Below are 57,671 nucleotides of genomic sequence, written 5' to 3'. Positions count from 1 at the left end.
GATATATTTCTGAAACCTTTCGGGACAACAATACTCAGTTTGCCTTTAAAAGGATTTTGAGAATCATTTTTAATTTCAGCAATGGTGCTTATAATACGATCTTGTCCAAACTTGGAATCGGTCCGGATTTCCATAGTAATCCCTTTGCCGGTCTGTGCGGAAACCAGTGTAGAAATGAAGGAAATTAGAAATACAAATAAAATTCTCCGGAATTGGCTTAAAAACATTTGGTTTTATTGAGGCGTTATCTCGTACTGAAGGGTTGCGGTATAATCGTCTGACTTTGCATTGATAAAAATTTCATCATTATGAATGGTAGAATATTTTACATCATAATAAATCATATTTCCCTGCGTTGCATTTCCTTTGGCAACAAGCTGTGACGTTGCACTTAATGAGATAGGATACACATTTGTATTGACTGTAGCCGAAGAAAGAGCCAGTTTTACAGCGTCTATAGGAATGGTATTACCGTAAGACGATGTAAACTGAGACTGGAGTGATTTCAGCTTAATCTGATAATTGGTATTGCTTTTTACCATCAATGCATTATTGTAGGTTACGCTTACTCCGTTGGTATAATCTTCCATGCTTTTGAATTCCAGTAATGCATTTTGTGCATTTGGCGCAAAAGTAAGTGACATTTGCGGAGGATCAACAGGAGGAGTTCCGGATAATGTTCCAATCTGAATTTCAAAGTTATGGGTCATTTTGCCAATAACATTATTGTACTTATCATACATGGTAAATTCTACAGGCGCGTAGAATTTCATCCATGCAGGATAACTTCCCAGATAAGCGCCTCCCATTACGGTGAGGCTGAATTTTATCTGCAGGTTATAATATCCGTTCGGCTGTGAGGGCTGATTGTACAACGGCGCATTGGAATTCGGGACCAGAAATACTTCCTGGCCCTCCTGAAGAATGACATTAAGAGGCATACCAATCTGCGGAATGGTAGGTACCGGTCCGGGCTCTCCCTGTCCTGAAGAAGCTACAGGATGAAGTGATATTTTGTTTCCGGGAATGGTGTAATTACCATCAGTAGATTTTATGGGCTGTTTCAGTTTTGCAGACAGACGCCATGAAGGAATATTAAAATTACCGTTTCCGCTCATCATAGCGGTATAGGCATCGGGATTTGTATTTCCGTCGTACGAATTGATCTGAATGTAACTGTTTACCCAAGAATAATATGAAATTTGTGAATAGCAATATTGACTTAATAACAGTACTAAGACTGTGATTATTTTAATCATACGTGAAGTTTAACTCTCCGAGTTCAAGGTTATTATCTCCGTAATCAATCATTACGGAAGCTGTATATTTTCCTTTCGGAAGATCTGCAGGAAGTGAGATATCCATCTCTCTTTTATTGCCGGGTAAGGTATAAAATATGATAGAGGGATCTATGGAAGTCTTCTTGCCGTCTTCAATATTTACAAAATCTGCGTACACTTTACCATCGGTCCAGATATTTCCCTGATTTTCAAAAAACAGATTAAGCTGTTTTTTAGATTTATCAAAAGTGAGGTTCTGGATTTCGATTTTTTTAGTCTTGGCTGAAGGGATTTTATGAAAGACCTTAATACCGGAGCGGATACTTACTTTAATTTTTGCCCCTTTATTATCTACATCATCTACAGGATTCATCTGGCTTACAAAAAGGACAGCGGTGTGTGCTGCCAATGTATCCACAGGCTTTGTGGGAACGGTAATGGTAACATCTATATCTTTTCTTTCTCCCGGTGCCAGCGAAAAATAATTATCTTCTTTTTTTACACTGATCCACCCTGCGCAGGAATTTTTCAAAGTATTGGCTGCGTACATAAGATTTTCACCTTTTTCGCTATATTCCCAGTCTCCGAGGCTTACCGCAAGATCCAGCGTATTTTTTGTGCTTACGTTGGTAATAGTAATGGTTTGTGTATTACTGTTTCCCGCAGTAGATTCGAAATACAATCTTGGAGGAGATACGGAAACTCCTGTTTGTGCGTAATTCAGGGAGAAAAGCAAAACGAATATAAAAAAGTAAATACGATGTATTGTATAGGTCTTGTTCATCATGAAATTTAAGACTAAAACAGCATGAAAAATGCCACAATTTCTTGTAGCATTTTTATTTTATAAATAGATCTACAATATATTATTGTGCAATAATAGTGTAGGTAAGCTCAGTAGTGTATACTGTAGGATCCTGTCCTGCGATATAATTGTCAAGGTAAGCATTTGCTCCTGCACCTTTGTACTCAACACTGATTTTTTTGTTTACACCTCCCGCTGTAGATGTTACCAATGTGGTTTCGTTAGCAGAAAGGGTAGTACCTTGTGCATATTGTGCTCCGTTTACAGCATCTGTACCTGCAGTTGCTTTAATCTGGATAGTATTAGCCTGGATGTTTTTACCACCGTTTTGTAAAGCTGCATTGGCGCTTTTTACTTTTACCTGGAATCCTCCTGTACTGTAGATTGTTAAGTGATCTGCATTAAGGGAAGATACTCCGTTTGCATAATCATCTTTCGTTACATAGTCTAAGTTTACAATTTTCTGAGAATTGTTAACTACCAAAGTCTGGATTGGTTTTAATCTTACGTTTAACGTAACATTTTGTTGTGCTCCAATTGTTATGAACCCTAATAAAGCAAAAGAAGCTAAAATACACTTTTTCATAAATCGATTATTGTTTTTTAATTTTAATTCAAAAATTGATGCTGCAAATGTATTGAGTTCCCAGAGTAGGATTCTTGTGAAAAAAGACTATTTTTTTGTGATTTTTGTCGCTGATAATAAGCAACATAAGATTATTCTTTTATTGAATATTCAATAAAAATTATTTATGAAAGTGGAAATAACTCCACAAATGAAGATTATTTTAGCGTTAAATAATCATTAATTAATTATGAGTAGAAAATTAATAAATCTTTAATTCTATAAAATTTTTGTTTTTAATGTTAATTTTTTTTCTTCTAATTGGACATCATTGTTAAAATATAATAGTTGTTGTCCTTATTTGGAGTATAATTTTTTTCTTCTTTAGCATGATGATTGATCTCAAATATTTTTTCAACAACGCCTTTTTCATAGTTAATGAGATTATATGCTTTATCTTTTTCCCCAAAAAGCTGACCGGAATCTGAATTTTTAAAACCGGCAGACTGATTGTACACATTTTGCTGCATGATAATCTCAAATCCGGAAGGGCTTGAAATGACAACAAAACTGGATTCCTTATTAGCTTTTGTTTCGGGTGAATTTATAACCGCAGGGCTTATTGCCAGCATCTGAACAGGATATAAGCGTACATTCACAGTAGTTCCATCGTGTTGCGCACTGACAGAAGTAAAGGCCAGAAGACAAAATACTATGAAAAAATATTTGATGTACATTTCCTGATTTATCACCGTGTGGTTACTTAATCAAATATACAAATATTTTTCAATTATCTCATTTCTGAAGGGTTTTTTTGTGTGTGTTTTTTAAAAAAATTTGTAAAGTTGCCTTCATCGCTGAATCCCAGCTCATAAGCGATCTGCGAAATCGTATAGTTGGTATAGCTGAGCATTTTTTTAGATTCTGATATAAGTTTCTCAATGATAACGTGTTTTGCGCTTTTTCCCAAAACATATTCAGTCATTTCTGTGAGTTTTCTTGGAGTTACATTTAGCTCGGCTGCGTAGTGAGAAACTTTTTTAGCAGTCTTATAATCTCTTTGTAAAGTAACTTTGAATTTGTTTACACAATAAAGATAATCAAATTTTATGTCTTTTTTTACATCTTCGGTAGGGATATGAAGGAAAGCATCCAGCATTAATCTCTCAATTGCATTGTGGGCGGCAGAAAGATAAAGGCTTTTGTCTTTTTTGCGGAAACTTTCCATTCTGTCCATAAATACCACCCGCATTTCTTCTATATTGATAAAGGGAGCGACGAAAATGTCGGAATTATAATTGAAAAAAAGTTGCGAATTTATAAATAAGCTGTCTTTTATAGACCGTTCGTAGAAAGTAGAGGAAAATGTGATGAGGAAGGTGTCGTACCCTCGTGCTTTTAAAAACTGTACATTTTTTTGCGGTCCTACAAAGACGATGTTTCCGGCGGCTATATTATATGAATTATTTTCTACTATCAGATGAAGATCTTCCATAATAATGTAGATGCAAAAGTATTCAAGCGTGGTAAATTGTCTTTTATTATTGTTTCTCTTTATAGCCTGATCCAAACGGTTGATGCTGAAACCATTTTCTCTTAACTGATCTGTAATAATATACATATTATGTTTTAGTAGACTTAATAATGGGCTAATATAATTTTTTACAAAGATTATATTAATATTATTGTATTAGAGATAATTCTATAATTAGTATAAAATTATATAGTACTTTTTATATCAAAAATTGATCCTGAAAAGAAGAGCTGTTATTAATGGTATAACTTTTAAGAGTATTATGCTGTATACTATTTTGTTATTGACCTAAAGTGTAAAATATCATCTTAATATTCCTGCAGTATAGAATTATTGCAATTATTATACACATAATTTATTATCTTTGGCGTGCTGAAATTGTATTGTATTTAAAATGAAAATGGCTTATGACGTTACAATAGCTCTTTCAAAAAAAAGGAATGTTTTTAACTTCAGAGAGTTATAGCTTGCACTGGAATTTGATTGCCTATATTGCTCTTTGGTTTTTTTTATAATGCTGTTTTCATTTATTTGCATAAAATACATATTATAATAATTGATACGCATTTTCTTGGTTGTTATCAATATTTCTTACTGTAGCTGTTGTTTTTTTTTGTTTTTCATCATCCAGTTATAATGGAAAAATATTGATGATCATTTAATTTTAATGCTATATTGAATTAAAAAAGAAAACATATATTTATATAAAAAAATTATTCAATAAATTTTGATGACAGTATATTATAATTGAATAAAAAATAATATAATTTAATTATACTGATAATCTGATAATTCCATTTTATAATGAATAATATTCTTCTTATGAGAACATTTCGGCAGAAAAATTGCTATCAGAAAGGATTAAAAAAATCACACGAATGTGTGAATGAGGATTTATAAACTTAAAAACGAGACCACTCTATAACATTCAAGGGTTGTCTTAACAGAGTAAATGAATATGAACAAAAATATCATTGCGTATCTATTACTAATAGCAATTACATTACTTTCCTGCAAACCCAAGCAGAATATGGTCTACATGTCGAAAAACAACATGGAAGAAGAAGTAGCCAAAGCAAAATATAACGGGTTGCGAATTCAAGAAGGAGATGTACTTCTCATCCTTGTCTCCGCACTTGATGAAATTGCAGTGAAACCCTTCAATCTTAACACTGCCAATAAGGTAGGAAGCGAAAACACTACGGGAATTAACCAATACGTGCAGCCTAGTGAATATCTTGTAAACGAAGAAGGATACATCAATTTTCCAGTGTTGGGCAACGTGTTTGCGAAAGGTATGACGCAAATACAGCTGAAGCAGGATCTGGAGTCCCGCTTAAAAAGATACCTTACGGATCCTTTGGTTACCATTACACTCAAAAACTTCAACGTCAGTATTCTTGGAGAAGTTAAAGAACCCGGGCAAAAGGAAAGTGTTTCTCAGAAAATCAACGTTTTTCAGGCGCTTGGTCTGGCAGGGGATATGACGGATTTCGGTGATCGTACCCAAGTAAAGCTGATCCGTACAAAAGATGATGGCAACGACGAAATTGTTAATCTGGATCTTACAAGATCAGATATTGTAAGCTCACCTTATTATTATATGAAACAGAATGACATATTGTATGTGCAGCCTGATAAAAATAAACAGATTCAGGCCAACTCTAACCCAAACAGGGCTCTTACCTTCCAGATTATTGGTGCAGTATTAACAGCAGCTACTTTAATTGTTGCTTTAAAAAGATAAATGTAAAATATGCAGCAGTTAGAATTACAAGAGAAAGAAGAGAAAATTGATCTTAGAAAAACCATTTCAAAATACCTTTACAAATGGCCATGGTTTGTGGCATCTGTTTTAGTTTGTGTAATAGGTGCTTACATTTATCTTAGATACAGTGTGCCAAAATATCAGACAAAAACTACCCTTAAATTTGATAAAAAACAAAATGACCTCACTTCGGCATTATCCGATCTAGATAACTTAGGGATAGGATTGGGAAATTCAGATGAACTGAAAAGTGAAGCAGCTGTTGTTACTTCGAGACCAATATTAATGCAGGTTGTTAAAAACCTCAATCTAAATGTGGAGTATTTCAATACCGGTGAGATTAAAGATTCCCAGCTGTTTACAGAGCTGCCGGTTTCCGGGAAAATTCTTGATTATGATAAGGAGTTTAAATCATCGGAATATTTTATAAGAAAAATTAATGGAGACGAATTTACCCTGATAAGCGAAACGCACGGTAAGTTTACAGGAAAGTTTGATGTCCCTTTAAAACTTGATTTTGGTACAGTTATTTTAAATAGGAATCGTCAGCTTAATGTTAAACCGGATTATAAAATTATTTTCTGGAACCCTATTGAGAAAGTAAAAAAACTTGAAAAAACAATCCAGGTAAATTTACCGGATGAAAAAGCGCTTCTTATGGACATCACTCTCATTGGAACTGTTGCGCAAAAGTCAGAAAAGATTCTTGATGAAGTTACCCGCCAGTATAACCTGGATGGGCAGAGAGATAAAAATCTTCAGGCAGAAAATACACAAAAATTTATAGATAAAAGACTGGAAGTGATTACCCGCGATCTTTCAGGGGTAGAAAACCAAAAAGAAGACTTCCAGAACCGTAACCGTATTGTTGACCTTCAGGCACAGGCAGAGCTTGCGCTTCAAAATACCAGCGAAAATACAAAGCTTCTTCTTCAGCAACAGGCTCAGCTTGATCTTCTGAACTCTCTTACTGCTGAAGCTTCTAAAGGCAATAATCAGCTGATGCCTTCCAACCTCGGGCTTAATCCATCACTGGAACAATCCATTTCGCAATACAACCAGATGCTTATCAGCAGAAATAAAACATTGAAGCAGGCTACCAGTGAAAACCCCGCTGTTATTGAAATGAACAGGGAAATCGCTTCTTTAAAAGATATCATCAGAGATAATATCAGAGAGCAGAAAGATGCGGTAAAAGCTACTATTTCACAAATCCAGAACCAGATTACAACAAGCAACAGCCTCATAGAAAAAGTTCCCGGACAATCGAAAGTCTACAGGGGAATTGAACGTCAGCAGAATCTTAAAGAACAGCTTTTCTTATTCCTTCTTCAGAAAAGGGAAGAAAATGCGATTAATTTATCCGTGGATGTTCCTAAAGCTAAGATTGTGAATCCTGCTTTTACGGAAGATAAACCTGTTTCTCCTAAGAAAGATATTATTCTTCTTGCTGCATTATTGGTAGGTCTGCTTATTCCTTTCGCAGTATTTTATGTATTGTTTATCTTGGATGATAAAATTTACAGCAGAGAAGACATCAGGGAGCGTTCTGGTCTTGGTGTACTTGTTGACATCCCATCATTAAATGACGATGACAATCATTTGGTACAGAAAAATGATTTCTCAGAACTGGCAGAATCTTTCAGGGTATTGGTTTCAAACCTTAAGTTTGTTTTACCTAAAAAAGAGTCAGCTAAAGTGATCATGGTTACTTCTTCCGTAAAAGGGGAAGGGAAAACTCTCGTATCTGTAAACCTTGCCCTGACCATTGCCAATAAAAACGGAAGATCCCTTCTTATTGGTTCCGATATTCGAAATCCACAGATTCAGAGATATGACAGCGAGCCTGTAAAAAGAAAAGGTCTTACAGAATATTTATACGATGAATCGGTACATGTGGAAGATCTTATCCATACATCCTATACCAATCCTTACTGTGACGTAATCTATGCCGGAACGATTCCTCCGAATCCTCAGGAACTCCTTTCCAATGGAAGATATCAAAAACTTATTGCCGAGATGGCGGGAAAATATGCTTATATTATTATAGATTCTGCACCACTAATGCTCGTTTCAGATACTCTAAGTATAGCCGATGTGGCAGATGCTACATTATATGTGGTGAGATCAGGCGTTTCAAGAAATGTGCTTATTAATTTCGCAGAAGATCTGGTAAAAGATTCAAAATTAAGGAATGTATCTTTTGTAATAAATGATGTTTCCAAAAAAGCAAGGGGATATGGCTATGGTTATAATTATGGCTATGGTTATAATTATGGCTATGGTTATGGCTATAATAATAAAGAAACTGAAAAAAGTTGGTGGAGTAAAATTTTTAAATCATAAAAATGGGTAAAATTTTAATTACGGGAGGAGCAGGGTTCATAGGCTCCAACCTTACGGAGTATTTTTTAAATAAAGGCCATCAGGTAGTCTGCCTGGATAATTTTTCAACAGGACACCGCCACAATATCGAGCCTTTCTTAAAAAATCCGGATTATAAACTGATTGAAGGAAGCATCTGCGATCTTGAGGTCTGCAGAACTGCAATGGAAAAAGTAGACTATGTGTTGCATCAGGCGGCATTAGGCTCTGTTCCAAGATCAATCAACGATCCCATTACCAGTAATGAAGTGAATGTTTCAGGTTTCCTGAACATGCTTGTTGCAGCGAGAGACGCCAAAGTTAAACGTTTCGTGTATGCTGCATCATCCTCAACATACGGCGACTCGGCTGCACTTCCGAAAGTAGAAGAAGTGATCGGAAAGCCGTTATCGCCATATGCAATTACCAAATATGTTAATGAGCTGTATGCAGATGTTTTTTCTAAAACCTATGGGATAGAATGTATCGGACTTAGATATTTCAACGTATTCGGACGCAGACAGGATCCCAACGGTACCTACGCAGCAGTAATTCCATTATTTGTAAAACAGCTGATGAATCACCAGTCTCCGAAAATCAACGGTACCGGAGATTATTCCAGAGACTTTACCTACGTTGATAACGTGATCCAGATGAATGAGCTGGCGATGCTTACCGAAAATCCGGAAGCTGTCAATACCGTTTATAATACGGCGGTAGGAGACCGAACTACATTAAATGATCTTGTGCATTATATTAAAAAATACCTGAGTGAATATGATGCAAAAATTGCTGATATCGAAATCGTACACGGCCCGAACCGGGTGGGAGATATTCCGCATTCACTCGCATCTATTGAGAAAGCTAAAAACCTTTTGGGTTACAATCCCAGCCATACCATTGAAAATGGACTGAAAGAGGCTATTAAATGGTATTGGGAAAATTTAAAATAAACTATTAAAAAGAATTTTTGTGGAAAAACAATATAAAATTGCCGTTATCGGTCTGGGGTATGTAGGATTACCGCTGGCCCGTTTATTTGCAACACAATATCCTGTAGTGGGATTTGATATCAATCAGAAAAGAATTGAAGAATTAAGAACCGGAAACGACAGTACGCTTGAAGTAGAAGCTGATGTTTTACAGTCGGTTTTGGTTGATCAGAGTCCTTTTAATAATGAAAATGGAAAAGGATTCTTTGCTTCAGCTGATATTGAAGATATAAAAGATGCAAATATTTATGTGGTAACTGTACCGACACCTGTAGATAAGCACAATCGTCCGGACCTTACTCCGCTTTACAAATCTTCTGAAACCGTAGGAAAGGTTTTGTCTAAAGGTGATATTGTAATTTACGAATCTACTGTTTATCCCGGTGCCACCGAAGAAGAATGTATTCCCGTGCTGGAAAGGGTATCTGGAATGAAATTCAATGAAGATTTCTTTGCAGGCTATTCTCCGGAGCGTATCAATCCTGGAGACAAAGAACATACAGTAGAAAAAATTCTAAAAGTAACCTCCGGTTCTACACCGGAAATCGGGGAAATTGTAAATGGTTTATACCAGTCTGTCATTGTAGCGGGTACCCACCTTGCGCCTACGATCAAGATTGCTGAAGCGGCCAAAGTCATTGAAAACTCCCAAAGAGATATCAACATTGCGTTCGTGAATGAACTGGCAAAAATTTTCAACCTTCTCGAAATCGATACGCATGAAGTGCTGAAAGCGGCAGGAACAAAATGGAACTTTTTGCCTTTCAAGCCGGGATTGGTTGGAGGTCACTGCATAGGAGTAGATCCATACTATCTTGCACAGAAGGCACAGGAAAACGGCTATCATCCTGAAATCATCCTGGCAGGACGAAGGCTTAATGATTCTATGGGACAATATGTAGCATCTGAGCTGGTGAAATGTATGATCAAGAAAAATATCAACATCAATGGTGCAGAGGTTCTGAATCTTGGGATAACCTTTAAAGAAAACTGTCCAGACGTACGTAATACGAAAGCCGTAGATGTAATCTGCGGACTTGAAGACTACGCATTGAAAGTAACGACCTTCGATCCGTGGGCAAATCCTGAAGAGGTGGATCATGAATATGGTCTGACGGTAGTCAATGAAATTCCGGAAAAGAAATTTGATGCGGTGATTCTTACTGTTGCCCATAAAGAATTTATGAATCTTAACCTCAAGAATTACCTCAAAGAAAACGGAGTAATCTACGATGTGAAAGGAATTCTGGCAGATTGTGATTCCAGGTTGTAATACTATATTATTTATGTTTAAGAAGGTAAAACTTGGTAATGTTTAAGAAAATTTTAACATCGAAAACATTTACAAGCTTATTTTGGGTTTCTGTTGAGAAGTTTGGATATAGCGGAGTATATTTTATATCAACAATTGTTTTAGCTAGGTTATTAACACCTGCTGATTTTGGTTTAATAGGTGTGCTTGCTATTTTCATATCATTTTCTCAAATGATTGTAGAATCTGGCTTAGGTGGTGCATTAGTTAAGAAAAAGAATGCAGTTAAAGAGGATTTTAATACGATATTTACCTTTAATTTAGCGTGCAGTTGTGTTTTATATGTAATTCTTTTCTTTGCGGCACCATTTATTGCAGATTTTTATAAAAATCCACAATTGACCTGTCTTACAAGAATAGTAGCTTTAAACATAATAATAAGTGGCTTTTCTCTTACACAGAAAGTTCATTTAGTTAGGGAGTTGCAATTTAAAAAGCAGACCATGATTAGTATTGCTGCTTTATTTATTTCTATAATAATTTCTATTAGTTTAGCTTATTATGGATTTGGAGTTTGGGCATTGATCTCGCAGCAATTATGTTACAATTTGTTTTTCTGTCTACTGATTTTCAAAGTAGTTAAATATAATCCTAAAATTGAATTCCATAAAAAATCATTTAATGAATTATATGGTTTTGGAAGTAAAATTTTTGCGTCATCATTACTTATAGTTGTTTTTAACGAAGGGGTTTCATCTCTTATTGCAAAAATTTATTCATTATTAATTACGGGTTTTTATTATCAGGCAAAAAAATTAGTAGATTTTCCTATTAATATATTTAGGGCTTTAGGTGATAGTATTGTATTTCCTCTATTGAGTAAAATATCTGACCAAAAAGAGTTTGAAAATAAATCGTCCTTATTGATGAAATTAATACTGATAATTTCTTTTCCTCTGTTTATCATATTATTTGAATTTTCAGATGAAATTGTTTTTATTGTTTTAGGTAAGCAATGGGCCAAATCGGCTGAAATGCTTAATATATTATGTTTAAGCTCTATAGGATTGATTATAGATACAGTGAGTAGAAATATTTTGAAATCTACAGGAAATGGTAATGCTATTTTACAATCTGAAGTATTGAAAAAAGTAGTAGGTATTATTATAATATTTGCCGCTATCAATTTTGATTTAAAAATTTTTTTATTTTCAATAGTGATTGCAAATTTACTAGGTTGCATAATTAATATGATATATGTAAACAGGATAACATCATATAAATTAAAAAGACAGGTAAAAGATATTCTGCCGGTTATTTTTATTGCTGTAATTTCCGGATTTGTAGCTAGAAAGATTATAATGCTTTTTAGTTTGAGTTATATGAGTAATTTTATAGCAGGTTCTGTATTAATTGTAACTATTTATTTTATACTGGGTCTACTATTTTTACTTGATAAGAAGACGATTTTACAATTAAAATCCAAACTTAAATTTAACTAATTAATTTATTGATGTTAAGCAAAACCGCTATCTTTTTAATTTTAATATTCCAGATATATTTATATGTATTTAATAAGTATCCTACTTACTATGATACAACTTTCTTGTGGTTGATCATTATATTAAATATAATTTCACTAGTGAGTTTTTCTTTGAAAAAAGATAAAAATCTTAATCTTAAAAATAATAAGGTAAAATTTTCTGTTTTATTTTTAATAGGATTTTTGATTGTTTCGTTTCAGCCTTTTATAGATTTGGGATTGGGTTTTTTGCAGTCTAATAATCGTTATCTTTTTATAAGATCCGGAATTATTCTTAAAACTCTTATATGTGCTTCTATAGCTTTGAACAGCTACTTATTCGGAAGTATTTTATTTAATGCAAAAAATTTTTATTTTGTTACAGAACAAAATAAAAATAAAATAAATATTAAACCAATAAAAATTATAAACTTTTTTTGTTTCCTTTTCTTCCTTTCACAAATTAATACATCTTTTCTTGATGCAAATACATATGGATCCGGGAGAGATGTTTCATATCTTCTAGGCTATACAATGCTATTGTATGAAACATCTTTTATGGCATTGATATTAATTAACATCATTAATAATGGAAAAAAATCAAGTTTTATAAATTATTTAAAACAGTATGGATATAACTTTGTATTTTTTTTAGTATACATTTGTATTATTATACTTAGTGGAGATAGAGGGCCGATAATTTACATGTCTTTGGCTTTACTTTTTGGATATCTATACTTGAATGGAGTAAAGATATCAGCGACTAAACTAACCTCTGTTCTTATTATCGGAGCTGTATTGATATCAATATTAGGAATGATCAGACGTGAGGGAGTAACATTGGATGCTGCTATCAATTCAAAGGTTGAAAACATCTACTATCCGGACTCTTTTTTACCGGCAACTAAAGAATTAGGAGGCTCAGTTCTCACAATCAGTACTGCAGTTAATAAGGTGCCATCTTCTTATGATTATTTTTATGGCCTATTCTTGTTTCAAAACTTCTCAGTAATTGTACCGGGCTTAAACAATTTTATTAATTCGAAGGTTGGAATTGATGCAAATTATTTTTCATCTTCAGTTTTCTTAACATATTTATCATTAGGACCTAATGCAAAGTGGGGTGTTGGAACAAGTGCGGTGGCCGATGTTTATTTGGATTTTGGAATTGTTGGCATTATTTTAATATTTTTTTTGTTTGGTTATTATACTAAGAAGCTTGAAGTATATGTACTCGGTTATAAACATAATAATCTTTTATTAGTTGCCTTATATATGCTATTTTTTTCATTTAGCATATATATTGCAAGAAGTAATATTTTCGTTCCATTAACTAAATTTACTTATGTATTACTATTTTATTTCATAGCTATAATTTTAAACGGAAATGTCATAAAAAAATGGATAAATTAAAAATAATATTTTTACTACTTCTCAGTTTTAGTTTTTTCAAAGGTCAAGAAATTAATAGTAAGGAATATACAGATATCAAAAATAAATATTTTACTAATGCAGTATATCTAGAAAATTACTTACCAAAAAGTATAGATAAGACTGGAAGTACTGATTATACAAATTTTGTACAGAATGCATTAGATCAAAATTCAAAATTAATATTTCCAAATTATCCGATTCTTGTTTCTGATAAAGGTATAAGCTTAAAATCAAATCAAAATATTTTATTTCAGTCAAACTCTAAACTGGTACTAAAAAGCAGTAATAAAGCAGCTTATAAAATTATTAGTTTAGTAAATGTTTCCAACGTAAATATTTACTTTCTTAATATAGAAGGTGATAAGTATAGTCATCTATCTTCAGTTGGTGAGTGGGGAAATGGTGTCTCAATAAAATCAAGCAGTAATATCATGCTTTATAAACCCATGATTTCAAAATGCTGGGGAGACGGAATATATATCGGACAGGAAACTTCTGTTCCTCAAAATATAACGGTAAACGGAGGACTGATAAACGATAATCGCAGAAATGGAATTTCAGTAATATCTGGAATTGATATTACACTCAAAAATATAACGATAAGCAATACAAAAGGACATAACCCTCAAAGCGGAATCGATATTGAACCTAATAACGCTAAAAACAGGCTCAACAATATAGTATTGAATAATATTACTACAAAAAATAATGCAGTTCACGGAATTATTATTTCAACCGGCAACTTAAATGGTAGTACACAGCCCATTTCAATAACCATTAACAATCATCGCGATTATAACTCGGCAATAGCTTTAGGATTGGGTGTTACCAGAAATAATCTTACCTATATACAGCCACTTAATGGTAAAATAACAATTAGTAATTCTAATTATACACTTCCTGGAAAGGCTTTTATAAGAAATTATAAAGGTAAAAAGAGCAATATAAGCCTTTCCTTTCAAAATATGAATTTTAAAAGATCAAACGTTGCTGGAACTTCTGCTAAAGTATCTTCATGGTCATTACCACTTGACCAGTTTTTATCAGATTTTAAGCGGAATGTGGATAGTGATGTAAAATAAAATCTTTTTTGAAAATGTAAACATTTACTAAATTATGCTTATTTACCTAACAATATTAAGATTTTGTAATGTCCCACATATTGTTGAGATACCACAGGTAGTTGATGCGATTTTCGTATATTTGCTTAGATTTAGTAAAATATTAAGTACAAAATACAATTATGCTAAATCATAAAGTCGATTGTGCCGGCCTTAAGAATGTAATAAATAATGATTATCATCTTTTTATTACAGAATATCATACAGCCTTTGAATTGTGAAGATTAGCATCTCTTATATTTATGACGAGCAATTTAAAGATCTGTTAATATTTTATGTAAAGCTTTTTGTTAATTGCAAGTTTATGAAGGTGCATTGTAATGGATCGTATATTAATGGTATAAGAGCTTTAAAGACAGTTTTACAATATACCCGAAGGACTTTCTGTATTCTGTTCATGTATATTGATGCTGCTTTAAAATTAACTGGATCAAATAGATATTAAATTGCAATAATTATAAAGAAAGTGATTAAAAAATGAATATAATTTTCCTTGAAGCTGTTCAAATTCACGGAGGTGCCCGTAAAAGTACCATTGAGCTGGCAAAAAGATTAATTGATGAAGGTCATAATGCTGTTATTGTTGATTTTTGGGGCAATTGTGATGAATTTGTTGAAGATGTGCAGAATAATAAAATCCCCCTTACCATTCTTAAAAAAAATGACGCTCCTATTGCTATTTTCAATTCGAGAAATCCGCTTAAAATATTCAGAAATATAACACTTTTCTTACTTGACTGGCTGAGTCTGAAGAAAGAATTCAAAGCATTTCAGAAGACTTTCAGACCGGATGTTGTTATCATTAATAATATTAAAACCAATTCCATCTTAAGAAAAGGCAGAGGCTATAAAATTGCTTATTTTGCCAGAGGATGGTTCGCATACAATTCCATAAGTTTCCTGAAAAAGCTCATGTTTAAATACAATTCCGATTATTTTATTGGAGTTTCACAGTCTACAAGACAGGCAATTTTTACGGGCGGACTGGCCCCACTGGAAAAGATTTTCGTTGTTCCCAATGCCATCGATCTTTCGAAAGTAGCGCGCTACAAACAATTACGACGCGAAAAAACAGAATCAGATCCTATGGTTATTCTGCATTGTGGTGGTTTTTTACCTGCCAAAGGACAGGAAATGTCTCTTGCTTTAGCAAAAAAACTAAAGGATAATCAGGTTAATTTTAAAATGATTTTTATGGGAGCCGTATATGATTCACCGGTTTCTGTAAAGTTTTTAAATAAAATAAAATCTGACATCAGCCTTTTCGGACTCGAAAATGATATTGAAATTGTACTGAACCATAAAGATCCGTTTAGCATTTTCAAGGACAGCGATGTGCTGATTCATCCTTCTGATACAGAAGGGCTTCCAAGAGTAATCATGGAAGCACTCGCTTTTGAAATGCCTGCCATCGCAAATCCTGTAGGTGGTGTTACCGACTATATCCTGCATAACTTTACAGGATATATTGCCAATCATAATGACGTGAACGATTATTATGACTACATCACTAAGCTTTATTACAACCCGGAACTTTATAAATTCATTGCAGATAATGCGAGAAATTTAATAGCAAGTAATTATGCTAAAGAAAACCAAATAGAAGCGTTTCACAAAATCTTTAAAAAACTGGGCAATTCATGAAAAAATCACTTACCGTTTTTACGCCCACGTATAATAGGGAAAAAACCCTTATCAGGCTATATGATTCTTTATGCAGCCAAACCAGTCAGGATTTTAAATGGGTGGTTATTGATGACGGCTCTTCCGATAATACCGCCGCTTTGTTTGAAAAGTGGAAAGCAGAGAATATCATTGAATTAGAATATCATTATCAGACAAATAAAGGTAAACTGGCAGCCCAGATATTAGCCTTAGACTATATTGATACGGAGCTTTTTACTTGTATTGATTCTGATGACTATATGCCCGCTCACGCTGTAGAGAAAATAATAAAATTCTGGAAAATCAACAAAAAAAGCAATGCTGCGGGAATAATAGGTCTTGATTCCTACGAAGACGGCAAAATAGCAGGAAAGAAACTTCCCGATATTACAGAGGCTACTTACTCCGAACTGGTAGATCATTATAAAATGCAAGGTGATAAGAAATATATTTTCGATACGAAAGTTTACAAAAAATTTCTTCCTTATCCATATTTTGAAGATGAGATTTTTCATGAGGTGAGCTGGATCTTTACTTTGATAGATCAGGAATATAAATTTCTGATATCCAACGAAGTATATTGTATTATAGAATACCAGCAGGACGGATTGTCAAACGGGCTTTATAAAAGATATAAAAACAGCCCGAAATCATTCATGGAATACAGAAAAGTGAAAATGCAATATGGCATCAATAAAAAAGTAAAGCTTAAAAATGCGATACATTATGTGTCTTCCTGTCTTTTTGCGGGAAAGTGGAACTTTTTTAAAAATTCTCCTGCAAAGGCATATACTCTGGCTGCAATTCCCTTCGGAATACTGCTGAATATCTATATAAATTATAAAATAATACAAAATACAAATCGTATTAAACAAGGAAAATTAAACTAGAATGAATGCTATAATAGTACCTGGAGTAACAGATTTAAATAAAGGTGATCAGGCTTTGGTCTGGGAAAGCTGGAGGCTTGCCAAAGATACCGGGCTGTATGATGAGGTATATATCTTGGATGCCGGAGACAATGATGAAGAGAGAGAACTTCTATGCAGACAATCTGAAGAACATGGTTTTAAATTGCTCGAAAATATTTTAAAGCACCCGAGAAGAGGACAGCACAAATCCGGAGAACATATTAAAGAGTCCAGAATGGAACTCTTTAAGCAGATAAAAAATGCAGCCATGGATTTTAAAGATACCAGATATCTGCTAAAAATCTGCAATGATCTTGAAAAAGTAAGAAAGAATTTCGACGACAAAACGTACCGCACAGTAAAGCAGTTTCATCAGGCAAAAACAATTTTTGTAAAAGGTGGAGGCTTTATCCATGCCTATGGTGAAAAAACAGCACCTTATCTTATGTGGTATTTTTTGTTCTATGTAAGACTTGCAAAAGCGTTAGGTAAAAAAGTGGTTTTCTTACCCAACTCTTATGGACCATTTATAGGACTTACCGTTGAAAAACAGGTGCGTTCCGTATTTGGAAAACTTGATCTTGTATATGCAAGGGAGAATGTTTCCGCACAAAGCTTAGGCCAGCTTATGGGAAAAGAAATACCTGTAGAAATGGATCTCGGCTTTTTTCTTGAAAAAGGAAGCCAGGAAGAAGCCGTAAAAATCCTTCAGAAATATAAACTGTCGAAAGAAGATAAAATTGTTGGCGTAACAATTCGCCCCTGGCGTTTTCCGGGATTATCAAATCCCGAAGCACTGTATAAAAAATATATCAGTTCTGTGGCAGATCTCACCAGACATTTGTTGGCAAAAGGATATAAAGTAGCTTTATGCAATCAGTCGCTGGGACCTAATTCTCATGAAGATGATCGTAATGCGATTAGAGATTTACTGGCTCAGGTGCAGGATCCGAATATCATTTGGATTAACGAAAATCTTTCGTGCGATCTGTTAAAAGCGGTTTATTCCAATTTTTATTTCTTTATCGGAACACGTTTTCATTCCATCATTTTTTCACTCACTTCTCTTGTCCCTTCCATTGCAATAGGATACGGAGGTAATAAGGCAAAAGGAATTATGGGAGATTTCAGATTGGACGATTATGTGGTACAGATCCAGGATGTAGAATCAGATCAGCTTATCAATATGTTTGATAAAGCCATTTCGGAGTACGATAACATAAAAAATCAGCTAAATCAATCCATGGGATTGGTTAGTGCAAGCAGGAATAGATTAATACATGATATTAAATCATTATATTAAATGAAAATAATTCGTACATCAACGATATCAATATCTTTAAATGTTTTGCTGAAAGGGCAGCTGAAATTCCTCAATGGTTTTTTCGAAGTGGTAGGCATATCTTCCGGAGATGAGCTGCTTGACGAAGTCAGTCAGCGAGAAGGCATAAAGACGATAGGAATACATATGGAAAGAGGAATCAGTCCTTTTAAAGATATCGTTTCGCTTTTCAGATTATATTCTATTTTCAGATCGGAAAAACCTGCTATTGTTCATTCCATTACCCCTAAAGCCGGGCTATTAACGATGCTTGCAGGGAAAATGGCTGGAGTTCCTATTCGTATGCATACTTTTACCGGACTTATTTTTCCTACCAGAAAAGGCTTGGTTCAGAAAGTCCTTATTAAGATGGATCGCCTGTTGTGCTTTGCCGCCACTAATATTTATCCGGAAGGACAGGGGGTGAAAAATGATCTTTTGAACTACAAAATTACTTCAAAACCATTAAAGGTTATCGCAAACGGTAATGTTAACGGTATTGATCTGAATTATTTCCTGCCGGAAAAAATTTCCGAAGCACAAAAACAGCTCTTAAAAAAAGAGCTCAACATCGCTCCATCAGATTTTGTTTTTGTATTTGTTGGGCGTTTGGTTGGTGATAAAGGCATCAATGAACTGGTGCGGGCTTTTTCGCAGATCAGTAGGAATACAGAACGGGTAGTACCAGTGAAGCTTTTATTGATAGGCCCTTTGGAAGAACATCTTGATCCCTTGTATCCGGAAACATTGGAAGAGATAAAAAATAATCCTGATATTTTAGATTTAGGATTTCAGAAAGATGTAAGGCCTTATTTGGCAGTTTCAGACGCGCTTGTTTTTCCAAGCTACCGTGAGGGTTTCCCTAATGTTGTCATGCAGGCGGGAGCCATGGGACTGCCAAGTATCGTTTCCGATATCAATGGCTGCAACGAAATCATTGTTGAAGGACAAAACGGAATGATTATTCCGGTGAAAAACAGTGATAAACTTAAAACAGCTATGGAAAAAATGCTTTCGGATACAGATTTGTATCAGAAGCTGAAAATAAATTCCAGGCCCATGATCCAGTCTCGGTACGAGCAGTCTGTTATCTGGAATGAATTATTAAAGGAATATAAAACCTTGCTTAAAGAAAATAATATAGATGTATAAAAACTTATTGAAAAGAGTAATCGATTTTCTGATTGCTCTTTCGGGTTTGATTTTATTGTCGCCTGTTTTTCTTATTGTACTTTTAGTGCTGTATTTTCAGAATGACGGCAAACCGTTCTTTTTCCAGAGAAGGCCGGGACTTAATGAAAAAATGTTTAACATCATTAAGTTTAAAACCATGACGGATAAAAAGGACAGCAAAGGAAATTATCTGCCGGATGCTGATAGGCTTACTCCAATGGGAAGCTTTATACGCCAGACCTCTCTTGATGAGATACCGCAGCTGATCAATGTTCTTAAAGGAGATATGTCCCTTATTGGTCCGCGGCCCCTATTGCCACAGTATCTGCCTTTGTATAATGCATCTCAGAAAAGAAGACACGAAGTTCGTCCGGGAATTACAGGCTGGGCCCAGGTCAATGGAAGAAATGCTATTTCATGGGCAAAGAAATTTGAACTGGATGTTTGGTATATTGATCATGTTTCATTTGCACTGGATTGTAAAATTGTGCTCCTTACTGTTAAAAAAGTTTTTAAAAAAGAAGGAATCAATAAAGAAGGTCAGGCAACAACAGAGGCTTTTAACGGAAATAACTAAAAAACTATAATAAACGTATTCATATGAGTAACCGGTCATGGCAAGGTAGTTGTTGAAATTGAAGAAGATAGCGCATTTTATATTGAATCATTATAAATGAAAATATTAGAAAAAAAACGCTTGATATCTGTACTTCATAACCACACGAGAAAATAGAGAATTCGTTATTGCGATAGAAAAGACAAATAACGAAAAAGCAATTAATAAGGCAATTGATCTGATTATCTAGCCTGCCTGAACCCAAATCATGAATATCCAATACGAGTACATTAGAATGAATGTGCTGTAGTTATGTCCCAGGTTTGATTAATGCTGCTGATACAGTAAAGAAACATCGTATTCAATGAGGAAATAAGAAAACAAAGAAGGGTAGAACTATAAATCACCCGAATTTTAGATAGTAATAAATTAAAAAAAAATAATTATGAGCATTGAAATATGGCTCTCTTCCCCTCACATGGGTGGAACAGAAATAAAATATGTCAACCAAGCATTTGATACCAATTGGATCGCTCCTTTAGGTCCAAATGTTAATGGCTTTGAAACTGATCTGGAAAAATTTCTGAATCAGGAGGTAAAAGTTGCTGCACTTTCTTCCGGAACAGCAGCGCTGCATTTGGCATTGATTGAATGTAATGTTGGCCATGGCGATGAAGTGATTTGCCAGTCTCTTACGTTTTCGGCATCAGCCAATCCTATTGTTTATCAGGGAGCGACTCCGGTTTTCGTAGACTCAGAAAAAGATACATGGAATATGTGTCCTGTCGCATTAAGGGAAGCGGTAGTAGACAGAATTTCCAGAAATAAAAAACCAAAAGCCATTGTTGCGGTTAATCTTTACGGAATGCCGGCAAAAATGGATGAAATTTTAGCTATAGCTGCAGAATTTGATATTCCTCTTATTGAAGATGCTGCCGAATCACTTGGTTCTACTTATAAAGGAAGATCTTGCGGTACTTTTGGACATTTTGGAATTTTATCTTTTAACGGAAATAAAATTATCACAACTTCCGGCGGCGGAGCACTGGTATGCCATTCCAAAGAAGACAAAGACAGAGCCGTTTTCCTTTCCACACAGGCGAGAGATAAGGCACCGCATTATCAGCATTCGGAAATAGGATATAACTACAGAATGAGTAATGTTTCTGCAGGAATAGGCAGAGGGCAAATGGAGGTTCTGAACAGCAGGGTAGAAGGCCGAAGAAAAATGCACGATTTCTATGCTGAAATTACCAGAAATATGGATGGAGTAGAACTGTTTTGCGAGCCGAACACAGATTTTTTCAGCAACCACTGGCTGTCGGTAATCACAATTGATGAAGCAAAAGCATCTAAAAACCGGGAAGATCTTCGCCTGGCATTTTTGGAAGATAAAATCGAATCCCGCCCAATCTGGAAACCGATGCATATGCAGCCTGTTTTTAAAGACGCACCCTATTACGGAGGAGATTTTGCAGAGAAGCTTTTCGAGAACAGCTTGTGCCTGCCTTCCGGGTCAAATCTTACGGATGCTGACAGAGCAAGAATCGAAAAAGTAATGGTTAACGTTTTTTCAAACAAAAAACTTTCAGATAGTATTGTACCTTAAAAACCTAAATAATTCTCACGGTACAAAATATTGTACTAATAAAATAAAAGCAGAGACTTTTGAATCTCTGCTTTTATATTATAATAAACATACAGATACTCGTTATCTGAATTTTCTATTAGAATTGCTGTAATTACCGGCATTTATTCCGTGAAAATTATTGTAGGTATAATAAAGATCCTTAAAGTAAATATCCGTATCGGCTTCATACTTTTCGATCATAGGAATGGTGTTTTCCTTCCTGGATGCGCTGTAAGCGTATTTCTTTTTTGAAACTGTCTTTTTCTTAGGACAATGACAGTGCAGATGATCCTGTTTTCTATGCTCATCAAGTTCAACAATTTTAATTTCTGTACGCTCGTACTTTTTGAATTTTTCAAAACTATTCAGGTCTAAAGTAAACCAGGGTTCGCCGTGATAAAAATAATGATCGGTGATTTCAGGATTAAAAATGTCTTTCTTTTCTAACGGGGCGGATGAGTAGTAACCATTGCAGTCAGTACACATGGCAACTTGTATTTTTATCGACATAATATTAGGATTTAAAGTGATTCTCTTTGCTATATCAGAAGTTGTGCCATAGGTGAGAATCTTACATAAAAATTAATAAACAATAGCAGCAAAAGAGTAAATAATATCAGAATATTCGTTATGTAGAAAATCCAGTGATCTTCTAAGTAAATAATTTCTCTTTATTAATTTTTGCTTATCATAAATTTAATCTCCAAATTTTCTACCGATTTTCTTTTTGCTATATTTTTTACCTCTTGCATATAAAAATGGTAAAGGAAAAATCAAAAAATTAACGAATTTTTATATCTAAAAGTGTTTTTTTTACACTTTTTAATAAAAAAAATAAATCTTTTTTTAATGTTTCTTATCATAGTATTTTAATCCAAAATTTTAAAGTCTTTTTTTTATTATTTTTTTTCCAAGGTGTTGTAAACTCATATTTTAAGATTGTTATAAGTGTAGTTTCAATGATAACCTTATCATAAATTATATACAATTGTTATCATAAAAAATCGATATGTAAATGGTTGATATGTAAGTGTTAGCAGTAAATTTATTTTTTTTATTCAATTGAATTTTTATATTTGTGATGTTACATAAATGTTAACGATTAAATGAGCCCTGACTTTATTCATACATACGTATCTGTAGATTGTGTAGTATTCGGATTTGATCTCGAAAACCGCCTGAACATTTTATTAGTTCAGCGACATGTAGACGAGATCCCCTTGGAAAGAAGAAGAAAACTGCCCGGAAGCCTGATCTTCAGCAACGAAGATGTAGACGATGCCGCAGAAAGAGTACTTCATGAGCTTACAGGAATCCGTAAAATGGTTCTTAAGCAGTTTAAATGTTTTGCAGATCCGGGACGCGCCAATAATGAACATGATATCACGTGGATGGGTAAAGAATACAAGCACCATATCGACAGGATCATTACGGTAGCTTATCTTTCACTCTGCAAGATCGATCATAAGATCAACAGTACAAAGTACGACAATGTAGACTGGTTCCCGATTGATGAAGTGCCGGAGCTGCCATTTGATCACAATAAGATTATCAGCGAATCACTGGTGGAAATCAGAAAATGGATAGAATCAGATTTCTCGATCATTTTTGAACTGCTGCCGAAAAGATTTACCATCAGACAGCTTTATCAGCTTTATAGCGCATTAAGCGAAAAATATATTGATATTAAAAATTTTCATAAAAAAATATCATCATTCAACTATATCGTGCCGCTGGACGAAATTGAAAAAAATGTTTCACACCGTGCTGCAAGATATTATAAGTTCGATGCGAAGATCTACAAGAAAAATAATACTAAACTCATTAAATAAAAGCTCCTCAATAAAATTATGTACTTACTAGGCTATGACATCGGCAGTTCTTCTGTAAAAGTTTGTCTCATCGAGGCATCCAGCGGAAAAGTGATTGCTTCAGAATTTTCCCCGAAAAAGGAAATGAAAATCACCGCTGTGAATCCGGGATGGGCAGAACAGAACCCTGTTGATTGGTGGACTAACCTGAAACTGGCACACGAAGCCGTAATGCATGAATCAGGAATTCATTCCGAAGATATCAAAGGAATCGGAATTACCTGGCAGATGCACGGTCTTATACTTGTAGACAAAGATCAGAATTTATTGAGACCTTCTATTATCTGGTGTGACAGCCGTGCCGTACAGTATGGCGAAAAAGCCTTCAAAGAAATAGGAGAAGAAAAATGCCTGTCGCATTTGCTGAATTCACCGGGAAATTTCACGGCATCCAAATTAGCCTGGGTAAAGGAACACGAACCGGAAATTTTTGATAAAATTGATAAAATAATGCTTCCGGGAGATTACATCGCCATGAGACTTTCCGGACAGATAGGAATGACTATTGAAGGCCTTTCGGAAGGGATTTTCTGGGACTTTAAAAACAACTGTATTTCGGAAGATGTGATCAATCATTACGGAATTCCGAAAAGTTTCTTCCCGGAGATTGTGCCTACTTTTGGAATTCAGGCTACGGTTTCTGCTTCCGCAGCTCAGGAACTGGGCCTTAAGGAAGGAACACCGATTTCCTACAGAGCCGGAGATCAGCCCAACAATGCACTTTCACTGAACGTTTTTAATCCGGGAGAAATTGCTTCCACTGCCGGGACTTCAGGAGTGGTGTATGGAGTGCTGGATCAGCTGGAATATGATAAGTTATCAAGAGTTAATACGTTTGCCCATGTTAATTATACTCCGGAACAGATCAGGCTGGGCGTTTTACTGTGCATCAACGGAACAGGAATCCTGAATTCTTGGCTGAAACACAATTTCGCGACCTCATTATCTTCATATGGCGATATGAACGAGCTGGCTTCTCTTTCACCGGTAGGTTCCAAAGGTCTTAGTATTGTCCCTTTCGGAAACGGTGCCGAAAGAGTCTTGGAGAACAAAGAAACCAACTGCTCGATTCACGGAATTAATTTTAACATTCACACGAAAGGAGATATTCTGCGTGCGGCGCAGGAAGGAATTGTCTTTTCCTACGAATACGGAATGAATATCATGAGAAATATCGGGATGGATATTCAGGTAATCCGTGCAGGAAATGCCAATATGTTTTTAAGTTCGATATTTCGTCAGTCACTTTCCAGTGTCAGCAATGCGGTTATTGAGCTTTATGATACCGATGGAGCTGTAGGAGCGGCAAGAGCGGCGGGAATGGGAATCGGGTTTTATGCAGATTCTAAAGAAGCTTTTTCATCACTCGAAAAAATAGCAGTGATAGAGCCTGAACACGAAAAACAAGAACAATATCTGGAAGCTTATACAAGATGGAAGCATCATCTTAATGAAATAATCTAAACAATTAACAACGGAAGTTTTCCATAGCTCTTACCGACCTTTCAATGCCGGTGAGCAGGGGATTTCTACGCAAAAAAAAATTAAAATAAATAAAAAAATATGAACACTTTAACTGGTACGAAAGAGTTTTTTACGGGGATCGAAAAGATTAAGTTTGAAGGGAAAGAAAGCAGAAATCCAATGGCATTCCGCTACTATGATGCAGAAAGAGTAGTAATGGGAAAACCCATGAAAGACTGGACCCGTTTTGCAATGGCGTGGTGGCACACTTTGTGTGCAAATGGAAGCGATCCGTTCGGAGGGGCAACTATCCACCATCCTTGGGATATCGGGAATGATGCCGTTACGAGAGCTATGCACAAAATGGATGCAGGTTTTGAATTCATGTCTAAAATGGGCTTCAGCTACTACTGTTTTCATGATATCGACCTGGTAGATCCGGCAGATAACTGGAAAGAGTATGAGAAAAATCTTCAGACTGTGGTAGAGTATGCCAAACAAAAGCAGGCAGAAACAGGAATTAAACTTTTATGGGGAACCGCCAATGTTTTCACCCACGAAAGATACATGAACGGAGCTTCTACCAACCCGAACTTTGACGTAGTAGCCTGTGCGGGAACCCAGGTGAAAAACTCTATCGATGCAACCATTGCTTTAGGTGGAGAAAATTATGTATTCTGGGGTGGAAGAGAAGGATATATGAGCCTTCTGAACACAGACATGAAGCGTGAGAAAGATCACCTTGCCCGTTTCCTTTCAATGTCCAGAGATTATGCCCGTCAGCAGGGCTTTAAAGGAACTTTCCTGATTGAGCCTAAACCAATGGAGCCAACAAAACACCAGTATGATTACGATTCTGAAACGGTAATCGGCTTCCTTAGACATTATGGACTGGATAAAGATTTTAAATTAAATATCGAAGTAAACCACGCAACGCTTGCAGGCCATACTTTTGAGCACGAACTTCAGGTAGCGGTAGATGCCGGACTTTTAGGAAGTATTGATGCCAACAGAGGAGATTACCAGAATGGCTGGGATACAGATCAGTTCCCGGTAGATTATCTGGAAATGGTTCAGGCATGGCTGGTACTTCTTCCGGCAGGCGGACTGGGAACAGGCGGAGTAAACTTTGATGCTAAAATCAGAAGAAATTCTATTGATCCGGAAGACTTGTTCATCTCTCATATTTCAGGAATGGATGTTTTTGCAAAAGGACTTCTGGCAGCTGCTGATATTCTTGAAAACTCAGACTACAAAAAATTAAGAACAGACCGCTACGCTTCTTTTGACAACGGAAACGGAAAGGCATTCGAAGAAGGAAACCTTAAACTCGAAGATCTTCAGAGAATAGCACATGAAATCGGGGAACCTCAGCCAAAAAGCGGAAAACAGGAACTGTTTGAAGCTATCGTAAACATGTATATCTAATCTTAAAAAATGAAAAGGCTGCTAACACTAGGGATTTACAAGAACTATAATTATTAATAGCCTTTTTATTCAACCCTAATATTTAAAAATAATAATTATGAACCGATTTTATTTAGCTAAAACCAATAAGGCGGCCCTGTTTTTTGCCATGGCCTTATTACCTTCCGGCCTCGCGTATGCCCAGGTTAAAAAAGATTCGGTAACAAAAGAGCGAAAGATAGATGAAGTTGTTGTTATTGGATATGGTACACAAAGAAAAGAAGCAGTTACAGGATCTGTGGCTACCGTAAAAGGAGATGTTCTTCGTGAAGTGCCTTCAGCAAACATTACACAGGCTTTACAGGGAAGAACTGCGGGAGTTGATATTTCCCAGACTTCTACAAAACCGGGAGCAGCCATGCAGATCCGGATCAGAGGTACAAGATCATTAACAGGGGACAACAATCCGCTTATCGTTCTCGATGGAATTCCGTTTGTAGGATCTTTAAGCGATATTAGCTCTAGTGATATCAAAAGTATAGACATCCTCAAAGATGCTTCTGCAACGGCAATTTATGGTTCGAGAGGTGCAAACGGTGTTATTTTGGTAACGACAAACAGAGGATCGAAAGGACAAAAACCGAGATTCACGTACAACTCTTTTACCGGAGTTCAGACTCTGTTTTCAAAATACCCGATGATGGACGGGCCTAAATTTGCCCAGCTACGTGCCTATGCTACACCTGCAGGAAACACAACACCTTTATATACCAACGGTGCAGACGAAAATAATAATACCAATACCGACTGGCAGAGCCTTTACTACAAACCGGCAATGATGACCAGCCACGATGTTGGTGTTTCCGGAGGTACGGAAGGCGGAAATTACAACGTCGGATTGTCTTATTTTAAGCAAGATGCATTAATACCGCTCCAGAGTTACGAAAGATTCTCTTTACGTACGGCAATCGATCAGCAGGTAGGAAAATTTAAATTCGGGTTCACTACCAATACCAATTATTCGGTTTCAGAAGGAAACGGAGTAAATCCGGGAGCGATTTTAGGATATTCACCCCTAGCTAACCCTTATAATGCCGACGGAAGCTTTAAAAGAGTAATGAGTACCGCAGGAGGAATCGACCAGACTTGGATCTATACCCGTAAAACATTAGAATCATTAAATGATAAATATGTAGATGAAACCAAATCTTTTGCCTCATACAACAACCTTTATGGTGAGGTAAGCCTACCTTTAAATGGTTTAAAATACAGGTTAAATGTAGGATTAGACTTCCGTACCGCCAATAGCGGAAACTATACCGGGGTAGGAGTATTCAATACCAATCCGCTTGGGCCTTCATCTGCAGGAAGAGGAAATAACCAGACTTATCACTGGGTAGTGGAAAACCTTTTAACCTATGACCGTACTTTTGGCAAGCATAAAGTAAATGCAGTAGGATTATATTCTGCAGAAGGAAACAGATTTACAAGCTCCTACATGAGTGCGAGAAATGTACCTGCAGACTTTTTTCAATATTATAATTTAGGACAGTCTCCACAAGCAGATATCACCGTAAGACCAGAGGATCAGAGGTATGAGCAGACAGGTCTTCTTTCAGCAATGGGAAGGGTAATGTATACTTATGACAATAAATATATGTTGACTGCAACGCTTCGGGCGGACGGATCTTCAAGGCTTGCCGAGGGAAATAAATGGCATACTTATCCGGCACTGTCTTTAGGATGGAATATTACGAATGAATCTTTCATGCAGAATATTAAGGCACTGAATCTTTTAAAACTAAGGGCCGGTTGGGGACAAACTTCCAATCAGGCGGTAGCTCCTTACTCAACATTAGGATCACTTACCGTAACACCGTATAATTTCGGAGGTTCAAACGGTACAGGGGTTTATGTAAATCAGGCTCCCAATGCTGATCTCGGATGGGAATATTCTAAAACACAAAACTACGGAGCAGATTTCGGATTATTCAATAACCGTATTAGCGGTAGCATTGAATATTACAGAACGCATACCTATGATCTCTTATCCAATAAATCGCTTCCGCCTTCCTCAGGTCTTTCATTCGTAACAAAGAATGTTGCGGAAACAGAAAACAAAGGATGGGAATTCTCCTTAAACGGAACAATTTTAGACAATCCGGATGGTTTCTCCTTAGATGCGGGAGTTAATTTTTACACCAACAGAAACAAAATTTTAGCACTTGCTTCAGGAATTGATAGAGACGTAAACAACCTTTGGTTTGTAGGGCATAATATTAATTCATTGTATGATTATCAGTATATCGGCCTTTGGCAGGCGGGAGATCCTTATCAAAACATTCTCGAGCCGGGAACACCAGCTGATGTGGTAGGATCTATTAAAGTGCTTTATACCGGAGGGTATAATGCAGACGGAACGCCGGTAAGAGCAATTGGCCCGGATGACAGGCAGATTTTTGATACGGCTCCGAAATATCAGGGTGGTTTCAATATTCGTATGGCATATAAAAATTTCGAGCTTAGCACGGTTGGAGCATTTCAACACGGAGGGATCTTAATCAGTACACTATACGGATCTGCAAGTTACCTGAACAGATTAACAGGTAGAGGAAACAACGTTGATGTAGATTACTGGACGGAAAATAATACCGATGCATACTTTCCGCGTCCGGGACGCCATTTAAGTGGTGACAATCCGAAATATTCTTCTACATTAGCGATGTTTGATGCTTCTTATCTTAAGCTTCGTACCATCACTTTAGGATACAATATCGATACAGATTTCTTAAAAGATCTGAAAATTACAAGCTTCAGAATTTATGTAACGGTTACCAATCCTGTAGTATTGTTTTCACCGTACCACAAATTCTCAGGAATGGATCCGGAACCGAACTCTTTCGGAAACGAAAACCAGGCGGTTAGCGGATATCAGAGCCGTCAGCTCATTATCGGAACCAATAATCCGTCTACAAGAAATTATTTAATGGGTCTTAATTTAACTTTTTAAAACTGTACAGTCATGATAAATTTTAACAAAAAAATGGTACTGGGAGCAATCTTCTTATCATTAACATTTACAGGATGTAACGAGATTCTTGACGAGCAGCCAAGGTCCGTCTATACTGTTGATTACTTAAGCACGCCAGACGGTATCAACCAGAGTTTTACTTCTTTATACAGACAATTACGACTTCTATACGGTAATGGCTACTTTATGAGTAATTGCCAGAATGGTACCGACGAATCTACCTGGGCACAAAGTGCAGACGGTAACTTCAGAGAGCTGGATATGTCGGGGCAGGGAAATATTAATCCTAATACTTTCCCTACAAGCATGGTTTGGGGATCTGTATTTCCATATATCAATACGGCTAACGGAATTATCGAAAAAGGACCTGCAGCAGGGGTTGCTGAATCTATGATTTCCGAAGCCAGATTTTTCAGAGCGTTTGATTATTTTATGCTCGTTCAGACGTATGGAGGAGTTCCTTTGGATCTCGGTTCGGGAGAGCTTAAATTTAATACAGCACCCGTAGCTACTTCAGTAAGAAATACGGTACCTGAAGTATATTCAAAAGTAATTTTTCCGGATCTTAAAAAAGCGGTAGACAATTTACCCGTTTCCCCGCGTGTTACAGGAGGAGTTACAAAAAATGCAGCCAGATTGTTTTTAGCAAAAGCATATCTTACCTACGGTTGGTGGTTGCAGAACCCTAACAATATTCCTACCTATCCGGAAACGTCCAGAACCGATCCGGATGGTCACAATGCACAGTGGTATTTCCAGCAGGCTTATGATGTCGCAATGGCAGGGATTACCAATCCGGCACCTTACAGCTTACAGGCTACTTTTTATGATGTAAATGTAGGTTCCAACGACAGAAATAACGAGTGTATGCTGTTTGCAGATCATACTTCATCAAGTACTTATTATAATGAAAGTGATCCTGTAGGTTTCGGATCAGGATGGGCTCCGGATAACTTTGCAGCATGGATGCAGACCTGGAACTATACTGCCATTAAAAGCAGCAGGACAGCAGCTTGGGGCCCGAATGACGCAGTTAGTTCCATTCAGCGTGAAGCAGCTCAGTCGTTAGGAAGACCTTGGGTTCGTATGTGTCCAACATTAGGTGTTATTAAAAATACTTTTGCGGATAAAACATTAGATTCACGTTATGACGGTACTTTTGTAACCACATACAGAGGAAACTGGAACAAAAACGGAACAGGACTTACAACGGTACCGGTTTTATACAACGCGAACGGCTTGCCTGTACAGCCGGGAGGAGCTATTCTCAGCTTCCTGAACGACGATTCCCAAACTCCTACCTATCCTTCAGGAGCAGGACAAAGCGGTGTGGGAGCAGGAACATTGCCTGGAAGAGCAGACTGGGTAATTGCACCAAACGGAATCAGCAGAATTGTATATCCTGGTCTTTGGAAAATAGGAACATACCGTACCGATGATCCGAATGGTTTAGGCTACCCGAATGCAGGTCTTACCCGTCCGTTCAACGTTGCAAAATTCTCAGAATTTTACTTCATTGCAGCAGAAGCAGCGGTAAAAGGAGCTTCAGGAGCTATGAGCGCAAGGGATCTTATCAACGTGATCCGTGCTAGAGCAGGAAAATGGAAATTCAATAACGCGCAGAATGTTTCCTATGTAGCCGATAACAGTGCAGCGATGATTGCAGCAACTCCTGCAACAATCACGATTGATTATATTCTTGCAGAAAGATCCAGAGAATATTATGGGGAATTCTACAGATGGTATGATTTGGTACGTACCCAGAAGTGGGAACAGTATGCAGCTACTTACCAGATCGGAGGAGCTTCTTATGGAGATCATACACCGCAGACGGTAACGAGAACAATAAAACCTTTCCATTATCTTAGACCGATCCCGCAAGGACAGCTTGATGCAATGGAGGTTTCTGCAGATGTAAAAGCAAAATACCAGAACCCTGGTTATTAATTGATTTTATTCTTACATTCATATTAACAGCAAAGTAGGTGTTTACCAAAAAGCACCTGCTTTGTTTTAATAAAATTAAAATATAATATTATGGAAAAAACATGGCGTTGGTTTGGGAAGAATGATCAAATAAAACTTAGTACACTGAGGCAAATCGGGGTAGAAGGAATTGTTTCGGCACTTCATGATATCCCAAACGGAGAAATCTGGAATTTAGAAGCTGTTAATGATTACAAAAATTATATAGAAAGTCACGGTCTTCGCTGGTCTGTTGTAGAAAGCCTTCCGGTAAGTGAAGCGATAAAATACGGAGGTGAAGACCGGGATTTTTTAATAGAAAATTATATCAAAAGTCTCGAAAATCTTGGTAAAGCAGGAATAAATACAGTCTGCTATAATTTTATGCCGGTGCTCGACTGGGCAAGAACAGATCTCTTCCACGAATGGGAAGATGGCTCCTCATCATTATATTTTGATAAAGCTAAATTTGCGTATTTTGAAATTCATATTCTGAAAAGAAAAGATGCAGAAAATGATTATACACCGGAAATTCTTCAGAAAGTAGAAGAGCTGAAAAGTATACTTACTGAAGAAGACAAAAACATTCTTATTGATTCGGTTATTGTAAAAACTCAGGGATTTGTTAACGGCAACATTAAAGAAGGAGATTTGAATCCTGTTGAGAAATTCAATAATTTACTGGCTTTGTATGACGGAATTGATAAAAACCAGCTTCGCCTGAATCTAAAATACTTCCTTGAAAAAATAATGCCGGTTTGCGAAGAATGGAATATAAGCATGTGTGTACACCCAGATGACCCGCCGTTTGCACTCCTGGGCTTACCAAGAATCGTTACCAATGAAGAAGATATAGAGTGGTTTCTGAGTGCTGTAGACAATCCTCACAACGGACTTACTTTCTGTGCAGGCTCTTTAAGTGCCAATCCGAATAACGATGTCCCGAAACTGGCCAAAAAGTTTGCCAGCCGTACAAAATTTGTTCACCTGAGAAGTACAAATGTTTTCGAAAATGGAGATTTTATCGAAGCACATCATCTTGGGGGAAGAGGTAAATTAATTGACGTAATCCGCATATTTGAGCAGGAAAATCCTGAATTGCCAATGAGAATCGACCACGGAAGACTTTTAACTGAAGATGTTGAAAAAGGGTATAATCCCGGTTACTCTTTCTTAGGAAGAATGCTGGCTTTAGGACAAATTGAAGGCGTAATGGCAGCGGTACAAAATGAAATGTCGAAGACAAAATAGGATCCGTACGATCCAATAATAACAGCCGCAGATGAAACCTGTGGAAATAAAAATCATTCATCAATTATCACTTATCAATCATAAAAATGAGCGAATTATTCAGTATAAAAGATAAAGTTGCCATCATTACAGGTGCTTCGGGCGTTTTAGGAGGAAGCCTTGCCAAAAGTTTCATAGAAGCAGGCGCGAAAGTAGTCGCATTGGGAAGAAATCAGGAAAAACTGGATGCCCTTGTAAAAGAACTGAAGCTATCCGGAGGTGAAGCATTTGCCGTAGAAGCGAATGTGCTGAACATTGAAAGTCTTGAAGCTGCCTCAGAAAAAATTAAAGAAAAATACGGCAGAATTGATATTCTCCTGAACATCGCCGGTGGAAATATTCCTTCCGCAACATTATCTCCGGAACAGTCATTTTTTGATATGAATATGCAAAGCTGGGATGAGGTTACTGATCTTAATATCAATGGTACTGTTTACCCAAGTTACGTTTTCGGAAAAGCAATGGCGGAGCAAAGAAGCGGAAGTATTGTCAACATCTCATCAATGGCAGCGTATTCTGCGATCACAAGAGTGGCGGGATATTCTGCAGCCAAATCCGCAATTACCAACTTTACTCAATGGCTGGCTTCAGATGTAGCATTGAAATTCGGAGATAAAATCCGTGTAAATGCAGTTGCTCCCGGGTTTTTCATTGGTGACCAGAACCGTGCGATTCTTTTAAATCCGGACGGCTCTCTTACAGACAGAAGCAAAAAAGTAATTGCTAAAACTCCCATGCAGCGTTTCGGTGAAGTAGAAGAACTAAACGGAGCCGTACAATTTCTCTGTTCAGATGCAGCAAGCTTTATTACTGGCGCATTATTGCCTGTTGATGGTGGTTTCAGCGCTTTCAGCGGAGTTTAAACCTGAGTTAATTTTCTTCATATCAAAATTAGAAGATTATATGGAGAAGAATATAATATCCTTTATCATTAAATTATTAAAAGTGATAAATAAAGACGAAACAGCTTAATATCAAAGTATTGCAGTTTGAAGTATTATAAAAGTAAAAATGAAATCTAAACTTTGCAATATCGCAATCTGTCTTCTGATCAGTATATTTTCCTCTGCGCAAAAAGGAGGAAAATATAAGCTGTGGTATAATAAGCCGGCTCAGCAATGGATTGAAGCTTTACCAATTGGCAACGGAAGAATTGCAGCAATGGTTTTTGGAGATCCTTACAAGGAGAAACTTCAGCTCAACGAAGCTACCTTCTGGTCGGGAGGGCCTTCCCGAAATGATAACCCAAACGGGCCTAAAGTCTTGGATTCCATTAGATATTATCTTTTCAATAGAAATTATAAAAGAGCACAGATCCTTGCTGATAAAGGATTGACGGCAAAAACACTTCATGGTTCTGCATTTCAGAATATTGGTGAGTTCACGCTTGATTTTCATAATCTTGGTGATATTAAAGACTATTATAGAGAATTAGATATTGAGAAAGCACTTACAACGACAACTTTCACTTCAAACGGAACTCATTTTAAAAGAGAGGTATTTGCCTCAATTCCGGATAATGTGATGGTAATTAGACTCAGTGCCGACAAAAAAAACGCATTGAATTTCACAGCCAATTTCGACAGTGAACTCAAGAAAAATGTTCAGGCTGATGGCGTTACAGTACAGATGAACGGTTTATCATCAACCATAGAAGGTTTAGAAGGAAAGGTAAAATATAACGCTGTTGCAAAATTTATTACAAAAAATGGAACAACTTCAGCTTCAGGAAAATCCATTTCGGTAAGTAACGCGGATGAAATCACCATTCTGATATCAATCGCGACCAACTTTACAGATTATAAAACATTAAATACAGACGAAGTTGTAAAAAGCAGAAAATACATTTCTGAAGCGGAATATAAAAATTTTAATACCTTATTTAAAAATCATTTAAAAGCCTATCAGAACTACTTCAAAAGAGTTGATATTGATTTAGGAACTTCTGAAGCCGCAAAAAATCCCACCGATATTCGTGTTAAAAACTTTGCAATAAATGATGACCCGGAATTGATTTCACTGTACTATCAGTTCGGGCGTTACCTTCTCATTTCTTCATCGCAGCCGGGTGGCCAGCCTGCGAATCTTCAGGGGATCTGGAATGGTTCCAATAAACCGGCGTGGGACAGCAAATATACCATCAATATCAATACGGAGATGAATTACTGGCCTGCCGAAAAAACCAATCTCCAAGAAATGCACCAACCTTTGATTCAAATGATCAAAGATCTGAGTGAGTCCGGAAAGGCAACGGCTAAAGTGATGTATAACAGCCGTGGCTGGGTAGCCCATCACAACACTGATATCTGGAGGATAACCGGAGTAGTCGATTTTGCCAATGCCGGAATGTGGCCGATGGGCGGAGCATGGCTTTCCCAGCATCTTTGGGAAAAATATTTATACAATGGTGATAAAAATTATTTAAAATCTATTTATCCTGTACTTAAATCAGCTACACAGTTCTATGAAGATTTCTTAATTGAAGAACCAACCCACAAATGGCTCGTTGTTAGTCCGTCCATGTCTCCGGAAAATATTCCGCAAGGACATCAGGGAAGTGCTTTGGCAGCCGGAAATACGATGGATAATCAGTTGATGTTCGATTTATTTACCAAAACAAAAAAAGCAGCAGAAATTATTAATATTGATCCAGAAAAAATTCCGGTCTGGAATACCATTATTTCAAAATTACCACCCATGAAAATCGGAAAATACGGTCAATTGCAGGAATGGATGGAAGATATGGATAACCCTGAAGATCATCACAGACACGTTTCCCATTTATACGGATTGTTTCCCTCCAACCAGATCAGTCCGTTTACCACGCCGGAATTGACTGGTGCTTCCAAAACGGTTTTGGTACATCGTGGCGATGTCTCCACAGGCTGGTCAATGGGCTGGAAAGTAAATCTCTGGGCAAAATTGCTGGATGGAAATCACGCTAATAAACTCATTAAAGACCAGCTTACCTTAGTAGAAAAAGATGGCTGGGGAAGCAAAGGCGGAACCTATCCCAATCTTTTTGATGCGCATCCGCCGTTTCAGATTGACGGAAATTTCGGCTGTACCTCAGGGATTACAGAAATGTTGTTGCAGACACAGAATGGTTTCATCGACATTCTTCCTGCGCTTCCTCATGAATGGAAAAACGGAAAAATTTCCGGATTAAAAACATACGGAGGTTTTGAAGTAAATATAAGATGGGAAAATAACAAGGCAAAAGAAGTAGTGATAAAATCCCACCTCGGAGGAAACTGCAGAATAAGAGTTCCTAATGAAATGCAGCTTTCTGGAAATACAAAATTGAAAAAAGCGGAAGGAAAAAATCCGAATCCATTTTTTGAAATTCCTGAAATCAAGGAACCATTAATTTCGGCAGATGCAAAATTAAATCCTTTTGAAATTAAAACATCGTTGATATATGATTTCCAGACAGAGCCGGGAAAAACATACATCCTAAAAATAAAGTCCTGAAAGGACGACCTAAATAAGAATAGGATGAAATCCTATTCAATAGAACCCGAAGGGTTCAACAACAATAGCCACAGATAATTGTATGATTTTCCGACAGAACCAGGAAAAACATACACATTAAAAATAAAGTCCTGAAAGGACGGAATAAATCAGAATAGGATGTAATCCTATTAAATAAAAGAAGGGTTCAACAACAAAATTAAAACAGAAATTAAGACATTTATATATGAAAAAGACGCCCATGAATTTAAAGAAAAGAACCGGTGTTCTGGCAGCAGCGGCTCTGCTTTCCATAAGCAATATTTCCGCGCAGACATTTTCCAACTTCAACTACCGTGGAAACGATAAAATATACAAGGACAATCCTTTACAGTCAGATGAATTTTATTCACCAATTCTTCAGGGCTGTTATCCGGATCCGAGCATCACTAAAAAAGGCGAAGATTATTATCTGGTAAATTCTTCATTTTCAATGTTTCCGGGTGTTCCGATTTTTACTTCTAAAGATTTAGTAAACTGGAAACAGGTAGGCCACGTTCTGGACAGACCTTCTCAGTTAAAAGTTGAAAAAGGCGGCGTTTCTCAGGGAATTTATGCACCGGATATCAAGTACAACAAGTACAACGATACATTTTATATGATTACCACGCAGATTGCAGGCGGAGTAGGAAATATGGTGGTAAAAACAAAAGATCCCGCAAAAGGCTGGAGCGAAGTTCAAAAACTGAATTTTGACGGAATAGATCCTGCCATTTTCTTCGATGATGATGGTAAAGCTTACATCGTTCACAACGACGCTCCGCCAAAAGGAACAGAGCAGTATCAAGGTCACCGCGTTATCAAAATGTGGGATTACGATTTGGAAAAAGACCAGGTGGTAGCAGGTTCAGATAAAATAATTGTAAACGGCGGTGTTGATCTTACTCAGAAACCGATTTGGATTGAAGGTCCGCATTTGTACAAATACAAAGGAAAATATTATCTGATGTGTGCCGAAGGAGGAACAGGAGGCAATCACAGCGAGGTAATCTTTATGGCAGATTCTCCGAAAGGACCTTTTGTACCGGCAAAAAATAATCCGATTCTTACCCAGCGTTATTTTCCGAGAGACCGAAAAGAAAAAGTGGACTGGGCAGGACATGCTGATTTGGTAGAAGGATCGAACGGACAATGGTACGGTGTATTTCTGGCAATTCGTCCGAATGTAAACAACCGCGTCAATAAAGGCCGTGAAACATTCATTCTTCCGGTAGACTGGAGCGGAACATATCCTGTTTTCCAGAACGGATTGGTTCCGATGAAGCCGAAATTGAAAATGCCGCAAGGTGCACAGAATCAAACAGGACAAAACGGCTTTTTCCCGAATGGAAACTTTACCTATTCTGATAAATTAACCGATAAAAATCTGGATTTCCGATGGATTGCCATGCGTGGTCCCCGCGAAAACTTTATCGCAACAACAAAAAATGGAGTAAAAATAAATCCTTTTGAAACGAATATAAAAGCTTTGGCTCCGGTTTCGGCTTTATTCCACAGATTGCAGCATGAGGATTTTGAAACATCCGTTGTTTTGGATTTTAAGCCTAAATCTGAAAAAGAACTGGCCGGAATTACCTGCTACCAAAGTGAAAAATTCAATTATGTTTTCGGAATGACGAAGAAAGATAAAGACTTTTATATGGTGTTGGAAAGAACCGAAAAAGGGGAATCCAAATTAATAGCAAGCGAAAAAATTTCATCATCTAAAGCAATTACATTACAGGTAACAGGCGAAAAGGATATGATCAGCTTCAGCTATTCTCAGGATGGAAAAAACTTTAAAAACCTGGGCGGTCCGGTTTCGGGAGATATTCTTTCCACGGATGTTGCAGGCGGTTTCACAGGAAGCTTAATCGGTCTGTACAGCACATCGTCTAACGATATTGTGCCGAATTAACGAATAAGGCTTCGACAGGCTCAGCCTGACACAGCAAAAAAACAGATCGTTGTAGCATTGTCACACTGAGCTTGTCGAAGTGTATAACCAACCCCAAAATATTAAAATCTTGAATATCAAAAAATCATTTTATATAGTTTCTTTTTTAGGATTTATCGGGCTGAATCATCTTTCAGCCCAGATAAATCCTTTTCAGAAAGAAGTAACGAAGTTTACCAATCCCATTATCTGGGCAGATGCTCCGGATCTATCCATCACCAGAAATGGTGACGATTTTTACCTGATAAGCACCACCATGCATCTCATGCCGGGCGCTCCGGTGATGCATTCCAAAGATCTCGTACACTGGGAAATGTCAGGCTATGTTTTCAATACATTGAACGACAATTCAAAATATGACCTGATGGATGGTACGGTCTACGGACGCGGTCAATGGGCTTCTTCCATCCGTTATCATAAAGGGAAATATTATGTATTGTTTTCCCCGAATGACGAGCCATTCAAATCCTATTTTTTTGTAACGGACAATCCGGAAAAAGGAAACTGGAAACTCATCACCAGAACAAAACATTTTCATGACGCATCGTTATTTTTTGATGACGATGACCGCGTATATGTTTTTACTTCCAATAAAGTATTTGAATTAAGCCCGGATTTTAAAAATATTGTAGGCAATCAGAATGGAACAGAAATTTTTCAGAAAGACGCTTCGGAAACCGGACTTTTAGAAGGCAACCAGATCATTAAAAAAGACGGCAAATATTATATGATGATGATTTCATGGCCACGAAATGAAAAACGCAGACAGGTGGTCTACAGAGCCGATAAAATAACTGGCCCGTATGAGAAAAAAGTAGTTTTGGAAGATAATTTTCTCGGATTTTCTTACGCTGGGCAAGGCGCTTTGATTGACGATAAAAACGGAAACTGGTATTCTTTAATTTTTCAGGACAGAAATGGAGTAGGACGGGTTCCTGTTCTGCTTCCGGTGAAATGGGAAAATGACTGGCCGGTGTTGGGAGATAACGGTAAAGTTCCTTTGCATGGCGAAGTTCCGCTTCCTCCTTTTAAACCCAAAAATCACCTGATCGAAAGCGATGATTTCTCCGCAAAAAAAATGAAAATCCAATGGCAATGGAACCATAATCCGGTAAACGAAGCCTGGTCTCTATCCGAAAGAAAAGGGTTTTTAAGACTGAAAACAAGCAGAATCGTAAGCAATCTGTACGCAGCACCCAATACCTTAACCCAGAGAATGGAAGGCCCGAAATCGAGCGGAATTGTTGCTTTGGACCTGAAAGGAATGAAGGATGGTGATGTAGCCGGCTTCAGTGCTTTCAACGGAGATTCCGGAATTTTATCTGTTGTGAAAGAAGGTGGCAAAAAATTCATCGTTTTTTCTTCCGCTTCCGTGAGTTTAGACAATAAAACAAAAGCGATTACCGATGTGAAAATGGAAGAAAAGAAACGTATTCCGCTAAATTCTGACAAAGTTTTTCTTCGCATTGATGCCGATTTCAATTTAGGTAAAGATCTCGCGGATTTCTATTACAGCACCGACCAGAAAAACTGGACGGAAATGGCAAAAGATTATAAAATGATTTTTGATTACAGAAGATTTTTTATGGGGTCAAAATTTGCCATTTTCAACTATGCCACAAAAGCTTCGGGCGGATTTGTAGATGTTGATTTTTTTGATTTTAAGCGAAAAAATTAACAGTTGATTTAACTTAAAAATTTTTAACCTGACTAATAAGTGTAAAAAATACAAATAAAAATATGAGAACTTCAGTTGTATTTGCGATCGCATTCTCGCTCACAGGATTTTTTGCTTCAGCCCAGAATTTCGAAAAACAGGCACCCCAAGGTTTTGACCAGAAAAAAGAAAATATTCCTCACGGGAAAATTGACAGTATCCAGTATCCTTCCAAAACGGTTGGGACGGTAAGAAAAGCGTTGATCTATACGCCTCCCGGTTTTAATAAAAATAAAAAATATCCTGTTCTGTATCTGCTTCACGGTATCGGAGGCGATGAAAAAGAATGGTATAAAAACGGAACGCCACAAATTATTCTTGATAATCTGTATTCCGAAGGAAAATTAACACCGATGATCGTGGTTTTGCCTAATGGCAGAGCCATGAAAGACGACCGTGCGACTGGGAATATCATGGCAAAAGATAAGGTGGAAGCATTCGCAACATTTGAAAAGGACCTGTTAAATGATCTTATTCCATTTGTGGAAAAGAAATTTCCGGTAAAAAAAGACCGCGAAAACAGAGCCATTGCCGGACTTTCAATGGGTGGCGGACAAACCCTGAATTTCGGACTGGGAAATATTGATAAATTTGCCTGGGTAGGTGGTTTCTCATCTGCTCCTAACACAAAAGAGCCCCAGTTTTTACTTCCGAATCCCCAAAAAGCAAAAGAATTAAAGCTCATCTGGATTTCCTGTGGTGATGCCGATGGATTGATGCCTTTCAGCAAAAGAACCAGTGATTACCTCAGACAAAATAAAATTCCGCACATATTCTATATTGAACCGGGCGGACACGATTTTAAAGTCTGGAAAAATGATTTGTACATATTTTCACAGCTGATCTTTAAGCCTGTAGATCAAACTTCATTTCCCAATTTTACCGTGCTAGGAATTCCGGCAGAATCCAATAACAGAAATTCCCGGTTTCCACAGATTTTACCCAACGGAAAAGCCATTTTCAGAGTGAAAGCTCCGGAAGCACAGAAAGTACAGATTGACCTCGGAAAAAAATATGATCTTGTAAAAGATCAGGATGGTACCTGGAAAACAACTACGGATTCTTTAAGCGAAGGCTTTCATTATTATTCTCTGTTAATTGACAATGTAGCGGTTGCAGATCCTTCCAGCAAAACCTTTTACGGTATGGGAAGATATGCAAGTGGTATCGAAGTGCCTTTTGCAGGTGATGGATACTATGCCATGAAAGATGTTCCACACGGAGATATCAGAATTCAGAATTTTTTCTCAAAAGTAACCAATTCATGGAGAAGGGTTTTTATTTACACCCCTCCCGGCTATGACAAAAACCAGAATGTAGCATATCCAGTGCTTTATATTCTACACGGTGGCGGCGAAGATGAAAGCGGCTGGGCAACACAGGGAAAAACCAATTTGATTATCGACAATTTAATTGCTGAAGGCAAAGCAAAACCAATGATCATCGTAATGCCGGATGCCAATATAGGACCTGCAGGATTCGGAAGTTTCGGAGCCAGAAATCTGCAGATGTTTGATAGGGAATTAAAGGAATCTGTCATTCCGTTTACCGAATCTAATTTCAGGGTTAAAAAAGATGCCGCCAACAGAGCGCTGGCCGGACTTTCAATGGGAGGAATTTACACCTTGCATACAGGCGTTCAAAACTCTGATATGTTTTCTTCATTAGGAGTTTTCAGCTCAGGATGGATTCTTCCGTCTCTTCAGGAAGTAGCGGATAACGAATATAAATTCATGAATGAAAACAAACAAAAAATCAATTCCAATATAAAAAACTTCTGGATTTCAATGGGTGGAAAAGAAGATATTGCCTATAAAAACTGTCAGACTATGATGAAAAAACTGGATGAGTTAGGCATTAAATATTCGTATTCCGAATATCCGGGAGGCCACACCTGGCCGGTTTGGCGAAACAATTTGTACAATTTTGCGCAGTTGCTTTTTAATGATTCTAAATAGTTTTTAGCAGTATACAGCCAAGTAAATTTAAGTGAGGCGATACATTTTTGTTAAGATGAGAAAAGTGAAAGCCTAGAATTTAATTTAAATCCAAATCACAAAATGAATTTCAATACCATCAGAAATAAGGCATTTATCGTAGCGATTATAATACTTTCGGGAAATAGTAATGCACAGTCTTACAAAAAAACAGATTCAGGCATCAATATTACCTTAGGAAATGCAACTGTTGAAGTAAAATGGTATGACGAAAATACGGTAAGAATCATGAAATATCCGTCCGGAAAAGAATTGATAAAAAACAGTTTTTCCGTTGTTCAAAAAGAACAGAAAACCAAATTTTCGGTTTCAGAAGACAAGAATAGTATTTTTATAAAAACAAAAGACCTACAGCTTTCTATTAATAATACAACCGGCGAAATAACCTATCGACTGCCAACAGGAAAAGAGCTTCTTAAAGAATCGGGAAGTGAATTCAAACCTTTTAACGATGCCGGAAATCAGACCCTTTCTGTTTCACAGTCTTTTCGGCTGGAAAAAAACGAACCCATTTATGGTCTGGGAATTTTGCAGAACGGAAAAATGTCCCAACGGAATACGAACATAAAAATGATTCAGAATAATACCTGGGATTTTGTACCGTTTTTTCAGTCGGTAAAAGGATACGGCATTTTTTGGGACAATCCATCGCCCACGCAGTTTACAGATACACCGGAGAAAACATCATTTTCTTCTGAAGTAGGAGAGGGGATCGATTATTATTTTATCTACGGAAAAAATGCAGATGGAGTGATTGCAGGAATGCGCAACCTCACGGGAAATGTACCGATGCTTCCTTTGTGGACTTACGGCTATTGGCAAAGCAAGGAGCGGTATAAAAGTCAGGAAGAATTGATAGAGGTAGTTAAAAAATACCGTAATTTAAAAGTTCCTTTAGACGGAATTATCCAGGATTGGCAGTATTGGGGAAATAATTACCAGTGGAACGCAATGGATTTCATCAGCCTCGATTTTCCCGATGCCAAAAAAATGATACAGGATATTCATGATATGAATGCACACCTTTCCGTTTCTATCTGGTCGTCATTCGGGCCGATGACCAATCAGTACCGCGAAATGGAAAACAAAGGAATGCTCTTCAATTTCAAAACCTGGCCGGAATCCGGGAGGGATGTCTGGCCTCCCGATATGAACTATCCTTCCGGTGTCCGTGTTTATGATGCTTATAATCCTGAAGCCCGGGATATTTACTGGAAATTTTTAAATAAAGGCTTATTCAGTCTGGGAATAGATTCATGGTGGATGGATTCTACGGAGCCCGATCACCTCAGTCAAAAACCTGAAGATCTGGATACCAAAACGTATCTTGGTTCCTTCCGGAAAGTGAGAAATGCTTATCCTTTGATGACTGTGGGCGGGGTTTATGATCATCAACGTGAAACAACAAATGATAAAAGGGTTTTTATTCTCACAAGATCGGCTTTCGCAGGTCAGCAAAGGTATGGAGCCAATACCTGGTCCGGAGATGTCAACTCGTCTTGGGAAACCTTACGCAATCAGGTTCCTGCAGGATTGAATTTCAGTTTGACAGGGAATCCAAATTTCAATTCTGATATCGGCGGTTTCTTTGCCGGCGTTTATAAAAGAAATGGAGGTCCGCAAAACAAAATGTTTCAGGAATTATACGTTCGCTGGTTGCAATACGGAACATTCACGCCCATGATGCGTTCACACGGAACCGATGTGCCGAGAGAAATTTATCAGTTTGGCCAGAAAGGTGATCCGGTGTATGATGCAATAGAAAAATTCATCAGATTGCGTTACAGCATGCTGCCTTACGTCTATTCTGTTTCCTGGGATGTTTCTAAAAATAAATCGAGTTTTATAAGAGCATTGTCAATGGATTTTCCTTCAGACACCAAAACCTGGAATATCAACAATGAATATCTTTTTGGAAAGTCATTTTTAGTCGCACCGATTCTGAATGCGCAATATACTCCCGAAAAAATAGTAAAAACTGATGAAAATGAAGGCTGGAACAAAACCGAAAATAACAAAAAAGAAAATTCACTTTCCGATATAGATTTCACACAAGATAAAACAGTGAAAGTCTATCTTCCGGCAGGCGCAGATTGGTTTGATTTCTGGACTAATAAAAAATACAAAGGCAATCAGGAAATTCAGAAAACGGTTAGTCTTCAGACCATTCCATTGTATATAAAGGCAGGAAGTATTATTCCGTTTGGTCCTGATGTGCAATATGCAACGGAGAAAAAATGGGACAATCTTATCATTAAGGTTTATCCCGGAACCGATTCGGATTTTGTCTTATATGAAGATGAATTTGATAACTACAATTATGAAAAAGGAACATATACTGAAATTCCTTTCCACTGGAACGAAAAATCAAAAACATTAACGATTGATTCACGGAAAGGCAAATATCCGGGAATGATTGACAAAAGAAATTTCAATCTGATTCTTCCGGATGGTCAGCAGAAAACGATCAGCTATTCGGGTAAAAACATAAGTGTAAAATTTAAATAATCTTAAAAACAGTACCGATGAAATATATAAGTCTAATAACAATTTTAGGATTTTTTCAGAATTCCTTTGCACAAAATCCCATCATTCAGACCAAATTTACTGCAGATCCTGCACCCATGGTTTATAAAGACACGGTTTTCCTCTATACAAGTCATGATGAAGATGATGCATTCGGGTTCAAAATGAAAAACTGGCTGCTCTATACTTCTACGGATATGGTCAACTGGACCGACCACGGTGTTGTCGCTTCCCTCAAAGATTTCAAATGGACGGATCCGGAAAACGGAGCATGGGCGCCGCAGGTGATCGAAAGAAACGGAAAATTTTATATGTACTGCCCGATGCCCGGACAAAGAGGAATCGGCGTTTTGGTGGCAGATAATCCTTATGGTCCTTTCAAAGATCCGATAGGAAAACCTTTGGTTAAAAATTCAAGCGACGATATAGATCCTACTGTCATGATTGATGATGACGGACAGGCCTACCTCTATTGGGGAAATCCCAACCTTTGGTACGTGAAGCTGAATGAAGATATGATTTCCGTAAATGGCGATGTGGTAAAAGATCCATCCATTGCAAAAGTAAAAGGCTCTCCAGACCCTTTTCATTATCAGGAAGGACCGTGGGCGTGGAAAAAAAACGGAAAATATTATATGGCCTATGCATCCACCTGCTGTCCCGAAGGAATCGGCTATGCGATGGGAAAATCAGCAACCGGACCGTGGGAATTCAAAGGAATGATTATGGACAGCGACAAGCGTTCCAACGGAAACCATCCGGGAATTATTGATTATAAAGGAAAAACCTATATTTTCGGATTCAATTACAATATCGGAAAACAGACGATGAGCAAACATTACGAAAGACGTTCTGTCTGCGTAAGTGAAATGAAATACAATGCCGACGGAACCATTCAGAAGCTTCCGTTCTGGAATCCGGAAGGTGTACAGAGAATCGCAACGCTTAATCCTTACAACAGAGTAGAAGCCGAAACCATTGCGTTCAGTGAAGGTCTGAAAACCGAGAAAATGACCGAATGGGAAAGAAACAATCCTTATGATACCGGTAAAAAAATCACCGATCGTATTGTTGTTTCATCGGTCAACAATGGAGATTATATTAAAGTTCAGGGCGTAGACTTTTCCAAAGGGACTCAATCCATAGAAGTATCCGTAGCAGCTTTGTACGGCGGAAAAATAGAAATTCGCACCGATGCGATTGACGGACCCGTTTTGGGAACGGTAACAGTAAACGCAAAAGCGGAAGGCGATATTTTCAAAAACATAAAAACTCCGGTTAAAAATATGAAAGGTATTCATGATCTGTATTTTGTTTTCAGAGGAGACAGAGACCTTTTCTATTTCGACTGGTGGAAATTTAATGAAATCTAAAATAATGTTGAAGAATACGATACTCCTTACAGCGGTAACCTTTTTACTGTCAGTCAATATTTCCAAAGCTCAGTCGGTCGTTTGGCTGGATAAGCTTGATCTCAGCGTTGCCACGCAGGGAAACGGGAAACCGGGCATCAATACTTCGGTAGATGGAAAAAAACTGACGATTGCCGGAGAAATATTCGACAGAGGTTTCGGTACCCACGCCGAAAGTTCATTACTGATAAAGCTGAATGGTAAAGCCCAAAAATTTTCAGCATTAGTCGGATTAGATGATGAAATGAAAGGCCACGAGCCTGCCGTGGAATTTGAAATTTACGGAGACAACAAAAAGCTTTGGTCCAGCGGAATCATGCATTTGGGTGATAAAGCAAAACCTGTTTCGGTATCGTTAAAAGGAATTAAGCAGCTTGAACTGGTTGTAACAGACGGGGGAAACGGACCGTATTACGACCATGCAGACTGGGTCAATGCAAAATTTGAGACCAATGGAATTTCTACATTAGAAACATTCAATCCTATTGCTTCAGAACCTTATATTTTAACCCCAAAACCAGCGGCAACACCCCGAATTAATTCAGCAGCCGTTTATGGCGTTCGTCCCGGTTCGCCTTTCCTTTTCAGGATTGCAGCAACAGGTGACCGGCCAATGGCTTTCTCTGCAAAAAATCTTCCCGTAGGATTAAAGCTTGATTCTGAAACCGGAATCATTACCGGAAAAATAGATACAAAAGGAACCTATGAAGTAGAATTATCTGCGAAAAATGCAAAAGGTTCAGCCTCAAAAAAATTAAGAATAGAAGCAGGAGACAGGATTGCGCTTACCCCAACGATGGGATGGAACAGCTGGAACTGTTTTGGACACGAAGTTTCTGCCGACAAAGTAAAGCGTGCAGCAGATGCTTTGATAAAATCAGGCATGGTAAATCACGGCTGGAATTACATCAATATTGATGATTCCTGGCAATTCAACAGAGATGGAAAAGACCCGTCTTTCAAAGGAAAAATGCGCGATGAGAATGGGTATATTTTAACCAATTCCAAATTTCCGGATATGAAAAACCTGAGTGGCTATATTCACGCAAACGGACTGAAAATGGGAATTTACTCCTCTCCCGGACCATGGACCTGCGGCGGATGTGCAGGTAGCTACAGCTACGAAAAACAGGACGCCGAAAGCTATGCAAATTGGGGTGTCGATTACCTGAAATACGACTGGTGCAGCTACGGCGGCGTCATTGACGGGTTGCCGGATAATGACCCCAATAAAGTACCTTCTCTTGCTTTTCAGGGCGGTGGTGATCCTGATAAAGGCATAAAACCTTTCCGCTTAATGGGAAATATGCTGAAACAGCAGCCGAGAGATATCGTATACAATCTCTGTCAATACGGAATGGGGGATGTCTGGAAATGGGGTGATGAAACCAATGCCCAATCATGGCGCACTACCAACGATATTACCGATACCTGGGCCAGCGTGAAAAACATCGCATTGGCTCAGGATAAAGCCGCTTCTTACGCAAAACCCGGCAATTGGAATGACCCGGATATGCTGGTAGTAGGCGTAGTAGGCTGGGGAAATCCGCACCAAAGCCGTTTAAAACCGGACGAACAATATCTGCACATCAGCCTTTGGAGTATCTTTTCCGCACCGTTGCTCATTGGCTGCGATCTTGAAAAACTGGATGATTTTACCTTAAATCTCCTGACTAATGACGAGGTGATTGCCGTTAATCAGGATGCATTGGGAAAACAAGGTGTTTGCCTGCATACCATCGGCGAACTCAGAATCTATGTGAAAGAACTTGAAGACGGGGGAAAAGCCGTTGCTTTTGCCAATTTCGGAAGGGAAATACTAAAGATGCCATATAAAGATTTCAAAAAATTAGGAATTTCTGGAACTCAATCCGTACGAGATATTTGGAGACAGAAAAATATTGCAGAAATCAATACCGATAAAGAAAGCCTTTCATTGGATATTCCGGCACATGGCGTTGCCTATTATAAATTCATTTCACCAAAATAATAAGATTAAATATGATTCATCGAAATTTAAAATATATGGCATTACCTTTTCTGTTGGCAGGTACTGCTGTTTTTGCCCAGAATCCGGTTATCCAGACGCATTTTACACCTGATCCGGCACCGATGGTCTATAAAAACAAACTTTATGTGTACACGGGAGACGATCAGCCGGGATTTGATTTTTATACGATGACCAAATGGCGGGTTCATTCAACCGAAGATATGGTGAACTGGACAGATCATGGCGTCCCCATTTCTTTAGAATCTTTCAGATGGGCGCGGGACAGAGCTTGGGCGGCACAGTGCATCGAACGCAACGGCAAATTTTACTGGTATATTTGCGCTCAGACCGTTGATAATAATATGGCAATCGGTGTCGCCGTTTCGGATAGTCCTGTCGGGCCTTTTAAAGATGCACTTGGAAAACCTCTGGTAACCACCGGAACCTGGGATAATATCGATCCTACCGTTTTTATTGATGATGACGGACAGGCTTATCTCTATTGGGGAAACAGCAGATTATTTTATGCTAAACTGAATAAGGATATGATTTCTTACGCCGGAAAAATTACGGAAATTCCTCAATCAGTTGAATCTTTTGGCGGACTGAGACGTCCCGGAAGAAGTGATGAGGTCTTACAAAAGCAGGAAAAATTTGAAGATGTGTATGTGGAGGGGCCTTGGCTGTACAAAAGGAACAATCAATATTACATGATGTATGCAGGAATGACAGGAAAAACGGAGTGTTTATCCTATGCAACCAGCGTTTCACCAACAGGGCCGTGGAAATACAGAGGGAAAATTATGACTGACCAGCCGACCAACAGCTTTACCAATCACGGAGGAATTATAGATTTTAAAGGAAAATCTTACCTGTTTTATCACACCGGGCTTTTACCGAACGGCGGAAGTTACGGACGTTCTACCGCTGTAGAAGAATTTCAGTACAATCCCGATGGAAGCATCCCCAAAATAACCATGACCAAAGAGGGAGTAAAATCCGTTGCCACATTAAATCCTTTTCAAAGAAACGAAGCTGAAACCATGGCCTGGTCGGAGAAATGCAGCACTTCCGAAAACAAAAAAAACGGAGTCTATGTTTCCGATACGAGAATGGGCGGATTTGTAAAAGTCCGCGCGGTGGATTTCGGAACAAATGGCGCTTCAGAATTTTCTGCTTCAGTAGCAGCAGGCATTGACGGCGGAATTCTGGAAGTTCATCTTGATGATCCGAAAGGACCGAAGATCGCCTCAGTTGATGTTCCGAGAACCGGAGGATGGGAAGATTTTAAAACAGTATCATCCAAAATTTCAGAAGAGATTTCCGGAGTTCATGATGTTTATTTTGTATTCCAGGGGAAAAATATTACAGCCGGAAGAGTACTTTTCAATTTCGACTACTGGAGTTTTAAAAAGAAATAAAATAAAAATTCCCCTTCTCTGTAAATCGAGTGACGAGATTTGCCGAAATAAAAAAACAATTAATGAATATTGAGGTACTGGTAGCAAAAATTCAAAGAATTTGTGACGGGGTGGTTTAACAGAATTAAATGATAAAATAATACAGCTTCTATAAGCGTTAGCGGCTTTGTGAAACTGAATAGAAGTATTTCAACAAAAAACTCCGTGTGCTTCGTGTTCAGAATAATAAAGAATGAAACGAAAATATGAAAAAAACAATAAAATCAATCATAAGCATTTGTTTAATAGGCTATTCGGGAATATTGTTGTCTCAAAATCCCATCATTCAAACCAATTATACCGCAGATCCGGCGCCAATGGTTCACAACGGGAGGCTCTACGTCTACACCACACATGATGAAGATGATTCCACATGGTTTACCATGAACGATTGGAAAGTCTATTCCACTGATGATATGGTAAACTGGACCGACCACGGAACCATTCTTTCCTATAACGAATTTGAATGGGCAAAACGCGACGCATGGGCAGCTCAGTGTGTAGAAAGGAACGGCAAATTTTTTATGTATGTTCCGATGTGGTCTAAAACCAATAACAAAGGTGCCATTGGAGTAGCGGTTGGCGACAGTCCGTTTGGACCTTTTCACGATCCGTTGGGAAAGCCGCTGGTGCAGAGCGAGTGGGGCGATATCGATCCAACCGTTTTTGTTGATGATGACGGACAGGCACATATGTATTGGGGAAACCCGAAATTAAAATATGTTAAATTGAATGAAGATATGATTTCCTATTCCGGAAATATCGTTGAGGTTCCCATGACCGAAGAATCATTCGGAAAAAGGGATGGTAAACCCAATCCGGAAAGACCGTCAAAGTACGAGGAAGGACCGTGGCTGTATAAAAGAAAAAATTTGTATTACCTTTTCTGGCCGGGCGGTCCGCTTCCTGAATTCATAGGCTATTCCACCAGCAAAAATCCACAGGGCCCCTGGAAATACGGCGGAGTTATTATGCCTGCCGAAGGAAAATCATTTACCAATCATCCCGGAGTCATTGATTTTAAGGGGAAAACCTATTTCTTCTATCATAACGGAGCTTTGCCGGGCGGGAGCGGTTTTACCCGTTCGGTAAGCGTTCAGGAACTGGAATTCAATAAAGATGGTTCTATCTCACCATTTGCGATGACCAACGGAATTACAAAAGCCATCGCAACGGTAAATCCTTACAGCTTTAATCAGGCAGAAACCATTGCCTGGTCGGAAAATGTAAAATCGTATCAGAACAAAGAAGCCGGTGTTTTTATTAAAGCTAAAAAAAGCGGAGCTTATACCAGTATAAAAAATGTTGATTTTGGTAAAAAAGGAGCCACAACATTTTCCGCAAGAGTAGGAACTACCCACAACAGCGAGGTAACGATGGATGTCCGTCTGGACAGTGTTACCGGACCGATTGTCGCTACGGTAAAAGTACCGCTGACAGGCGGAGACAACCGATGGGAAACCGTGAAAACCGAGTTAAAAGAAAAAATTACCGGCGTTCACGATGTGTATTTTGTGTTTAACGGAAAAGCAGCTAAGGATGTTATGTTTTTCGATTACTGGACTTTTCTTGAAAATAAATGATTATGACTAAAATAGTATCTTATCTATCACTACTTTTATGCCTGCTGAGCGGAATTTCGGTGTTCGCGCAGGTTGCGGAGGTTATCAGTCCCGATGGAAAACTGAAGCTGAATGTCTTTTCGGAAAACGGAAAAGCGCTATACAATGTAACCTATCAGGGAAAAGAGATGTTGGAAAAATCTCCGTTAGGTTTAATCACCAATGAATCTGATTTTTCCCAAAATTTAAAATTCACCGACAGCAAAAAAGATCAGGTTTCCAAAACCTACACCAACGAGAAAATTAAAAAATCGCAGGTTGATTACAAAGCTAATATAATAACGGTTAGTTTTACCAATGCCAACCAATTCAGCATCAGTATGGAATTTCAGGTAAGCAATGAAAATATTGCATTCCGGTATCATCTTTTACCGATGAAAGACCGCATGAGTGCCGTTGTACAATCGGAAATTACAGGTTACCGATTCCCTGCTCAGACCACAACTTTTCTTTCCCCGATGATGAAGCCGATGACCGGTTTTGCCCGCACCGCACCAAGCTATGAAAGCGGTTATAAAGCCGATGCGGAACTCGGAGTCAAAGCGGATTACGGATATGTTTTTCCGGGATTATTTCGCCTCGGAAATGATGGCTGGATTTTGCTTTCGGAAACAGGAGTGAACAGTCTGTACTGTGCTTCTCATCTGGAAAATACTTCTGAAAAGAGTCTGTATAAAGTCGCTTATCCCGATATGGCTGAAAACAACGGGTTCGGAAGTACCGGAGCAGCGATTTCCCTGCCCGGATCAACACCGTGGAGAACGATTACCATAGGAGAATCTCTAAAACCAATTGTTGAAACGACTGTTCCGTTTGATGTGGTAGAGCCGATGTATGAACCCTCACAGAAATATCAGTTCGGGAAATCTACCTGGAGCTGGATTCTCTGGCAGGACAACAGTATGAATTATGATGACCAGGTGAAATTCATTGACCTTGCATCAGCATTGAATTATCAGTTCATTCTGATGGACGCGCTTTGGGACAAAAACATAGGAAAAGAAAGGATGAAAGAGCTCGTGCAGTATGCAAAATCCAAAAATGTTGGATTGATGCTTTGGTACAATTCCAACGGTGCGGCCAATGATGCGCCGATGGGCCCGAGAAATAAAATGAGTTCTTCCGTAGAACGCAAAAAAGAAATGAAATGGCTCAAAGAAATTGGCGTAAAAGGATTAAAAGTCGATTTCTTCGGTGGCGACAAGCAGGAAACCATGCGTCTTTATGAAGATATTCTTTCAGATGCCAATGATTTCGGGTTAACCATTGTTTTCCACGGAACCACCTTACCAAGAGGCTGGGAAATCATGTACCCGAATTATGCCGGAAGTGAAGCTGTTTTAGCCTCCGAAATGCTGTATTTTTCTGAAGATGTACGCAAGCAGGAAGCATTCTTCGCTTCACTGCATCCGTTCATCAGAAACACGGTTGGAAGTATGGAGTTTGGCGGAACTTTTCTTAATAAATTTTTAACGAAATCCAATAAGGATAAAAATAAAAGATACACCACAGACAGCTTTCAGCTCGCAACAGCGGTATTATTCCAGAATCCCGTTCAGATGTTCGCCGTAATGCCGAATAACCTGACGGATGCCCCGAAATTCCAGCTGGATTTTATGAAAGAAATTCCAACCCTTTGGGACGAAACGGTTTTCATCGACGGGGATCCCGGGAAATATTCCGTGATCGCCAGAAGACATCAGGATCATTGGTATATTGCCGGAATTAATGCAGAGAAAACAGTTAAGAAATTAAAGATCAGTCTTCCGATGTTCGCTGGAAAATCGGTGAAATTAATTATCGATGATGCGAAAGGAAATTCTTCGGAAAAAGAAGTGAAAATAAGCAAAAATGGTGATTTTACTGTGGAAATCCAGCCCAACGGTGGTTTTGTTTTAAGAAATTAACCATCCTCAAACCTTCAAGATTTAGCATAGAATAGAAACCTCATAGGTTTTTAAAACCTATGAGGTTTGATAAAAAAAACGAAAATAAAAAAATTATGAAGCATATAAAATTCTATATTCTGGTCATGCTATTCGGATTGTGTCTGCACATTGATGCTGCGGAACCGTTCATCACCACGGAAAAAAATTCAGAAACCATTGTTTTAAAAGAGAAAACTTCAGGACTTTCGGTTTTTACCAATCCGGGAATCGACAAAGGAATTCTCAGGGCCGTTAAAAGTCTGCAATCCGATTTTCAAAAAGTGACGGGTGCCGAGCCGAATGTACTGAATCAGCTTTCCGCACAGCAGTCGCCATTGATTATCATCGGAACAGTGGGAACAAAATCGGTGATTGACGATTTAATTAAACAAAAAAAAATTGACGGAAAATCACTAACAGGAAAAAGTGAAAAATACATTATTCAGAATGTAAGCAATCCATATCCCGGAATTTCAGAAGCCATTGTAATTGCAGGCAGCGACAAGCGTGGAACGATTTACGGAATTTACGAAATGTCACAGCAGATCGGCATTTCACCATGGTATTATTGGGCGGATGTTCCGGTTGAGGTCAAAGAAAATATTTATTTTAAAAAAGGAATCTACACCGACGGCGAACCGGCTGTGGAATACCGCGGAATTTTCCTGAATGACGAAGAACCTTCCCTCGGAGGTTGGGCGAGAGCCACTTTCGGAGGGATCAATTCCAAATTTTACGAAAAAGTTTTTGAACTGATTCTGCGTTTAAAAGGCAATTACATCTGGCCGGCAATGTGGGGCAAAGCTTTTTATGACGATGATGCTCTGAACGGCCCATTAGCTGATGAAATGGGAATTGTCATGGGAACTTCCCACCATGAACCGATGGCTTTGGCACAAACCGACTGGCATCGCTACATCAAAAGAAATAACCTTCCCAATGTTTGGGATTACGCTAAAAACAGTGAAGTTTTACAGAAATTCTGGAAATCGGGAATCGAAAGAAGCAACCACTGGGAAAGACTCGTAACAGTGGGAATGCGCGGTGACGGTGATGAAGCAATGGGAGAGGGCACCAATATCGCCCTGCTGGAAAAAATCGTAAAAGACCAGCGGAAAATTATTGCAGATGTTACCGGGAAAAAAGCGGAAAAAACACCACAGGTGTGGGCATTGTACAAAGAAGTTCAGGATTATTATGACAAAGGAATGCGCGTTCCGGATGATGTTATCCTTCTATTCTGTGATGACAACTGGGGCAATGTAAGAAAGCTTCCGGACCTTTCAAAACCTTTGCATAAGGGCGGTTACGGAATTTACTACCATTTCGATTATGTGGGCGGACCGAGAAATTCAAAATGGATCAATATCAGTCCGATCCAGCGCGTTTGGGAACAGATGAATTTATCTTACGAACATAAAGTAGATAAGCTCTGGGTCGTAAATGTCGGAGATTTAAAACCGATGGAATTCCCGATCAGCTTTTTTATGGATATGGCCTGGAACCCGAAACAGTTTAATTCAAAAAATCTTTTAAAATATACAGAAAAGTGGGCTGCACAGCAGTTCGGGGAGAAACATGCTAAAGAAATTGCAAGGATGATCAACCTGTATGCAAAATACAACCGTAGAGTAACACCGGAAACCCTCGACAGCAAAACCTACAGCCTTGAAAATTACAATGAATTTGAAAGGGTTTTAAATGAATACAGAACTTTGGCAATCGATGCTCTGCGATTAAAGGAGCAGATTCCTGCTCAATATCAGGATGCTTATTATCAGCTCGTTTTATACCCGATTGATGCCTGCAGCAATTTGTACGAAATGTATTATGCCGTTGCCAAAAACAGGGAACTGGCCGCTCAATATGATTTACAGGCAAATTATTACGCCGACAGGGTAAAAGAGTGTTTTGAAAGAAATGCCTATCTCGATCGTAAATACAATACAGAGATTGCCGGAGGAAAATGGCAGCACATGATGGACCAGATGCGTATCGGGTATAAAACCTGGGCCGACGGAAAAGAAAACATCATGCCTGAAGTAACATACGTCTACGATGATAATGCTTCCAAAGAGAAAGTTTTCCAGGAGAAGAACGGTTACGTTTCCATTGAGGCGGAACATTTTGCAAGGCTTAATAATTCGGGCCGCATCCATTGGGAAGTGATTCCTGATTTCGGGAAAACCAGATCCGGGGTTACTACTTTCCCTCAAAACGTCTATCCGAAAACCGATGAAAATATATATCTTGAATATGACATAAACTTTGAATCCAAAGGGGAATTCGAGGTACAGCTTTTACTGGCGCCAACGTTGAATTTCAACCATAATAAAGGATTGCGTTACGAAATTTCTTTCGACGGACAGTCTCCGCAAGTGGTTAATTTCAATGGTCATTACAAAGGAGAACTGGGAAGATGGCAGTCAGAACATATTATCAAGTCAGCTACAAAGCATATGATTTCACAGCCCGGAAAACATAGATTACGATTCCGTGTTTTAGAACCGGGAATTGTTTTGGAAAAAATATTGATCAACACCGGAGGTTTAAAACCTTCCTACCTGGGTGCACCCGAAAGTGAAATTCTTCACTAAATTTCCAAAAAATAAGTAACCTAATCACTACCTGCTTATGAAATAAACATCTCTCATCTCAATTTCATTTCAGTTTAAATATTGTTTTTATCAAAAATGAAAGGACAACCGCAAAAAGACTGATATAACTCTATTTACGATCGTTGCCTGAATCATTTCAGGAGATTTTTCTTGACGGTTTTTTTTAATCAGACTGTCTTGAAGGGGATTCTTTGCCCAAAACTTTATACCTGAACATCACAAAATTAAACTAAAACATTATGAAAAAACTAGTCAGCCTCTTTACCATTCATGCGCTGTGCCTGCTTTTTAGCAGCTTGTGTTACGGACAGCTTACCACCGTTAAAATTGATAAGAATATTACCTACCAGAATATAAAAGGTTTTGGTGGGTTTGTCTGCAGTCCGCAGTTTGCGTATAACCATATGTCAACCTCCGAAATTCAGACGCTTTGGGGAGCGGGGAGTACAGCCGGATATAACATTATGAGATTGTATATTCCCGAGGATAGTAATAACTGGAGTGTGGTATTGCCTACTGCACAGCTCGCAAAATCAATGGGGTTAACCATTTTTGCAAGTCCGTGGACGATGCCCGCAGCATGGAAAACCAATAACCATGTAAATGCAGTGTATACCGATACCAACGGCGTACAGCAGATCGGGTACTTAAAGCCGGAAAACTATCAGGATTATGCCTTATATCTCAACAGTTTCGTTACCTTTCTTCAAACAAATGGTGTAGCTCTTGATTATATATCCATTCAGAATGAACCTGATGAAATGGCGCAGTATCAGGGATGCATCTGGACGCCAACACAAATTGCGACTTTCGTAAAAGATTATGGTCATCTCATCAACTGTAAAGTAATTGCACCGGAAAGTGTAGGTTTTACGGATAATTTTGCCAACGCCATGCTCAACACTGCTACAATGGCTAATTTTGAAGTGTATGGCGGGCATCAGTACGGATTGATGCAGTCTGCTTACAAGCAGTTTCAAAATTATAATAAAGAAATATGGCAGACGGAATATCTCATCAACTGGAACTCAGGCAGCCAGACACCACGCGATTTTAACTGGAATCTGGATGTCTTTAATTTTGCGTCAAGCATCAATAATTCCATGCTTGGAAATATCAATGCCTGGATTCATTACGCCTCAAAACGGTATTACGGATTGATGGGTGACGGTACCAACGGTACTGCGACAGGAGTAATAACCAAAAGGGGTTATATTCTTTCTCACTTTGCCAAATACACAACCGGAAAAACGCGTATTGCAGCGGTCTGGGGAGACAGTACGGGTGCGCTTCAGGGATCTTCCTACATTTCTTCAGACGGGAATCAGGTGGTTTTGATGGTCATTAATCCTTCCTCAAACCCTTATAATCTTAAAGTAGATCTGCCTTTCTATACAACTTCAGGAACAAAAGTGGTAACAAACAGCCAGTCTGATATGCTCACAACTCCTGTTTCATTCGGTGCCCAGACTTTCCGGCCGGGAGTGGAAATAACTCCGTCCAGCGTAATGACTTTCGTGTTTAACAAAAGCGCCGACAGGCCGGTCTCTTCAATGACAGGAGGGAATATCCGTTACAATAAAATAGAAACGCAAACGACAACGAATGCCGCTTTCGGAACCGCATTTAATATCAGCAATACCACCGTTACGTTTTCCAATCCAAGTCCATTATTTAGTAACAATATGACCGCTTCCAACGGGTATCTTCAGCTCAATGACGGGTACAATAAACTGATATTGCATGTCAACAGTTATACGACGGCAGGACAGAGCTATTCGGATAATACGACTTTGTACTATATTAATAGTCAGGGTGTAGCAAAATCCTATAATTATGGTAGAATTAATTTTCCGTCGGGCGGAAACTTTGATATCACATTAGATATTTCAAGACAGGTGCTTACGGACGGATGCAAAGGTATTTTAGGACTCAGAAACTCAAACTACAGCTCTGTACTAACATTAAATTTAGGAGATGTGTATTTCAACGTCGGAAACGAAATCGCTTCAAAGTTTAACGGAACCTATT

Annotated in this window: 39 protein-coding genes (2 of these 39 running past the window's edge); 32 read left to right on the top strand and 7 right to left on the bottom strand. The window is 38.0% G+C overall.

The annotated features are described in order from the left end of the window. The 6 genes from BUA76_RS02320 to BUA76_RS02290 all read right to left on the bottom strand — a co-directional run. Positions 1 to 227 carry the 5' end (the start) of a COG1470 family protein gene (locus BUA76_RS02320; protein ID WP_072883199.1) on the bottom strand. Its footprint begins 2,572 nt before the window's first position, so only the first 227 of its 2,799 coding nucleotides appear in the window; its start codon is at positions 225 to 227; its stop codon lies beyond the left edge, outside the window. Positions 228 to 233: 6 nt separating this feature from the next. Then, positions 234 to 1,259 (bottom strand): hypothetical protein, encoded by a 1,026-nt coding sequence (locus BUA76_RS02315; protein ID WP_072883198.1) that lies wholly within the window; start codon positions 1,257 to 1,259, stop codon positions 234 to 236. Further along, on the bottom strand, positions 1,252 to 2,067 hold the full coding sequence (locus BUA76_RS02310; protein ID WP_228408442.1) for a fimbrial biogenesis chaperone: 816 nt from the start codon (positions 2,065 to 2,067) through the stop codon (positions 1,252 to 1,254). The genes BUA76_RS02315 and BUA76_RS02310 overlap by 8 nt, the downstream gene beginning before the upstream one ends. Before the next feature lie 79 nt (positions 2,068 to 2,146). Then, on the bottom strand, positions 2,147 to 2,671 hold the full coding sequence (locus BUA76_RS02305; protein ID WP_066440953.1) for a hypothetical protein: 525 nt from the start codon (positions 2,669 to 2,671) through the stop codon (positions 2,147 to 2,149). A gap of 296 nt (positions 2,672 to 2,967) precedes the next feature. Continuing rightward, complete coding sequence (locus BUA76_RS02295; protein ID WP_143149841.1) at positions 2,968 to 3,387, bottom strand: hypothetical protein; 420 nt, start codon at positions 3,385 to 3,387, stop codon at positions 2,968 to 2,970. 53 nt (positions 3,388 to 3,440) lie between these two features. Further along, complete coding sequence (locus BUA76_RS02290) at positions 3,441 to 4,271, bottom strand: helix-turn-helix domain-containing protein (RefSeq protein WP_072883195.1); 831 nt, start codon at positions 4,269 to 4,271, stop codon at positions 3,441 to 3,443. A gap of 871 nt (positions 4,272 to 5,142) precedes the next feature. Between BUA76_RS02290 and BUA76_RS02285 the strand changes: the two genes are divergently transcribed. From BUA76_RS02285 to BUA76_RS02225, 13 genes are all read left to right on the top strand, one after another. Continuing rightward, positions 5,143 to 5,931 carry a polysaccharide biosynthesis/export family protein gene (locus BUA76_RS02285; RefSeq protein ID WP_072883374.1) on the top strand — a complete coding sequence of 263 codons (789 nt, stop codon included), beginning with the start codon at positions 5,143 to 5,145 and terminating at the stop codon, positions 5,929 to 5,931. A gap of 9 nt (positions 5,932 to 5,940) precedes the next feature. Then, entirely contained in the window at positions 5,941 to 8,298 is a 2,358-nt protein-coding gene (locus BUA76_RS02280) for a GumC family protein (RefSeq protein ID WP_072883194.1), read from the top strand. A 2-nt stretch (positions 8,299 to 8,300) separates the two neighbouring features. Next, positions 8,301 to 9,269, top strand: coding sequence for an SDR family oxidoreductase (locus BUA76_RS02275; RefSeq protein WP_072883193.1), 969 nt, complete (start codon positions 8,301 to 8,303; stop codon positions 9,267 to 9,269). Positions 9,270 to 9,288: 19 nt separating this feature from the next. Continuing rightward, a complete protein-coding gene (locus BUA76_RS02270) occupies positions 9,289 to 10,581 on the top strand; it encodes a nucleotide sugar dehydrogenase (protein ID WP_072883192.1) in 1,293 nt (430 codons plus the stop codon). 38 nt (positions 10,582 to 10,619) lie between these two features. Continuing rightward, a complete protein-coding gene (locus BUA76_RS02265; protein WP_072883191.1) occupies positions 10,620 to 12,062 on the top strand; it encodes a lipopolysaccharide biosynthesis protein in 1,443 nt (480 codons plus the stop codon). A gap of 11 nt (positions 12,063 to 12,073) precedes the next feature. After that, on the top strand, positions 12,074 to 13,495 hold the full coding sequence (locus BUA76_RS02260) for an O-antigen polymerase (RefSeq protein ID WP_072883190.1): 1,422 nt from the start codon (positions 12,074 to 12,076) through the stop codon (positions 13,493 to 13,495). Beyond that, on the top strand, positions 13,483 to 14,598 hold the full coding sequence (locus BUA76_RS02255; protein ID WP_072883189.1) for a hypothetical protein: 1,116 nt from the start codon (positions 13,483 to 13,485) through the stop codon (positions 14,596 to 14,598). Before BUA76_RS02260 ends, BUA76_RS02255 begins: the two co-directional genes overlap by 13 nt. A 516-nt stretch (positions 14,599 to 15,114) precedes the next feature. Beyond that, complete coding sequence (locus tag BUA76_RS02250) at positions 15,115 to 16,281, top strand: glycosyltransferase family 4 protein (protein WP_072883188.1); 1,167 nt, start codon at positions 15,115 to 15,117, stop codon at positions 16,279 to 16,281. Beyond that, positions 16,278 to 17,192 (top strand): glycosyltransferase family 2 protein, encoded by a 915-nt coding sequence (locus BUA76_RS02245; protein ID WP_072883187.1) that lies wholly within the window; start codon positions 16,278 to 16,280, stop codon positions 17,190 to 17,192. The genes BUA76_RS02250 and BUA76_RS02245 overlap by 4 nt, the downstream gene beginning before the upstream one ends. Before the next feature lies 1 nt (position 17,193). After that, positions 17,194 to 18,516, top strand: coding sequence for a polysaccharide pyruvyl transferase family protein (locus BUA76_RS02240; protein WP_072883186.1), 1,323 nt, complete (start codon positions 17,194 to 17,196; stop codon positions 18,514 to 18,516). Continuing rightward, complete coding sequence (locus BUA76_RS02235) at positions 18,517 to 19,686, top strand: glycosyltransferase family 4 protein (RefSeq protein WP_072883185.1); 1,170 nt, start codon at positions 18,517 to 18,519, stop codon at positions 19,684 to 19,686. It abuts the gene before it with no gap. After that, complete coding sequence (locus BUA76_RS02230; RefSeq protein WP_072883184.1) at positions 19,679 to 20,284, top strand: sugar transferase; 606 nt, start codon at positions 19,679 to 19,681, stop codon at positions 20,282 to 20,284. Before BUA76_RS02235 ends, BUA76_RS02230 begins: the two co-directional genes overlap by 8 nt. A gap of 424 nt (positions 20,285 to 20,708) precedes the next feature. Beyond that, positions 20,709 to 21,872 carry a DegT/DnrJ/EryC1/StrS family aminotransferase gene (locus BUA76_RS02225; protein WP_072883183.1) on the top strand — a complete coding sequence of 388 codons (1,164 nt, stop codon included), beginning with the start codon at positions 20,709 to 20,711 and terminating at the stop codon, positions 21,870 to 21,872. Between the two features lie 102 nt (positions 21,873 to 21,974). Here BUA76_RS02225 and BUA76_RS02220 read toward each other — a convergent pair whose 3' ends face one another. Further along, positions 21,975 to 22,403, bottom strand: a complete 429-nt coding sequence (locus BUA76_RS02220; RefSeq protein WP_143149838.1) for a hypothetical protein — start codon at positions 22,401 to 22,403, stop codon at positions 21,975 to 21,977. Positions 22,404 to 22,999: 596 nt separating this feature from the next. Here BUA76_RS02220 and BUA76_RS02215 point away from each other — a divergent pair. From BUA76_RS02215 to BUA76_RS02125, 19 genes are all read left to right on the top strand, one after another. After that, entirely contained in the window at positions 23,000 to 23,725 is a 726-nt protein-coding gene (locus tag BUA76_RS02215; RefSeq protein WP_066438240.1) for an NUDIX hydrolase, read from the top strand. 18 nt (positions 23,726 to 23,743) lie between these two features. Beyond that, the gene (locus BUA76_RS02210; protein WP_072883181.1) at positions 23,744 to 25,228 is read left to right on the top strand and encodes a xylulokinase; all 1,485 of its coding nucleotides are present in this window, start codon (positions 23,744 to 23,746) and stop codon (positions 25,226 to 25,228) included. A 99-nt stretch (positions 25,229 to 25,327) separates the two neighbouring features. Continuing rightward, positions 25,328 to 26,656: a xylose isomerase gene (gene xylA / locus BUA76_RS02205; protein WP_072883180.1), complete on the top strand. Its 1,329-nt coding sequence runs from the start codon at positions 25,328 to 25,330 to the stop codon at positions 26,654 to 26,656. 97 nt (positions 26,657 to 26,753) lie between these two features. Then, positions 26,754 to 29,645 carry a SusC/RagA family TonB-linked outer membrane protein gene (locus BUA76_RS02200; RefSeq protein ID WP_072883179.1) on the top strand — a complete coding sequence of 964 codons (2,892 nt, stop codon included), beginning with the start codon at positions 26,754 to 26,756 and terminating at the stop codon, positions 29,643 to 29,645. Between the two features lie 12 nt (positions 29,646 to 29,657). Continuing rightward, a complete protein-coding gene (locus BUA76_RS02195; protein ID WP_072883178.1) occupies positions 29,658 to 31,613 on the top strand; it encodes a RagB/SusD family nutrient uptake outer membrane protein in 1,956 nt (651 codons plus the stop codon). A 90-nt stretch (positions 31,614 to 31,703) separates the two neighbouring features. Beyond that, on the top strand, positions 31,704 to 32,882 hold the full coding sequence (gene uxuA, locus BUA76_RS02190; RefSeq protein WP_072883177.1) for a mannonate dehydratase: 1,179 nt from the start codon (positions 31,704 to 31,706) through the stop codon (positions 32,880 to 32,882). An 86-nt stretch (positions 32,883 to 32,968) separates the two neighbouring features. After that, positions 32,969 to 33,784, top strand: a complete 816-nt coding sequence (locus tag BUA76_RS02185) for an SDR family oxidoreductase (RefSeq protein WP_072883176.1) — start codon at positions 32,969 to 32,971, stop codon at positions 33,782 to 33,784. 148 nt (positions 33,785 to 33,932) lie between these two features. Beyond that, entirely contained in the window at positions 33,933 to 36,395 is a 2,463-nt protein-coding gene (locus BUA76_RS02180) for a glycoside hydrolase family 95 protein (protein WP_072883175.1), read from the top strand. Positions 36,396 to 36,621: 226 nt separating this feature from the next. Continuing rightward, positions 36,622 to 38,331 (top strand): glycoside hydrolase family 43 protein, encoded by a 1,710-nt coding sequence (locus BUA76_RS02175; protein WP_072883174.1) that lies wholly within the window; start codon positions 36,622 to 36,624, stop codon positions 38,329 to 38,331. A gap of 109 nt (positions 38,332 to 38,440) precedes the next feature. Next, entirely contained in the window at positions 38,441 to 40,048 is a 1,608-nt protein-coding gene (locus BUA76_RS02170; protein WP_072883373.1) for a glycoside hydrolase family 43 protein, read from the top strand. A 62-nt stretch (positions 40,049 to 40,110) separates the two neighbouring features. Further along, the gene (locus BUA76_RS02165; protein ID WP_072883173.1) at positions 40,111 to 42,045 is read left to right on the top strand and encodes an alpha/beta hydrolase-fold protein; all 1,935 of its coding nucleotides are present in this window, start codon (positions 40,111 to 40,113) and stop codon (positions 42,043 to 42,045) included. Between the two features lie 102 nt (positions 42,046 to 42,147). Beyond that, positions 42,148 to 44,592 carry a glycoside hydrolase family 31 protein gene (locus BUA76_RS02160; RefSeq protein WP_083573132.1) on the top strand — a complete coding sequence of 815 codons (2,445 nt, stop codon included), beginning with the start codon at positions 42,148 to 42,150 and terminating at the stop codon, positions 44,590 to 44,592. Between the two features lie 17 nt (positions 44,593 to 44,609). Then, on the top strand, positions 44,610 to 45,983 hold the full coding sequence (locus BUA76_RS02155) for a glycoside hydrolase family 43 protein (RefSeq protein ID WP_072883172.1): 1,374 nt from the start codon (positions 44,610 to 44,612) through the stop codon (positions 45,981 to 45,983). Then, positions 45,973 to 48,012, top strand: a complete 2,040-nt coding sequence (locus BUA76_RS02150; protein ID WP_072883171.1) for an NPCBM/NEW2 domain-containing protein — start codon at positions 45,973 to 45,975, stop codon at positions 48,010 to 48,012. Before BUA76_RS02155 ends, BUA76_RS02150 begins: the two co-directional genes overlap by 11 nt. 35 nt (positions 48,013 to 48,047) lie before the next feature. Then, positions 48,048 to 49,433: a glycoside hydrolase family 43 protein gene (locus tag BUA76_RS02145; protein ID WP_228408441.1), complete on the top strand. Its 1,386-nt coding sequence runs from the start codon at positions 48,048 to 48,050 to the stop codon at positions 49,431 to 49,433. Positions 49,434 to 49,678: 245 nt separating this feature from the next. Then, entirely contained in the window at positions 49,679 to 51,055 is a 1,377-nt protein-coding gene (locus BUA76_RS02140) for a glycoside hydrolase family 43 protein (RefSeq protein ID WP_072883169.1), read from the top strand. 2 nt (positions 51,056 to 51,057) lie between these two features. Then, on the top strand, positions 51,058 to 53,001 hold the full coding sequence (locus tag BUA76_RS02135; RefSeq protein WP_072883371.1) for a glycoside hydrolase family 97 protein: 1,944 nt from the start codon (positions 51,058 to 51,060) through the stop codon (positions 52,999 to 53,001). A 95-nt stretch (positions 53,002 to 53,096) separates the two neighbouring features. Further along, positions 53,097 to 55,619: a glycosyl hydrolase 115 family protein gene (locus tag BUA76_RS02130; protein ID WP_072883370.1), complete on the top strand. Its 2,523-nt coding sequence runs from the start codon at positions 53,097 to 53,099 to the stop codon at positions 55,617 to 55,619. A 260-nt stretch (positions 55,620 to 55,879) separates the two neighbouring features. Beyond that, positions 55,880 to 57,671: the 5' portion of a T9SS type A sorting domain-containing protein gene (locus BUA76_RS02125; protein ID WP_072883168.1), read on the top strand. It continues 932 nt past the right edge of the window; 1,792 of the gene's 2,724 nt are visible here — the first part of the coding sequence; its start codon is at positions 55,880 to 55,882; the stop codon falls past the right edge of the window.

The sequence above is a fragment of the Chryseobacterium takakiae genome (genome assembly GCF_900129385.1).
Taxonomy (GTDB): Bacteria; Bacteroidota; Bacteroidia; order Flavobacteriales; family Weeksellaceae; genus Chryseobacterium; species Chryseobacterium takakiae.
The sequence above is the reverse complement of the archived record's forward strand: the minus strand, read 5'-3'. Positions and strand labels throughout refer to the sequence as shown.

What these genes read in the sequence shown, in the direction of transcription:
- BUA76_RS02235 (WP_072883185.1), top strand. Translation starts at nt 18,517, where the DNA reads ATGAAAATAATTCGTACATCAACGATATCAATATCTTTAAATGTTTTG.
- BUA76_RS02165 (WP_072883173.1), top strand. Translation starts at nt 40,111, where the DNA reads ATGAGAACTTCAGTTGTATTTGCGATCGCATTCTCGCTCACAGGATTT.
- BUA76_RS02160 (WP_083573132.1), top strand. Translation starts at nt 42,148, where the DNA reads ATGAATTTCAATACCATCAGAAATAAGGCATTTATCGTAGCGATTATA.
- BUA76_RS02195 (WP_072883178.1), top strand. Translation starts at nt 29,658, where the DNA reads ATGATAAATTTTAACAAAAAAATGGTACTGGGAGCAATCTTCTTATCA.
- BUA76_RS02210 (WP_072883181.1), top strand. Translation starts at nt 23,744, where the DNA reads ATGTACTTACTAGGCTATGACATCGGCAGTTCTTCTGTAAAAGTTTGT.
- BUA76_RS02275 (WP_072883193.1), top strand. Translation starts at nt 8,301, where the DNA reads ATGGGTAAAATTTTAATTACGGGAGGAGCAGGGTTCATAGGCTCCAAC.
- BUA76_RS02200 (WP_072883179.1), top strand. Translation starts at nt 26,754, where the DNA reads ATGAACCGATTTTATTTAGCTAAAACCAATAAGGCGGCCCTGTTTTTT.
- BUA76_RS02290 (WP_072883195.1), bottom strand. Translation starts at nt 4,271, where the DNA reads ATGTATATTATTACAGATCAGTTAAGAGAAAATGGTTTCAGCATCAAC.
- BUA76_RS02140 (WP_072883169.1), top strand. Translation starts at nt 49,679, where the DNA reads ATGAAAAAAACAATAAAATCAATCATAAGCATTTGTTTAATAGGCTAT.
- BUA76_RS02130 (WP_072883370.1), top strand. Translation starts at nt 53,097, where the DNA reads ATGAAGCATATAAAATTCTATATTCTGGTCATGCTATTCGGATTGTGT.
- BUA76_RS02230 (WP_072883184.1), top strand. Translation starts at nt 19,679, where the DNA reads ATGTATAAAAACTTATTGAAAAGAGTAATCGATTTTCTGATTGCTCTT.
- BUA76_RS02250 (WP_072883188.1), top strand. Translation starts at nt 15,115, where the DNA reads ATGAATATAATTTTCCTTGAAGCTGTTCAAATTCACGGAGGTGCCCGT.
- BUA76_RS02310 (WP_228408442.1), bottom strand. Translation starts at nt 2,067, where the DNA reads ATGATGAACAAGACCTATACAATACATCGTATTTACTTTTTTATATTC.
- BUA76_RS02155 (WP_072883172.1), top strand. Translation starts at nt 44,610, where the DNA reads ATGAAATATATAAGTCTAATAACAATTTTAGGATTTTTTCAGAATTCC.
- BUA76_RS02180 (WP_072883175.1), top strand. Translation starts at nt 33,933, where the DNA reads ATGAAATCTAAACTTTGCAATATCGCAATCTGTCTTCTGATCAGTATA.
- BUA76_RS02220 (WP_143149838.1), bottom strand. Translation starts at nt 22,403, where the DNA reads ATGTCGATAAAAATACAAGTTGCCATGTGTACTGACTGCAATGGTTAC.
- BUA76_RS02215 (WP_066438240.1), top strand. Translation starts at nt 23,000, where the DNA reads ATGAGCCCTGACTTTATTCATACATACGTATCTGTAGATTGTGTAGTA.
- BUA76_RS02150 (WP_072883171.1), top strand. Translation starts at nt 45,973, where the DNA reads ATGAAATCTAAAATAATGTTGAAGAATACGATACTCCTTACAGCGGTA.
- BUA76_RS02280 (WP_072883194.1), top strand. Translation starts at nt 5,941, where the DNA reads ATGCAGCAGTTAGAATTACAAGAGAAAGAAGAGAAAATTGATCTTAGA.
- BUA76_RS02255 (WP_072883189.1), top strand. Translation starts at nt 13,483, where the DNA reads ATGGATAAATTAAAAATAATATTTTTACTACTTCTCAGTTTTAGTTTT.
- BUA76_RS02305 (WP_066440953.1), bottom strand. Translation starts at nt 2,671, where the DNA reads ATGAAAAAGTGTATTTTAGCTTCTTTTGCTTTATTAGGGTTCATAACA.
- BUA76_RS02265 (WP_072883191.1), top strand. Translation starts at nt 10,620, where the DNA reads ATGTTTAAGAAAATTTTAACATCGAAAACATTTACAAGCTTATTTTGG.
- BUA76_RS02285 (WP_072883374.1), top strand. Translation starts at nt 5,143, where the DNA reads ATGAACAAAAATATCATTGCGTATCTATTACTAATAGCAATTACATTA.
- BUA76_RS02225 (WP_072883183.1), top strand. Translation starts at nt 20,709, where the DNA reads ATGAGCATTGAAATATGGCTCTCTTCCCCTCACATGGGTGGAACAGAA.
- uxuA (WP_072883177.1), top strand. Translation starts at nt 31,704, where the DNA reads ATGGAAAAAACATGGCGTTGGTTTGGGAAGAATGATCAAATAAAACTT.
- BUA76_RS02240 (WP_072883186.1), top strand. Translation starts at nt 17,194, where the DNA reads ATGAATGCTATAATAGTACCTGGAGTAACAGATTTAAATAAAGGTGAT.
- BUA76_RS02185 (WP_072883176.1), top strand. Translation starts at nt 32,969, where the DNA reads ATGAGCGAATTATTCAGTATAAAAGATAAAGTTGCCATCATTACAGGT.
- BUA76_RS02245 (WP_072883187.1), top strand. Translation starts at nt 16,278, where the DNA reads ATGAAAAAATCACTTACCGTTTTTACGCCCACGTATAATAGGGAAAAA.
- BUA76_RS02315 (WP_072883198.1), bottom strand. Translation starts at nt 1,259, where the DNA reads ATGATTAAAATAATCACAGTCTTAGTACTGTTATTAAGTCAATATTGC.
- BUA76_RS02175 (WP_072883174.1), top strand. Translation starts at nt 36,622, where the DNA reads ATGAAAAAGACGCCCATGAATTTAAAGAAAAGAACCGGTGTTCTGGCA.
- xylA (WP_072883180.1), top strand. Translation starts at nt 25,328, where the DNA reads ATGAACACTTTAACTGGTACGAAAGAGTTTTTTACGGGGATCGAAAAG.
- BUA76_RS02135 (WP_072883371.1), top strand. Translation starts at nt 51,058, where the DNA reads ATGACTAAAATAGTATCTTATCTATCACTACTTTTATGCCTGCTGAGC.
- BUA76_RS02145 (WP_228408441.1), top strand. Translation starts at nt 48,048, where the DNA reads ATGGCATTACCTTTTCTGTTGGCAGGTACTGCTGTTTTTGCCCAGAAT.
- BUA76_RS02295 (WP_143149841.1), bottom strand. Translation starts at nt 3,387, where the DNA reads ATGTACATCAAATATTTTTTCATAGTATTTTGTCTTCTGGCCTTTACT.
- BUA76_RS02260 (WP_072883190.1), top strand. Translation starts at nt 12,074, where the DNA reads ATGTTAAGCAAAACCGCTATCTTTTTAATTTTAATATTCCAGATATAT.